General features: G+C 70.1%; 49 protein-coding genes and 2 pseudogenes (1 of these 51 running past the window's edge). 18 read left to right on the forward strand and 33 right to left on the reverse strand.

The annotated features are described in order from the left end of the window. Positions 1–68, reverse strand: partial view of a succinyl-diaminopimelate desuccinylase gene (gene dapE / locus JF597_RS36225; RefSeq protein ID WP_294005440.1) — the beginning only. Its footprint begins 1,012 nt before the window's first position; only the first 68 of its 1,080 coding nucleotides appear in the window; its start codon is at positions 66–68; its stop codon lies off the left edge, out of view. A 147-nt stretch (positions 69–215) separates the two neighbouring features. On the opposite strand from dapE, the gene JF597_RS36230 reads away from it, so the two are divergent. Together JF597_RS36230 and JF597_RS36235 are read left to right on the forward strand one after the other, a co-directional pair. After that, on the forward strand, positions 216–1,157 hold the full coding sequence (locus JF597_RS36230; RefSeq protein ID WP_294005443.1) for a heavy metal transporter: 942 nt from the start codon (positions 216–218) through the stop codon (positions 1,155–1,157). Between the two features lie 271 nt (positions 1,158–1,428). Continuing rightward, a complete protein-coding gene (locus tag JF597_RS36235) occupies positions 1,429–1,896 on the forward strand; it encodes an ATP-binding protein (RefSeq protein WP_294005446.1) in 468 nt (155 codons plus the stop codon). A 193-nt stretch (positions 1,897–2,089) separates the two neighbouring features. On the opposite strand, the gene JF597_RS36240 is transcribed toward JF597_RS36235, so the two are convergent. Beyond that, a complete protein-coding gene (locus JF597_RS36240; protein ID WP_294005449.1) occupies positions 2,090–3,184 on the reverse strand; it encodes a bifunctional succinyldiaminopimelate transaminase/glutamate-prephenate aminotransferase in 1,095 nt (364 codons plus the stop codon). 129 nt (positions 3,185–3,313) lie between these two features. Continuing rightward, a complete protein-coding gene (gene fdxA, locus JF597_RS36245) occupies positions 3,314–3,634 on the reverse strand; it encodes a ferredoxin (RefSeq protein WP_089098949.1) in 321 nt (106 codons plus the stop codon). 140 nt (positions 3,635–3,774) lie between these two features. Between fdxA and JF597_RS36250 the strand changes: the two genes are divergently transcribed. Further along, the gene (locus JF597_RS36250; RefSeq protein ID WP_294005454.1) at positions 3,775–4,866 is read left to right on the forward strand and encodes a GNAT family N-acetyltransferase; all 1,092 of its coding nucleotides are present in this window, start codon (positions 3,775–3,777) and stop codon (positions 4,864–4,866) included. 50 nt (positions 4,867–4,916) lie between these two features. Beyond that, entirely contained in the window at positions 4,917–5,780 is an 864-nt protein-coding gene (locus tag JF597_RS36255; protein WP_294005457.1) for a transglutaminase-like domain-containing protein, read from the forward strand. A 20-nt stretch (positions 5,781–5,800) separates the two neighbouring features. On the opposite strand, the gene JF597_RS36260 is transcribed toward JF597_RS36255, so the two are convergent. The 8 genes and pseudogenes from JF597_RS36260 to JF597_RS36295 form a co-directional block, all read right to left on the reverse strand. Continuing rightward, positions 5,801–6,415 carry a response regulator transcription factor gene (locus JF597_RS36260; RefSeq protein WP_294005460.1) on the reverse strand — a complete coding sequence of 205 codons (615 nt, stop codon included), beginning with the start codon at positions 6,413–6,415 and terminating at the stop codon, positions 5,801–5,803. Beyond that, on the reverse strand, positions 6,412–7,611 hold the full coding sequence (locus JF597_RS36265) for a histidine kinase (RefSeq protein ID WP_294005646.1): 1,200 nt from the start codon (positions 7,609–7,611) through the stop codon (positions 6,412–6,414). The genes JF597_RS36260 and JF597_RS36265 overlap by 4 nt, the downstream gene beginning before the upstream one ends. 5 nt (positions 7,612–7,616) lie before the next feature. Continuing rightward, entirely contained in the window at positions 7,617–8,357 is a 741-nt protein-coding gene (locus JF597_RS36270; protein ID WP_294005464.1) for an ABC transporter permease, read from the reverse strand. Beyond that, positions 8,354–9,298, reverse strand: a complete 945-nt coding sequence (locus JF597_RS36275; protein WP_294005467.1) for an ABC transporter ATP-binding protein — start codon at positions 9,296–9,298, stop codon at positions 8,354–8,356. Before JF597_RS36275 ends, JF597_RS36270 begins: the two co-directional genes overlap by 4 nt. A gap of 140 nt (positions 9,299–9,438) precedes the next feature. After that, positions 9,439–11,701, reverse strand: a pseudogene (locus tag JF597_RS36280) (hypothetical protein). Between the two features lie 156 nt (positions 11,702–11,857). Next, positions 11,858–12,274: a DUF6113 family protein gene (locus JF597_RS36285; RefSeq protein ID WP_294005470.1), complete on the reverse strand. Its 417-nt coding sequence runs from the start codon at positions 12,272–12,274 to the stop codon at positions 11,858–11,860. After that, positions 12,271–13,137 (reverse strand): N-acetyl-1-D-myo-inositol-2-amino-2-deoxy-alpha-D-glucopyranoside deacetylase, encoded by an 867-nt coding sequence (mshB, locus tag JF597_RS36290; protein WP_294005473.1) that lies wholly within the window; start codon positions 13,135–13,137, stop codon positions 12,271–12,273. The genes JF597_RS36285 and mshB overlap by 4 nt, the downstream gene beginning before the upstream one ends. Positions 13,138–13,208: 71 nt before the next feature. Further along, the gene (locus JF597_RS36295; protein ID WP_046733847.1) at positions 13,209–13,403 is read right to left on the reverse strand and encodes a hypothetical protein; all 195 of its coding nucleotides are present in this window, start codon (positions 13,401–13,403) and stop codon (positions 13,209–13,211) included. 202 nt (positions 13,404–13,605) lie between these two features. On the opposite strand from JF597_RS36295, the gene JF597_RS36300 reads away from it, so the two are divergent. Continuing rightward, entirely contained in the window at positions 13,606–15,726 is a 2,121-nt protein-coding gene (locus tag JF597_RS36300) for a prolyl oligopeptidase family serine peptidase (RefSeq protein ID WP_294005481.1), read from the forward strand. Between the two features lie 245 nt (positions 15,727–15,971). Here the strand turns inward: JF597_RS36300 and JF597_RS36305 are convergent, their stop codons facing one another. The 5 genes from JF597_RS36305 to JF597_RS36325 are packed head-to-tail and all read right to left on the reverse strand — an operon-like array spanning position 15,972 to position 21,543. After that, positions 15,972–17,033 (reverse strand): ABC transporter ATP-binding protein, encoded by a 1,062-nt coding sequence (locus tag JF597_RS36305; protein WP_294005484.1) that lies wholly within the window; start codon positions 17,031–17,033, stop codon positions 15,972–15,974. Beyond that, complete coding sequence (locus JF597_RS36310) at positions 17,026–18,000, reverse strand: ABC transporter ATP-binding protein (RefSeq protein ID WP_294005487.1); 975 nt, start codon at positions 17,998–18,000, stop codon at positions 17,026–17,028. The genes JF597_RS36305 and JF597_RS36310 overlap by 8 nt, the downstream gene beginning before the upstream one ends. An 8-nt stretch (positions 18,001–18,008) precedes the next feature. Beyond that, complete coding sequence (locus JF597_RS36315) at positions 18,009–18,989, reverse strand: ABC transporter permease (protein ID WP_294005490.1); 981 nt, start codon at positions 18,987–18,989, stop codon at positions 18,009–18,011. After that, positions 18,982–19,905: an ABC transporter permease gene (locus JF597_RS36320; protein ID WP_294005493.1), complete on the reverse strand. Its 924-nt coding sequence runs from the start codon at positions 19,903–19,905 to the stop codon at positions 18,982–18,984. Before JF597_RS36320 ends, JF597_RS36315 begins: the two co-directional genes overlap by 8 nt. Before the next feature lie 6 nt (positions 19,906–19,911). Further along, positions 19,912–21,543: an ABC transporter substrate-binding protein gene (locus tag JF597_RS36325; protein ID WP_294005496.1), complete on the reverse strand. Its 1,632-nt coding sequence runs from the start codon at positions 21,541–21,543 to the stop codon at positions 19,912–19,914. 575 nt (positions 21,544–22,118) lie between these two features. Here JF597_RS36325 and JF597_RS36330 point away from each other — a divergent pair. From JF597_RS36330 to JF597_RS36350, 5 genes are all read left to right on the forward strand, one after another. Then, entirely contained in the window at positions 22,119–23,108 is a 990-nt protein-coding gene (locus JF597_RS36330) for an ABC transporter permease (protein WP_294005499.1), read from the forward strand. Between the two features lie 82 nt (positions 23,109–23,190). After that, positions 23,191–24,948, forward strand: a complete 1,758-nt coding sequence (locus JF597_RS36335) for an ABC transporter substrate-binding protein (RefSeq protein ID WP_294005502.1) — start codon at positions 23,191–23,193, stop codon at positions 24,946–24,948. Between the two features lie 98 nt (positions 24,949–25,046). Continuing rightward, entirely contained in the window at positions 25,047–26,027 is a 981-nt protein-coding gene (locus JF597_RS36340) for an ABC transporter permease (protein WP_294005505.1), read from the forward strand. A 46-nt stretch (positions 26,028–26,073) separates the two neighbouring features. Beyond that, on the forward strand, positions 26,074–27,114 hold the full coding sequence (locus JF597_RS36345; RefSeq protein WP_294005508.1) for an ABC transporter ATP-binding protein: 1,041 nt from the start codon (positions 26,074–26,076) through the stop codon (positions 27,112–27,114). A gap of 26 nt (positions 27,115–27,140) precedes the next feature. Then, positions 27,141–28,184: an ABC transporter ATP-binding protein gene (locus JF597_RS36350; protein WP_294005511.1), complete on the forward strand. Its 1,044-nt coding sequence runs from the start codon at positions 27,141–27,143 to the stop codon at positions 28,182–28,184. A gap of 133 nt (positions 28,185–28,317) precedes the next feature. Here JF597_RS36350 and JF597_RS36355 read toward each other — a convergent pair whose 3' ends face one another. The 3 genes from JF597_RS36355 to JF597_RS36365 all read right to left on the reverse strand — a co-directional run bounded on the left by JF597_RS36355 (position 28,318) and on the right by JF597_RS36365 (position 30,983). Then, the gene (locus JF597_RS36355) at positions 28,318–29,577 is read right to left on the reverse strand and encodes an MFS transporter (protein ID WP_294005514.1); all 1,260 of its coding nucleotides are present in this window, start codon (positions 29,575–29,577) and stop codon (positions 28,318–28,320) included. A gap of 111 nt (positions 29,578–29,688) precedes the next feature. Next, a complete protein-coding gene (locus tag JF597_RS36360) occupies positions 29,689–30,585 on the reverse strand; it encodes a hypothetical protein (protein WP_294005649.1) in 897 nt (298 codons plus the stop codon). Then, the gene (locus tag JF597_RS36365; protein WP_294005517.1) at positions 30,585–30,983 is read right to left on the reverse strand and encodes an ATP-binding protein; all 399 of its coding nucleotides are present in this window, start codon (positions 30,981–30,983) and stop codon (positions 30,585–30,587) included. Before JF597_RS36365 ends, JF597_RS36360 begins: the two co-directional genes overlap by 1 nt. A 198-nt stretch (positions 30,984–31,181) precedes the next feature. Between JF597_RS36365 and JF597_RS36370 the strand changes: the two genes are divergently transcribed. Together JF597_RS36370 and JF597_RS36375 are read left to right on the forward strand one after the other, a co-directional pair. Beyond that, positions 31,182–32,033, forward strand: coding sequence for a helix-turn-helix transcriptional regulator (locus JF597_RS36370; RefSeq protein WP_294005519.1), 852 nt, complete (start codon positions 31,182–31,184; stop codon positions 32,031–32,033). Next, entirely contained in the window at positions 32,030–32,281 is a 252-nt protein-coding gene (locus JF597_RS36375; protein ID WP_294005522.1) for a DUF397 domain-containing protein, read from the forward strand. The genes JF597_RS36370 and JF597_RS36375 overlap by 4 nt, the downstream gene beginning before the upstream one ends. On the opposite strand, the gene JF597_RS36380 is transcribed toward JF597_RS36375, so the two are convergent. After that, positions 32,221–32,610 carry a VOC family protein gene (locus tag JF597_RS36380; protein WP_294005526.1) on the reverse strand — a complete coding sequence of 130 codons (390 nt, stop codon included), beginning with the start codon at positions 32,608–32,610 and terminating at the stop codon, positions 32,221–32,223. The two genes, JF597_RS36375 and JF597_RS36380, sit on opposite strands and share 61 nt — an antisense overlap. A gap of 84 nt (positions 32,611–32,694) precedes the next feature. Here JF597_RS36380 and JF597_RS36385 point away from each other — a divergent pair, with 84 nt between their 5' ends. Then, positions 32,695–33,435 (forward strand): class I SAM-dependent methyltransferase, encoded by a 741-nt coding sequence (locus JF597_RS36385; protein ID WP_294005529.1) that lies wholly within the window; start codon positions 32,695–32,697, stop codon positions 33,433–33,435. A gap of 24 nt (positions 33,436–33,459) precedes the next feature. On the opposite strand, the gene JF597_RS36390 is transcribed toward JF597_RS36385, so the two are convergent. The 7 genes and pseudogenes from JF597_RS36390 to JF597_RS36420 all read right to left on the reverse strand — a co-directional run bounded on the left by JF597_RS36390 (position 33,460) and on the right by JF597_RS36420 (position 44,803). Continuing rightward, positions 33,460–34,569: an oligopeptide/dipeptide ABC transporter ATP-binding protein gene (locus JF597_RS36390; RefSeq protein ID WP_294005532.1), complete on the reverse strand. Its 1,110-nt coding sequence runs from the start codon at positions 34,567–34,569 to the stop codon at positions 33,460–33,462. 13 nt (positions 34,570–34,582) lie between these two features. Next, positions 34,583–35,644, reverse strand: coding sequence for an ABC transporter ATP-binding protein (locus JF597_RS36395; RefSeq protein WP_294005535.1), 1,062 nt, complete (start codon positions 35,642–35,644; stop codon positions 34,583–34,585). Between the two features lie 22 nt (positions 35,645–35,666). Beyond that, positions 35,667–36,647, reverse strand: coding sequence for an ABC transporter permease (locus JF597_RS36400; RefSeq protein WP_294005537.1), 981 nt, complete (start codon positions 36,645–36,647; stop codon positions 35,667–35,669). A 102-nt stretch (positions 36,648–36,749) separates the two neighbouring features. Next, positions 36,750–38,552 (reverse strand): ABC transporter substrate-binding protein, encoded by a 1,803-nt coding sequence (locus JF597_RS36405; RefSeq protein WP_294005540.1) that lies wholly within the window; start codon positions 38,550–38,552, stop codon positions 36,750–36,752. An 87-nt stretch (positions 38,553–38,639) separates the two neighbouring features. Next, complete coding sequence (locus JF597_RS36410; protein ID WP_294005542.1) at positions 38,640–39,674, reverse strand: ABC transporter permease; 1,035 nt, start codon at positions 39,672–39,674, stop codon at positions 38,640–38,642. Between the two features lie 707 nt (positions 39,675–40,381). Continuing rightward, positions 40,382–42,305, reverse strand: a pseudogene (gene typA, locus JF597_RS36415) (translational GTPase TypA). 239 nt (positions 42,306–42,544) lie between these two features. Continuing rightward, the gene (locus JF597_RS36420; protein WP_294005545.1) at positions 42,545–44,803 is read right to left on the reverse strand and encodes an ABC transporter family substrate-binding protein; all 2,259 of its coding nucleotides are present in this window, start codon (positions 44,801–44,803) and stop codon (positions 42,545–42,547) included. Between the two features lie 344 nt (positions 44,804–45,147). On the opposite strand from JF597_RS36420, the gene JF597_RS36425 reads away from it, so the two are divergent. Genes JF597_RS36425 through JF597_RS36440 form a run of 4 tightly spaced genes read left to right on the forward strand, consistent with a single transcriptional unit; the run spans position 45,148 to position 49,051 of the window. Beyond that, positions 45,148–45,438 carry a hypothetical protein gene (locus JF597_RS36425; protein WP_294005547.1) on the forward strand — a complete coding sequence of 97 codons (291 nt, stop codon included), beginning with the start codon at positions 45,148–45,150 and terminating at the stop codon, positions 45,436–45,438. Positions 45,439–45,486: 48 nt separating this feature from the next. Further along, positions 45,487–46,308, forward strand: a complete 822-nt coding sequence (locus tag JF597_RS36430) for a hypothetical protein (RefSeq protein ID WP_294005549.1) — start codon at positions 45,487–45,489, stop codon at positions 46,306–46,308. 14 nt (positions 46,309–46,322) lie between these two features. Then, a complete protein-coding gene (locus JF597_RS36435) occupies positions 46,323–48,278 on the forward strand; it encodes a fumarate reductase/succinate dehydrogenase flavoprotein subunit (RefSeq protein ID WP_294005552.1) in 1,956 nt (651 codons plus the stop codon). After that, positions 48,275–49,051: a succinate dehydrogenase/fumarate reductase iron-sulfur subunit gene (locus tag JF597_RS36440; protein ID WP_294005555.1), complete on the forward strand. Its 777-nt coding sequence runs from the start codon at positions 48,275–48,277 to the stop codon at positions 49,049–49,051. The genes JF597_RS36435 and JF597_RS36440 overlap by 4 nt, the downstream gene beginning before the upstream one ends. Here the strand turns inward: JF597_RS36440 and JF597_RS36445 are convergent. Both JF597_RS36445 and JF597_RS36450 read right to left on the reverse strand, forming a co-directional pair. Further along, positions 49,026–50,015 (reverse strand): phosphotransferase, encoded by a 990-nt coding sequence (locus JF597_RS36445; RefSeq protein WP_294005558.1) that lies wholly within the window; start codon positions 50,013–50,015, stop codon positions 49,026–49,028. The two genes, JF597_RS36440 and JF597_RS36445, sit on opposite strands and share 26 nt — an antisense overlap. Next, entirely contained in the window at positions 50,012–51,250 is a 1,239-nt protein-coding gene (locus JF597_RS36450) for a glycosyl hydrolase family 18 protein (protein WP_294005561.1), read from the reverse strand. Before JF597_RS36450 ends, JF597_RS36445 begins: the two co-directional genes overlap by 4 nt. A gap of 82 nt (positions 51,251–51,332) precedes the next feature. Here JF597_RS36450 and JF597_RS36455 point away from each other — a divergent pair, with 82 nt between their 5' ends. After that, the gene (locus JF597_RS36455; RefSeq protein ID WP_294005563.1) at positions 51,333–52,811 is read left to right on the forward strand and encodes a hypothetical protein; all 1,479 of its coding nucleotides are present in this window, start codon (positions 51,333–51,335) and stop codon (positions 52,809–52,811) included. Positions 52,812–53,007: 196 nt separating this feature from the next. Here JF597_RS36455 and JF597_RS36460 read toward each other — a convergent pair whose 3' ends face one another. From JF597_RS36460 to JF597_RS36475, 4 genes are all read right to left on the reverse strand, one after another. Further along, entirely contained in the window at positions 53,008–55,440 is a 2,433-nt protein-coding gene (locus JF597_RS36460) for a SpoIIE family protein phosphatase (protein WP_294005566.1), read from the reverse strand. Between the two features lie 259 nt (positions 55,441–55,699). Continuing rightward, a complete protein-coding gene (locus JF597_RS36465) occupies positions 55,700–56,107 on the reverse strand; it encodes an ATP-binding protein (protein ID WP_294005568.1) in 408 nt (135 codons plus the stop codon). A 351-nt stretch (positions 56,108–56,458) separates the two neighbouring features. Beyond that, positions 56,459–56,872 (reverse strand): (deoxy)nucleoside triphosphate pyrophosphohydrolase, encoded by a 414-nt coding sequence (locus tag JF597_RS36470; RefSeq protein ID WP_294005570.1) that lies wholly within the window; start codon positions 56,870–56,872, stop codon positions 56,459–56,461. Positions 56,873–56,893: 21 nt separating this feature from the next. Beyond that, a complete protein-coding gene (locus tag JF597_RS36475; RefSeq protein ID WP_294005573.1) occupies positions 56,894–57,091 on the reverse strand; it encodes an SPOR domain-containing protein in 198 nt (65 codons plus the stop codon). Positions 57,092–57,415 lie beyond the last annotated feature (324 nt).

Raw genomic sequence — 57,415 nt, forward strand, 5'->3', positions numbered from 1 at the left:
GGGAAGTCGACGAGCTGCGCGGTGAGCGCTGCGGCGTCCAGCGTGAGGTCAAGCGAGGTGTCGGCCATGGCCTCGACCCTAGCGCGCGCGATCCCGCGGGCGGGTTCACAGGCTTCCCGACCCGGGGGTGAGCGGCTCGTACTCTCCAGTATGTTGTACGCGTGCCAGAGCCGTCCCCCATCCGTCCCAAGCGTCGCGGCCGCCTCCTGCGTTTCGTGTCCGGCTTGGTCATCCTGTGCGCCGTCGCGGCCTACCTGGTCGTCCAGTACGTCACCGGCGGCGGTGGCGCCGAGGGCTGCAAGGTCGTCTCGGGCCGAAGCGACGACGAGTCGTACCAGTTCACGCCCGAGCAGGCGGTGAACGCGGCGACGATCGCCGCCGTCGGCACCGGCCGCGGCATGCCCGAGCGGGCGGTGGCCATCGCCCTGGCGACCGCGATCCAGGAGTCGGGGCTGCGCAACATCAGGCACGGCGACCGGGACTCCCTAGGCCTGTTCCAGCAGCGGTCCTCGCAGGGCTGGGGCACCCCGAAGCAGATCCTGGACCCGGCCTACGCGGCGGGCATGTTCTACGCCCACCTGGCCAAGGTGCGCGACTACGAGACCCTTCCGCTGACGGTGGCCGCGCAGCGCGTGCAGCGCAGCGGATACCCCGAGGCGTACGCCAAGCACGAGACCGACGCCACGCTGCTCGCGGCGGCCCTGACCGGGCAGGCGGCGGCCACCCTGACCTGCGACGGACGCCCGGCGGCCACCACCGCTGCGACGGCGACGGGTCCGGACGCGGTACGGACCGCGCTCGTGCGGGACTTCGGGCGGGACGCGGTCGAGGAGGCCGGCGCCGAGGTGAGCGCGTCGGCCGCGCCGACCCCCACGCCCACCGTGACCGCCACCGCGCACGGGCGGACCGTGACCGTGCCGGTGCCGCAGGGGAAGAAGACCGACAAGTCGGGGCGCACCGAGAGCGAGCGCGGCTGGCAGCTGGCGCACTGGGCCGTGGCCAATGCGTCGGCGCTGCACATCCAGCGGGTGTCGTACGCGGGCCGGGAGTGGGCCGCCGGGAGCACGGACAGCCGGTGGCAGCCGGTGTCCGGCGCGCAGAGCACGGGCGGTGCGGAGAAGTCCGCGGGCTCGGTGCGGATCGTGACCGGGCAGTAGTTCGGGGGGTCCCTCCGGCGGGTCAGCCGGGACACGCCGTACGCGTGGTGTGCTCACGTTTTCGCACGGTCACTCGCGCATGCGTGAAATCCCTTGAGGGTGCTGGGCGGTAAGGATTCTGCGCAAGCACCCCCAGCGGGTCGTTTGCCCGTTTTTCTCCACACCCGATAATGCGACGCGTTATCAACTCTTTACCTTGGGTCTCCGCAACCTTCGCGGGCTTCGAGCGGTAGTCACGGCGATCACGTTCCCTCCCGTCGAATGGAGCATCATGTCCCTCCCTCTGACCCGCCGGATCGCCCGTGCCGCGCTGCTCGTCGCAGCGGGAGCGGCTGCCGGGGTCGGTGCGGCCGGCTCCGCCGGCGCGGCCCCGAGTCTGCCGGCCGCCACCCCGAACCTCGGCGGTCTGACCGCTCTGGACGGGGCGAGCGTCGGCAACACGGCCGACGCGGCGGCGCAGACCGTCACCGGGGCTGTCGGCCACACCGGCGGATCGGCGGTCCAGTCTGCGCTGCCGGCGGCGGGCAAGACCGGCGGCGGTGCCGTCAAGAAGGCGGCGCCGGTGCTGCAGCACACCGCGGGCGAAGCGGCCGGCTCCGCCGGCGGGCTGCTGGGTGAGACGGCGTCCACCGCGACGAAGGGTGGGCTGCCGACGAGTGGGCTCGCAAAGGGCGGGCTGCCGACGAGTGGGCTCGCGAAGGGCGGGCTGCCGGTGCAGGGGCTGCCGATCGGGGGCTGACGCCGTTGCGCCGGTGATGACCGGCCGGTGATGTGAGAAGGGGCCCGGGGTTTCCCGGGTCCCTTTCCGTTGTGCGTTGTGTGCGGCCCGGTGGGGGCTGGTCGCGCAGTTCCTCCCCCAGCCTTCGGAAGGGGGCACCCCCAGCGCCCCTGACGGGGCGCATCCCCGAGGCCCGCTTCGAGAAGCCGCCGGCTCAGGAGAGTCGTTCGACCGCTGCCCGGATGCGTTCGTCCGTCGCCGTCAGGGCCACGCGGACGAACTTGTCGCCCGCCTCGCCGTAGAAGTCGCCCGGTGCGACGAGGATGCCCAGGTCGGCCAGGTGGGACACGGTCTGCCAGCAGGACTCGTCCCGTGTCGCCCACAGGTAGAGGCTCGCCTCGCTGTGCTCGATGCGGAAGCCGTGGGACAGCAGGGCCTCGCGGAGGGCCGTGCGGCGGGACGCGTAGCGCTGCCGCTGTTCCTGGACGTGGGTGTCGTCGGAGAGGGCCGCCACCACCGCCGCCTGCGTCGGGGCCGACGTCATCATGCCGCCGTGCTTGCGGATCTCCAGGAGGGGGCCGAGGACCGCCGGGTCACCGGCCAGGAAGGCCGCCCGGTAACCGGCGAGGTTGGACCGCTTGGAGAGGGAGTGGACGGCCACGATGCCGTCGTACGAGCCGCCGTTGACGTCCGGGTGCAGGACCGAGACCGGGTCGGCCTCCCAGCCCAGTTCCAGGTAGCACTCGTCGGAGAAGAGCAGGATGCCGTGGGTGCGGGCCCAGGCGACGATCTCCGTGAGCTCCTGCCGGGACAGGACCTTGCCCGTCGGGTTGGACGGGGAGTTCAGCCAGAGCAGCTTCAGGCCCGCCGGGTCCAGGTCGCGCGGGTCGTCGTAGACCTCGTAGTCGGCGCGGGCCAGGCGGGCGCCGACCTCGTAGGTGGGGTACGCGAGGCGCGGGTGGGCGACCCGGTCGCCGGGGCCGAGGCCGAGCTGGGTGGGGAGCCAGGCGACGAGTTCCTTGGAGCCGACGATCGGGAGGACGTGGCGGTGGGTGACGTCCTGGGCGCCGAGGCGGCGGGTGAGCCAGGCGGTGATCGCGTCCCGGAGCGCCGGGGTGCCCCAGACCGTGGGGTAGCCGGGCGAGTCGGCCGCGTCGATCAGGGCCTTCTGGATCAGGTCGGGGACCGGGTCCACCGGGGTGCCGACCGACAGGTCGACGATGCCGTCCGGGTGCGCCGCTGCCGTCTTCTTGTACGGTTCCAGCTTGTCCCAGGGGAAGGTGGGCAGACGGTCGGAGACTGCGGACACGGTTCCTTGCTCACTTTCTTCGGTACGACCGGTACGGCAAACGCCTCGGTCCCGTACCGCGCCGACCGGGTGTGATCAGGGCGTACGGGACCGAGGCGGCACGGTGTTGCGGCGGGCCGCCGGTGCGGACTACTCGGCCTGCGGGGGCAGCGCGGCGATGAACGGGTGATCGCGCTCGATCAGGCCCAGCTTGCTGGCGCCGCCCGGGGAGCCGAGGTCGTCGAAGAACTCGACGTTGGCCTTGTAGTAGTCCTTCCACTCCTCCGGGGTGTCGTCCTCGTAGAAGATCGCCTCGACCGGGCAGACCGGCTCACAGGCTCCGCAGTCGACGCATTCGTCCGGGTGGATGTACAAGGACCGCTGGCCCTCGTAGATGCAGTCGACCGGGCACTCCTCGATGCACGCCTTGTCCTTCACGTCGACACAAGGCTGCGCGATGACGTAGGTCACGCTGTCGTTCCTCCTCGATTGGGCGCTGGCGGGCCTCCGTAGGCTCCGCCGCCTGGCGCGCGGGAGCGCGGCGTCGTCGATGCCCGCCTCTAGTATCTCCGTTTCGGGGCATGATCCGAACAGGAGGGGTGAACTGACCAGTGGAAATCTCTGCCGCAGGGCGCTTCGAGGTCCGTATCACCGCTGCTGACGTGGGCAAACGGGTATCAGTGCGCCGTTTGACCGGAAATGGCGACACCGCGGAGAAGTTCACCGACACGGTGGGTGTTCTCACATCATGGGACGACGACGCCATGCTGACGATCACACGGCGGGACGGCGGGACCGTCCGGATACCGGAGTCCGCGCTGGTGGCGGCGAAGGTGGTCCCGGCCGCTCCGGCACGCCGCCGGGGGCCCGCCGCGACCTATCGCGAGCTCGCGCGCGTCGCCTCGCGCGGCTGGCGGCCGGTGGAGAGCGAGCGGCTCGGCGAGTGGGAGCTGCGGGCCGCAGTCCAGAAGGTGCCGCGCGATGGGGGTCCCCCCAGGCATTCGGCTCTGGGGGAGCGTCCGTGGGGGGCGGTGGCCGGGCGACGGGAGGGCTTCACACGGCGGGCGAACAGCGTGCTGCCGCTCGGCGATCCCGGGCTGCCGCTGGACGCGGCGCTGGCGGCCGTACGGCGGTGGTACGGGGACCGGGGGCTGCCCGCGTACGTGCAGACCGCGACCGGCGCCGAGGGCACCCAGGAGCTGCTCTGCGCGGAGCTGGAGCGGCGCGGGTGGCTGCGTGAGGTGAGCGCCGAGCTGTGGACCGGGGAGCTGGCGCCGGTGGCGGACCGGGCGGAGGGCGCCGGGGTGCTGCTCTCCCGGTCGGCCGGCGAGGACTGGCTGGCGCGGTACCAGCGCAAGGGCGTGAGCGAGGTCGCGCTGAAGGTGCTGGGAGGGCCTTCGGTGTGGTTCGCGACCGTGCCCGGGGCCGAGGGCGGTGCCCCGGCGGCGATCGGACGGCTGGTGGTGGACGGCCGGTGGGCCGGGTTCGCCGCCGTCGAGGTGGATCCGGGGCTGCGGCGGCGGGGGCTGGCCACCGAGGTCATGGCCGCGCTCGCGCGCCGGGCGCTGGCGGAGGGCGCGTCGGCGGCCTGGCTCCAGGTGGAGACGGACAACGAGGGGGCACGGGCGCTGTACGGGCGGCTGGGCTTCGCGACGCACCACGCGTACCACCACTACCGGGCGCCGGAGACGGACGGCTCCTGAATCCGGGCGGCGAGGCGGTACCGATCATTCCGAAGGGGCACGAAAAAGCTATGGCTTCCGGTCAGCCGCATCCACGTCCGCCGTCACCGGCGCGGGCCGCCGAGGTACGACGGCGGTTCGGCGAGGAGGCGCGGTCCGAGCGGCCCGATCTGGCCGCGCTGTGCCTGCTGCTGGGCGCGGCGGCCGACGGTTCGCTGGACGAGACCGGGATCGACGCGGCGCAGATGGAACTGGACCGGCTGGCCGGGCAGCTGCCGTACCGGCCGGGCGGGCCGCACGCGTGGGCCACGGCGGCGCAGCGGGTGCTGGGCGAACGGTTCGGTTTCGGGGGCACCGCCCCGGACTACCAGCGGCTGGAGTCCTCGCTGCTGCACGAGGTGCTGCGGCGCCGGCGCGGGCTGCCGATCCTGCTGTCCGTGGTGTGGCTGGAGGTCACGCGGCGGGCCGGGGCGCCGGTGTACGGGGTCGCGCTGCCGGGGCACTTCGTGGTCGGGTTCGGGGCGGCCGAGGAGCAGGTGCTGGCCGATCCGTTCGACGGCGGGCGGGTGCTGACCGGAGCGGACGCGGAGCTGCTGGTGGTGGGGGCGGCCGGGGTACCGCTGGAGCCGGCGATGCTGGAGCCGGCCGATCCGCTGGACGTCGTACGGCGGATCCTCAACAACGTACGGGCGTGGGCCGCGGCCCGCCCGGAGCGGTCGGACGTGGGCCTGTGGTCGGTCGACCTGTCCCTGCTGCTGCCGTCGCATCCGGCGCGGCTGCGGTACGAGCGGGCGCGGTTGCTGGTGGAGCGGGGCGAGTTCGTCGACGGGGCCGAGGAGTTGGAGAAGTACGCCGGGTTGATCGACGTGGTCGACGAGGGGGCGGCGGAGAAGGTGCGGGGGGAGGCACGGGCGGCACGGGCCCGGCTCAACTGAAGGGGCTTCAGGGGGCTCCCCTACAGCCAGCCCTTCTCCCGCGCGATGCGCACCGCTTCCGCCCTGTTCCGTACCGCGAGCTTCTGGATCGCCGTGGAGAGGTAGTTGCGTACCGTCCCCTGCGAGAGGTGCAGCGCCCTCGCCAGCTCCGCGTTGGTGGAGCCGTCGGCCGCCGCGCGGAGGACCTCGCGCTCGCGGTCGGTCAGGGGGTTGGCGCCCTCGGCGAGGGCCGCCGCCGCGAGGGTGGGGTCGATGACGCGTTCACCGGCGAGGACCTTGCGGACGGCCTCGGCGAGCTGGGCGGCGGGGGCGTCCTTGACGAGGAACGCGTCGGCGCCCGCCTCCATCGCGCTGCGCAGGTAGCCGGGGCGGCCGAAGGTGGTGAGGACGACCAGTTTCACCGTCGGCAGCGCCTCGTGGAGCCGGGCCGCCGCCTCGATGCCCGTGCAGCCCGGCATCTCGATGTCGAGCAGGGCCACATCGATGTCGTTCGCCTTCGCCGCGGCCAGCACCTCGTCGCCGCGGGCGACTTGAGCGACGACCTCGATGTCGTCCTCCAGGCCCAGCAGGGCGGCGAGCGCCTCGCGGACCATCGACTGGTCCTCGGCGAGGAGGACCTTGATCGTGCTGCTCATGCCCCGGATCCTACGGCCCCGCCGGAGTCGAGCGGGACCCGGGCGACCAGCCGGAAGCCGTGCTTCAGACGGCCCGCCTCCAGCGTGCCGCCCGCCTTCTCCAGGCGCTCGGTGAGCCCGGTGAGCCCGTTGCCGGGGCCCTTGCCGGAACCGCCCGATCCGTTGTCCTCCACGGCGAGTTCGAGGACCGGGCCGTCCAGGGTCTGGCGGCGCAGCAGCTCCACCGTGCAGGCGCTCGCCCCGCTGTGCCGTACGACGTTGGTGATCGCCTCGCGCAGTGCCCAGGCCAGGGCCGCCTCGCCCTCCTCGGGTACGCCGGCCAGGTCGGGATCGGCCGGGACCTCGGCGGTGACCGCGGCGGCGGTCAGGGCGACCTGGGCGCCGGCCAGTTCGGCGGCGAGCCGGGGCCGCCGGTAGCCGGTGACGGCCTCACGGACGTCCACCAGGGCCTGCCGGCTGACCTGTTCGATGTCGGAGACCTGCTGGGCCGCCTTGTCGGGGTGGTCGGGGAGCATCCGTCCGGCCAGTTCGCTCTTCAGCGTGATGAGCGAAAGGGAATGCCCGAGCAGGTCGTGCAGGTCGCGGGCCAGGCGCAACCGCTCCTCGTTGGCGGCCAGATGGGCGACGGTGGCGCGGGCCTTGCGCAACTCGATGGTGGTGGCGACGAGTTGCCGGACGCCGGTCATGGAGTAGCCGACCAGGAGGACCACCAGGAACAGTCCCCAGGCGTCGTCCAGGGCGTGGGCGTGCCAGCCCGCCAGCATCATGGCAGCGGTGGTGGCCGGGACGGTCCAGTAGGCGATGCGGAGCGGGAAGGTGACCCCGCACATCACGGAGACGTACACGAACAGGCCCAGCCAGGAGCCGCCGAGGCCGAAGGCGAGCACGACCGCGAGCATCCACTCCACGGCGACCGCGGCGGCGACGACACCGCCGCGGAAGGGCCGGCCCATCTGGCGGAAGACGATGGTCAGGTAGATCCCGACGAAGGCCATGAGGCCCGCCCAGCCGGCCGCCGCGGCCCCGGTGGTGTGGTGGCCGGAGGTCAGGTCGTCCACCGGGGAGCCCAGGAACACCAGCCACGGCAGCACCCACACCAGCTTGCGCATCGCCTCGCCCCGGTTGCGCGGCGGCCGGCCGATCCGCACCAGCCGGTCCGCCCGTGTCTCGTCCTCGGACCGCAGGTCTTCCGTCATGGTGCTCACGCCTTCAGCGTGTCCTTCCGGTACAGCCAGGCCGCGCCGCCGACGAAGAGGGCGAAGAAGACGACGAGGATGGCGATGTCCTGGGCTTTCGGGGCCTGGCTCTGTTCGATGGCCCGTCCCAGTGCAGCGTACGCGTGCGTGGGCAGCCACTTCGCGATGTCCTGGAGCCAGGTCGGGAAGGAGGAGGACGGCCACCACAGGCCGCCGAGGATCGACAGGCCGAAGTAGGTGATCATCGTGATCGGGCGGACCGCGTCGCCGCTCGCCAGGTACCCGATGGCGACGCCGAGCGCGGCGAAGACCAGGCTGCCGGCCCAGATCGCGCCGGTGAGCGCGCACCACTGCCAGGCGTCGAGGCGTACGTGCTTCACGGACGCGGCGACCAGGAAGACGACCACGATGGACGGCAGGCTCACCACGGCCGCGCTGGCGGTCTTGGCGAGGACGTAGCCGCGGCCGGGCAGGGTGGTCAGCCGCAGCTGCCGTACCCAGCCGCTCTCGCGCTCCTTGGCGATGCGTTCGCTGTTGCCCATCAGGACGGCGGTGAGGGCGCCGAAGGAGGCCATGGAGACCATGACGTACGCGGCGAGGGACAGCCCTGAGTTGTCGACGGTCTTGGTGGTGTCGTTCTGGCTCGCCACCAGCAGGAAGATGATCGACGGGTAGATCACCGAGAAGAACAGGAACTTGCGGTTGCGCAGGGCGCGGGCGAGCTCCAGCCTGATCAGGGCGTTCATGACTGCGTGACCTCCTTGGCCTCCTCGGCCTCCGTGATGGCGACGAACGCCTGCTCCAGGCCGAGCCCGGCGACTTCGAGGTTGCGGGGGTAGACGCCGAGTCCGTACAGGGCGTGGACGGTGGCGTCGGCGTCGGACGACTGCATGCGGACGGTCTGGCCGCTCACGTCGACGGCGGTGAGGAAGGGCAGGGCCCGCAGCGGGGCCTCGTCGATCTCGCCCTCCAGGTCGAAGGAGATCCTCCTCGCGCCCGCTTTGGCCTTGATCTCGGCGGCCGTCCCGTCGGCCAGCAGCCGTCCCCGGTGCAGCACCAGCACCCGGTCGGCGATGGCGTCGGCCTCTTCGAGGTAGTGCGTGGCGAACAGGACCGTCCGCCCCTGGTCGGCCTGTTCGCGCATGGTCGCCCAGAACGCCTGGCGGGCGGAGACGTCCATGCCGGTGGTCGGTTCGTCCAGGACGATCAGGTCGCTGTCGCCGGCGGTGGCGAGGGCGAAGCGGACGCGCTGGGACTGGCCGCCGGAGAGCTTGTTGACCTTGCGGTCGGCGATCTGCGAGATGCCCGCGCGGGCGAGGACGTCGGTGACCTTGTAGGGCTTCGGGTGCAGGTCGCAGGCGAGCTTGACCAGTTCCTGGACGGTGACCTCGTCCATCAGGCCGCCGCTCTGCAGCATCGCGCCCACGCGTCCGGCGACGATGGCCTCCCGCGGGCTCAGCCCGAACACGCTCACCGTGCCGGCGTCGGCCTGCTTGAGGCCGAGCAGCAGGTCGAGCGTGGTCGACTTCCCCGCGCCGTTGGGCCCGAGCAGGGCCACGGTCTCCCCCGGGTGCAGCCGCAGCGAGAGCCCGTCGACGGCCCGCACGTTCCCGTAGGTCTTGCTCACTTGGTCGAACCCGACCACCACCGGGGACCCGGTGGCCGTCGTCGCCGCTGTCGTTGTCATGTCCCCATGCTGACGGCGAGCCCCTGTCCGGGGGCAGTGCCGACCGTCCGGAGAGCCGCATGACAGATGTCATGAGAAGGGCGTGACAGGACGAGAGGGGGCGCCCGGCGAAGACCGGGCGCCCCCTCTTCGGACCCGCGTCAGCTGGGGTTGGTGTCGATGACTCCGATGCGCTGCGCCGTCGTCTTGCCGACCAGCGCCTTGCGCAGCGCCGAGGCCACGTCCTGCGGGGTGACAGCCGTCTTCTGACCGGTGGCCCGGGTGATCAGCACGCCGTCGAAGGTGCTGCCGTACGCCACCTTGAGGGCTTCCAGGTTGTACGTCTCGACCAGCTTGCCGTCGACGGCCTTGAATCCCAGGATCTTCGGCAGGGACACCGGACCGAACTTGATGCTGTGCGTGGCGTCGGTCTGGACTACGACCAGGCTCGACATCGCCGGCTCCGCGAACGCCTTCATCTCGCGGTCGACCTCCGCGTTGGAGACCGTCGGCTGCACGGTGGTCGTCGGGACGGTGACCGGGGAGGAGGTGTTGGTCTCCACCATGGTCCGGTACGCCTGCTCGACCGCCTTCGTCGAGCCGGCCGCGTCGATGCCCTTGCCCGCCTTGCCGTAGACCGCGACGGCCTTGCCGGAGATGAACTTGATCGTGCCGTCGGTGACCGAGCCGGAGCTGCCGCCGAGGCCCTTGAGGGCGGCCTGGAGCTTCTCCTCGTCGACCGGCATGGCGGGGGCGACGACCCGCTTCTGGCCGAACAGGGAGCCGACCACGGAGACCGGGTTGTAGTCGCTCTTGGCGGCCGCGTCGACCGTGGCCTGGATGTCGAACTGGAGGCCCGCCTGGTCCGGGGGCAGCGAGACGGTCTTACCGTCGACCGAGAGCTTCAGCGGCTTGTTCACCCGGCTGCCGAACGCGTCGTCGAGCTTCTTGACCGCGTCGTCGCGGGTGCCGCCGCCGATGTCGACGCCGAGCACGGTGGTGCCCTTGGGCACGTCGGAGTGGTTCATGAGCAGCCCGGCACCGTAGACGCCGAGGCCGGCGACCACCACGACACCGCCGAGCAGGGGCAGCTTGCCGCGCTTCTTCTTGGCCTTCGCCTTGCTCTTGCCCTTGGCCTCGGCCGGGGGCGGCGAGACCGGCTCGGGCAGCTTCGGGGGCGTGTGCGGCAGCGGCCCGGTGCCGGGGGCACCCGGCGCGAAGGGGGAGGCGGCGCCCGGGGGCACCACCGGGATGCCGCTGGTGACGGTCTGTCCGGAGACGTGGGCCGCCGGGGGGCCGTAGCCGGGCATGCCCGGTTCGGGGGCGGGCTTCTGCGGGGTGAGGATCGCGGTGTCGTCGCTCAGGCCGCCGCCGGGGACGGCGAGTCCGGCACCGGCTGGTGCGGTGCGCGCGCCGGGCCGGGGGGCCTGGGCGCTGCGGGCGCGAGGCCCGCCGGGGCCCGCGGAGCCGTTGTGGGGGCCCGCGGGGCCGTTGTGGGGGCCCGCGGGGCCGTTGTGGGGGCCCGCGGGGCCGCTCGGGCCGCCGTAGGGCTCGCCGCCGTTGACCGGCGGGACGAACGGGCCGTCGCCGGTGACGGGGCCGCCGGTGGGGCCTGCCGGGCCCTGCGGGCCGCCGGGGCCGCCGGGACCGGCCGGGCCGCTGAAGCCGCCGGGACCGGCCGGGCCGCCGCCGGGCGCGCCGGGGCCGCCCTGTGCGCCGTTCTGGCCGCCGTTGTCGGAGAAGTACGGCAGGTCGTCGCGGCGGGCGTCGCCGCCCGTCGCACCGCCCCGGGAGCCGCCGAGCGGGCCCGCGGCGAGCGCCTCGGTCACGTCGAAGGAGCCGGTGCCGCCGCCGTGGCCGGGGGCCACCGGGCCGCCGGTCGCGCCCGCGGGCAGCCCCGCGCCGTTGGTCCCGCCGGGTCGGGACGCGCCCGGCACGCTCATGGAGCCGACGACACCGCCGGGCCGGCCGCCGTTCGCGGCGCCGGAGCGGGGGGCGCCGCCGCCGTTCGGACGCGCCGCACCCGCAGTGTTCGGGGAGGCAGCGGGCGAACCGTCTGGTGTACCCGCCCCGTTGGTGGCGCCGGCGCGCTGTCCGCCCTTGGCGGGGCCGGACTTGCGTGGCGCAAACCAGTCGGTGGTGGGCGCGGGCGCCGGTTCGGCGGCGGGCGGCTCGGCGTTGCCGGTGGACGTGGCGGCACCCGCCGGCCGCGCGTGCGTGCCCGTCTCCTCGCCCGTACCGCCCACGCCGCTCGTGCCGCCCGCTGGTCTCGGTCTTGCGTTCCTCCGGCTGCGCGGCCGAACGGGCCGCGTCCGTGCCGTCGTCGGAAGCCATGGGGGTCCCGTACGGCGGCGTACCCGAGGGGTATGCGGATCCACCGCGCCCGTCGGGCCCGGAGGACGGAGTGTCAGTTTCACGACTCAAGGCAGGTTCTCCCGGTTGGCTCCACCGCCCGTGACGACCTCGCTGGGACGGCTCGGCGGCGCGCACCACCATACTGGCCACTTCTGACGCTTATCCCATGACCGCTGGGGAAACCCACACCGGACTCGCACGGGCGCCCCACGGCGAAGTGGTACGTCACTTGCCAAGTCGGGCGCCGCCCGCTTCGGGTTGCCGCCCCAAACCTATTGTGGCGCAGATCACAGCCAGCGCCATGCCGCCGAGCAGGAAGAGGTACGAGCCGCCGCCCGCCCCGAACAGGAAGTCGCCCTCGGGCCTGCTGGCGGTGAGGAAGATGACGGCGACGACCCAGCCGAACGCGGGCGCGACGGCTCCGGAGCGGCTCGCCATCGCCCGGGCCCCACCGAGGAAGAGCCCGGCGGCACCGGCCAGGGCGAGCAGCAGCCCGCCCGGGAACCAGCCGGCCTGGACGAGGGCGCCCGCGGCGCCGACCACGGCCCCGAGCACGACCAGTCCGACGAGGGCAGCGACCCGTCCGGCCGAGGGCGCCTGCAACGGTTGCGCGAGCATCGGCCCGCGTCCGTCGGAACTCATGACGCCTCCCCGAGGCCCGCGAAGAGGTCGGTCTCGCGCGCCGCGCCCGGCTCGCCGCCCACCAACTCGTAGAACTCCGTGGTGAACAGGGGCTGGGCCAGCTCGTTGGAGAGCACGAAGTAGCGGGCGCCGCCCGGTGCCACCTCGACCTGGGTGGCGTGGGCGGCCATCGCGGCGGCCTTCGCGCCGGCATAGGAGGTGCCGTCGATCTCGGTGGTGATCCGGTGGTCGTCGACCACGCCCGGAACGTCGTCGACGGCGGCGGACTTGGCGAAGGGCAGCCCCGGCAGGTCCTCCTGGAGCCTGGCGAAGGCGGCCTCGGCGACCGTGCGCGGGACGCGGTTCCAGTAGACCTTGGGGACGCGGTGGCCGGCCTCGGCGGCCAGTTCCACGGCTCTCATCGTGACGCGGTGGGCCTGGATGTGGTCCGGGTGGCCGTACCCGCCGTTGTCGTCGTACGTGACGACGACCTGCGGGCGGGTCTCCAGGACGACCTCGGCCAGGTGCCCGGCGGCCTCGTCGACGTCGGCCTGCCAGAAGCAGTCGGGCGCGTCGTTGTCGGACACGCCCATCATTCCGGAGTCGCGGTAGCGGCCGGGGCCACCGAGCAGCCGGAAGTCGGCCACGCCGACCTCGCGCATGGCCGCGGTGAGCTCCCCCAGCCGGTACTCGCCCAGCGCGGGGCCGGTGAGATGCCGCAGCTCGGGCGGGATGACCTCGCCACCCTCACCCAGGGTGCAGGTGACCAGCGTCACATGAGCACCCTGGGCCGCATAGCGGGCCATGGTGGCGCCGTTGTTGATCGACTCGTCGTCCGGATGCGCGTGTACGAGCAACAGACGCCGGGAGGGCAGTTCCGTCATGTGCCCACCCTACGAAACGACACCGACAGTGCCGCGCAGCCCGGGGCGAGCGGTGTGGAGTGCGACCGGGGTCAGAACTTGATGCTGCCGATCATGCTGGCGACGTTGGTCGTCAGATCGCTGATCGTCGGTGCGACGGTCGAGGAGGCGAGATAGAAACCGAGCAGCATGCACACCACTGCATGACCGCCCTTCAGACCCGACTTCTTGATCAACAAGAAGACGATGATCGCCAGCAGCACCACCGCCGAAATCGAGAGTGCCACGGCGGCTCACCTCCAAAGATCCCAGGGATGCGGGGGGTTCGGACTATGGGGGTTGTAGATCACGTTGTGGATCGGTACAGCAATTCCATGCGCGAGCCAGCAGGTTCATACCCACTCAGCGGTAGTGATCATAACTATGCGTGCTCGCGCATCGCTCGGCGCACGGCCGCACAAGGGGGCGCATGGCCAATATGGTCGGGGGATGACGACCGAGGCTGTCTCATTCCCCCGCCGGCACGCCCGCACCCAGCGTTTCACGCTCGGCGCGCCGCGCGCGTTCACCGTGGCCCCCGACGGCTCCCGCGTGGCGTTTCTGCGCTCCGGTTCCGGCACCGACCGCGCCAACTCCCTCTGGGTCCTTGACGTACCGGGCGGCGAGGAGCGCCTCGCGGCGGACCCGCGCACCCTGCTCGGCGGCGCCGAGGAGCACCTCTCGCCCGAGGAGCGGGCCCGTCGCGAACGCAGCCGGGAGGGCGGTGCCGGCATCGTCGGCTACGCCGCCGACGCGGCCCTGGAGTTGGCGTCTTTCGCCTTGTCAGGACGGCTTTTCACGGCCGAGCTCAGGGCCGGTACGGCACGCGAACTCACCGTCCCCGGGCCGGTGATCGACCCGCGCCCGTCCCCCGACGGCCGGCATGTCGCGTACGTCGCGGCGGGCGCCCTGCGGGTGGTGGGCGCCGAGGGCGAGGGCGACCGGGCGCTCGCGGAGCCGGAGTCGGAACTGGTCACCTACGGATTGGCCGAGTTCATCGCGGCCGAGGAGATGGGCCGGTCCCGCGGCTTCTGGTGGTCGCCGGAGTCCGACCGGCTGCTCGTGGCGCGCGTGGACGACACGCCGGTACCACGGTGGTGGATCGCCGACCCCGCCCACCCGGAGCGTGAGCCACATCATGTCGCCTACCCGGCGGCGGGCACCGCCAACGCGGACGTACGCCTGTTCGTCCAGGGCCTGGACGGGGCGCGCACGGAGGTCTCCTGGGACCGGGCACGCTATCCGTACGTGGCGCATGTGCACTGGTCAGAGGCGGGCGCCCCCCTCCTGCTCGTACAGGCGCGCGACCAGCGCAGCCAGCTGTTCCTGGCCGTGGACCCGGAGTCGGGAGCGACCCGGATGGTGCACGCCGACGAAGATCCAACATGGCTTGAACTGTTCGGTGGAGTGCCCTGCTGGAGCCCCTCCGGGCAGCTGGTCCGGATCGCCGACGAGGGCGGCGCCCGGGTGCTCGCGGTGGGTGAACGTCCCCTCACCGGACCCCAGTTGCACATCCGAGCGGTTCTCGACGTGACCGCCGACGACGTGCTGGTTTCCGCGTCCGCCGGCGAGGAGGCCGAGTCCCCCGAGATCGGCGAGGTGCACGTCTACCGCGTGAACGAGCTCGGCGTGGAGCGCGTGTCGCAGGAGCCCGGCGTGCATACGGCGGTGCGCGCCGGGGGCGTGACCGTACTGGTCTCCGCCACCCTGGACCGCCCGGGCACCCGCACCCAGGTACTGCATGACGGAAAGCATCTGGCGACTGTCACGTCGTACGCCGAAGACCCCGGTTTGTCCCCGCGCGTGACGCTTACCGAGGGGGGCGCACGCCGAATTCCGTGCGCCGTGCTTATGCCACAGGACTACCACGGGGACACTCCCCTTCCGGTTTTGCTCGACCCGTACGGAGGTCCGCACGGCCAGCGGGTGGTCGCCGCGCACAACGCCCACCTGACCTCACAGTGGTTCGCCGACCAGGGCTTCGCGGTGATCGTCGCCGACGGCCGGGGCACCCCGGGCCGCTCCCCCGCCTGGGAGAAGTCCATCAAGGACGACGTCGCGGCGATCGTCCTCCAGGACCAGGTCGACGCCCTCCAGGCGCTCGCCGCCGACTTTCCCCTCGACCTGACCAAGGTGGCGATCCGCGGCTGGTCCTTCGGCGGCTACCTGGCCGCCCTCGCGGCCCTGCGCCGCCCGGACGTCTTCCACGCGGCGGTGGTGGGCGCCCCCGTGACCGACCTGCGCCTGTACGACACCCACTACCAGGAGCGCTACCTCGGCCACCCCGGCGAACAGCCGGAGGTCTACCGCCGCAACTCGGTGATCGACGACGAGGGCCTGACCGAGGCGGCCGAACCACACCGGCCCATGATGATCATCCACGGCCTCGCCGACGACAACGTGGTGGTCGCCCACTCCCTGCGCCTGTCCAGCGCCCTCCTGGCAGCGGGCCGTCCGCACGAGGTCCTGCCCCTGTCGGGCGTCACGCACATGACCCCGCAGGAACAGGTGGCGGAGAACCTGCTGCTGCTCCAGCTGGACTTCCTCCGGCGCACCCTCAAGCTGGGCTGAGCGGAATCTCTCCACGGAGCACCGCAACCATCAATTGAGGAACCACGACGAAGCACCAGCCAGGTCCGCGAGAGCGGCGCCGGTTTAGGCGCAAAAATGGGCAACGGGCCGGAGCGACATGGCGCGCTCCGGCCCGTTTACGGCACCCGCACGGCCGTACGCTGATTAGACTGCCCCGTCCGTATATCGAGACCGGGTCGGAGAAGTTGCCTGCGTGTTAACGCGATTGACCCGCATACGCCCCGCTATGCACCCCCGTCTCCAAGATCGTCCGGCGGCACCACCCGCTTCTCCTCCGCGAAGTGACACGCGGAATCATGCGCCGCCGGCCCCGGCACGAGCCGGAACACGGCGGGCACCGCGAGCGCCGGCACCTCGACCGCGCACCGCTCCTCGGCCTTCCAGCACCTCGTGCGGAACCGGCACCCCGACGGAATGTTCGTCGGCGACGGCACGTCCCCGCTCAGGATGATCCGCTCCCGGTGCTCCCGCGCCTCCGGGTCCGGTACCGGCACCGCGGAGAGCAGGGCCTGGGTGTAGGGGTGGGTCGGGTGGTCGTAGATCTCCTCGTCCTTGCCGATCTCCACGATCCTCCCGAGGTACATCACCCCGACCCGGTCCGAGATGTGCCGCACGATCGACAGGTCGTGGGCGATGAAGACGTACGACAGGTCGAACTCGTTCTGGAGCCGGTCGAGCAGATTGATCACCTGGGCCTGGACGGAGACGTCGAGCGCGGACACCGGTTCGTCGGCGACGATCACCTCGGGGCGCAGCGCCAGCCCCCGTGCGATGCCGATGCGTTGCCGCTGGCCGCCGGAGAACTGGTGCGGATAGCGGTTGATGTACTCAGGGTTGAGCCCCACGACGTCCAGCAGCTCCTGGACCCGCCTGCGCCGGTCGCCCTTGGGAGCCGCCTCGGGATGGATCTCGTACGGCTCCCCGATGATGTCGCCGACGGTCATCCTGGGGTTGAGGGACGTGTACGGGTCCTGGAAGACCATCTGGATGTTGCGGCGGACGGTCTTGAGCGCCCGCCCGCTCAGCTTGGTGATGTCGTCCCCCTTGTACCTGATCGACCCCGCCGTCGGCCGCTCAAGGTTGACGAGCATCTTGGCGACCGTCGACTTCCCGCAGCCGGACTCGCCGACGATGCCCAGCGTCTCTCCTTTGCCGAGCGTGAAGTCGACACCGTCGACGGCCTTGACCGCGCCGATCTGTTTCTTGATCAAGATGCCCTGGGTCAAGGGGTAGTGCTTGACCAGTCCACTTACTTCCAGGATCGGCTCAACCACCCTGTCAACCATTGAGGCACTCCCTCCAGAAGTGACAGGCACTGCCCCGGCGTGGGTCCACCTCGTACAGCGGCGGTTCGTCGGTGCGGCACACGTCCTGGGCCATCGGGCAGCGCGGGTTGAAGGCGCACCCCGGAGGGATGTTCATCAGGTTGGGCGGCAGGCCCCTGATGGCGTAGAGCTCCTGCCCCTTCTGGTCGAGACGCGGGATGGAGTCGAGGAGCCCGCGCGTGTAGGGGTGGGCCGGCGCCTTGTAGATGTCGTGCACCGGCGCGGACTCGACGATCCGCCCCGCGTACATGACGGCGATCCGGTCGGCGACGTCCGCGACCACCCCCAGGTCGTGGGTGATCAGGATCAGCCCCATGTGGTACTCGCGCTGCAACTCCGCGAGCAAGTCCATGACCTGGGCCTGCACGGTCACGTCGAGGGCGGTCGTCGGCTCGTCGGCGATGATGAGCGCCGGCTCCAGGGCCAGCGCCATGGCGATCATGATGCGCTGACGCATGCCTCCGGAGAACTGGTGCGGATAGTCCCGCACCCGCTGGGCGGCGGCCGGGATCCGCACCCGGTCCATCAGCTCGACGGCCCTGGCCCGCGCATCCTTCCGGGACATCCCCCGGTGCACGACGAACATCTCGCCGAGCTGGTCGCCCACGCTCAGCACCGGGTTGAGCGCCGACAACGCGTCCTGGAAGATCATCGCCATCTCGGCGCCCCGGACCTTCCTCCTCTCCTCTTCCTTCAGCTTCAGCAGATCTCGGCCCCGGAAGAGGATCTCGCCGCCGCCGATCCGCCCGGGCGGTGTGTCCAGGATCCCCATCACGGCCTGGGCGGTCACCGACTTGCCGGACCCCGACTCGCCCAGCACGGCCAGCGTCTCCCCCTCGTCGACGGCGTACGAGACGCCGTTGACCGCCTTCGCGACCCCGTCCCGCATCCGGAACTCCACGTGCAGATCACGCACTTCGAGCAGCACGGCGGCGCTCACCTCAGCTTCGGGTCGAGGGCGTCGCGCACCGCGTCGCCGAGCATGATGAAGGCCAGGACGGTGAGCGCGAGGGCCCCCGAGGGCCACAGCAGCGCGTGCGGGGCGTTGCGGATGTAGGGCGAGGCGGCGGAGATGTCGATGCCCCAGGAGACGCTGGGCGGCTTCAGGCCGACGCCGAGGTACGACAGGGTCGCCTCCAGGGCGATGTAGGTGCCGAGGGCGATGGTCGCGACGACGATCACGGGGGCCACCGCGTTGGGTGCGATGTGCCGCAGCAGGATCCGGGAGTTGGAGGCGCCGAGGGCGCGGGCGGCCTGGACGTAGTCGTTCTGCTTGGCGGTGATCACCGAGCCGCGGGCGATCCGGGAGATCTGGGGCCAGCCGAGCAGCACCATGAACCCGATGACCGGCCAGACCGTATTGCTCGTCACCACCGAGAGGAGGACGAGACCGCCGAGGACGACCGGGATCGCGAAGAAGACGTCGGTGATCCGGGACAGCACCGAGTCCCAGACGCCACCGAAGAAGCCGGCGAGCCCGCCGAGCACCGATCCGAACAGCGCGACCCCGAGGGTGGCGCAGACGCCCACCGTGACGGACGTACGGGCGCCGTAGACGGTCCGCGTGTAGACGTTGCAGCCCTGTCCGTCGTAGCCGAAGGGAGCGCCCGGCTGGGGGCCCTCCTGGGCCTTGGCGAGGTCGCACTTGAGGGGGGAGCCGGAGGCGATCAGGGACGGCCACAGGGAGATGACGACGAGGAAGAGGATGACGAGGGCGGAGACGAGGAAGACGGGGTTGCGCCGCAGGTCCCGCCAGGCGTCCGACCAGAGCGAGCGGGGCTTGGCCGCGGGCCCGGTGCCGAGCGGTCCGCCCGGCGTCCGTTCCAGCGTCTCGGCCTCGGTCGTCGCGAGGTCCATCGCGCCGCCCATGCCCGTCCCGGCGATGGCCCGGTCCTGCTCGAACGGCTGCTCAGGCATAGCGGATCCTCGGGTCGAGTACGGCGTAGAGCAGGTCCACCAGGAGATTGGCCACCAGGAACACCAGGACCAGCACGGTCACGAACCCCACCACCGTCTGCGTGTTCTGCCGCAGGATGCCCTGGTAGAGCTGGTAGCCGACGCCGTGGATGTTGAAGATCCGCTCGGTGACGATCGCGCCGCCCATCAGCGCGCCGATGTCGGTGCCGATGAAGGTGACGACGGGGATGAGCGAGTTGCGCAGCAGGTGCCGTACGACAACCCGCCGCCGGGGCAGCCCTTTGGCGACAGCCGTACGGACGTAGTCGCTCCGCTTGTTGTCGGCGATGGAGGTACGGGTCAGCCGGGTGACGTAGGCGAGCGACACGGAGGCGAGCACCAGCCCCGGCACGATCAGCTCGCCGAAGGTGGCCTCCGGGGAGACGGAGGGTCTGATCCATCCCCACTCCACCCCCAGCAGGAGCTGGAGCAGCAGACCGGTGACGAAGGTCGGTACGGAGATGACGACCAGGGTGGCCAGCAGCACTCCGGTGTCGACGGGCCGCCCGCGCCGCAGTCCGGTCACCACGCCCAGCGTGATGCCGATGACGATCTCGATGACGATGGCCACGATGGTCAGCCGGATGGTGACGGGGAACGCGGTGGACATGAGCTCGGTGACCGGCTGTCCGTTGAACGCCGTACCGAAGTCGCCGGTGAAGACGTTCCCCATATAGGTGAGGTATTGCTGCCACACCGGCTTGTCGAGTCCGAACTCCTTCTTCAACTGGGCGGCGGTCGCCGGATCGCAGGCCCGCTCACCGCAGAGCCCCGCGATCGGGTCGCCCATGACGTTGACCATGAGGAAGATCAGCAGCGTGGCCCCGACGAACACCGGGATCATCTGGAGCAGCCGCCGGACGACGTAGCGTCCCATCCCGGTTCAGCTGACCTTGATCTCGTTGTAGACGGGAACGCTGAACGGGTTGAGGGCCACGTTCGACAGCCGCTCGGAGTAACCGGCGCTGCCGTTCTGGTACCAGAGCGGAATGGCGGCCATGTTGTCGCGGACGACTTCCTCGGCCTGCTGGAAGGTGGACACGGCCTTGCCGGTGTCGGTCTGGGCGTTCGCCTGGTCGACGAGCTTGTCGAAGTCCTTGTTGGACCACTTGCCGTCGTTGGAGGAGGCGTTGGTGTAGTAGAGCGGCTGGAGGAAGTTCTGGATGAGCGGGTAGTCCATCTGCCAGCCGGCGCGGAACGGTCCGGTCATCTTGTGCCGGCCGATCTGGTTCCGGAAGTCGGCGAACGTGCCGATCGGGTTCCCGACGCATGCCTTGTCGTTGCCCAGTGCGTTGTTGATGGAGTTGCACACGGCGTCCACCCACATCCTGTGCGAGCCGGTGTCGGCGTTGTACGTGATCTTGAGCTGGCCGCCGGGCAGTCCCCCGCCCTCCTGGATGAGCCTCTTGGCCTGGGCGGGGTCGTAGTCGCAGGCGCTCCCGCACAGCCCTTCCTTGAAGCCGCCGTCCGCGCCGAGCACGGGCGAGGTCCAGTCGGTGGCCGGGGTCCGGGTGTTCCGGAAGATGGTGTCGGTGATCTGCTTCCGGTTGATCGCCATGGAGAGGCCGGTGCGGACCTTCTCCGCTCCGCTCCTGCTCCAGGCGCTGTCGTAGTAGGGGAAGGCGAGCGTCTGGATGATGCCGGCCGGGGTGTTGATGTAACGGTCACCGAGATCGCTCTTGACGTTCTTCAGCTGCGACGCGGGGACGTCGTCGACGAGGTCGAGGTTGCCGGCGATGAGATCGGTGTACGCGGTGTCGCTGTCCGTGTAGACCTTGAGGGTCACTCCGTCGTTCTGCGCCTTGTCGGCCCCGGGATAGCCGTCCCACTTCTTCAGGGACATCTGCGAGCCCTTGGTGTAGGACTCGATGCGGTACGGCCCGTCGCCGACCGGCTGCGCCAGCCAGCCGGCGTGGTCGGTGAAGAAGGACTGCGGCAGCGGTGCGAAGGCCGCGTAGCCGAGGGTGTCGGGGAAGCTGGAGAACTTCTGGTTGAGCGCGACGGTGAAGGTCCTGTCGTCGACGACCTTCAGACCGGAGAGCGTCTCGGCGCTCTGTGAGCCGCTGTCCGGGTGGACCTTGTCGTAGCCCTGGATGTAGCCGAAGAAGTAGGCGTTCTTCTGGTTGTTCTTGAGGCTCGCTCCGTAGTTCCAGGCGTCGACGAAGGACTTCGCGGTCACCTTCTCGCCGTTACTGAACGTCCAGCCGTCCTTGAGGGTGATCGTGAAGTTCTGCGAGTCGCTCGTGTCGATCTTCTGGGCGAGCATGTCCTCGGCCTTGCCGGTCTTCGGGTCGTACTTCTTCAGGCCCCGGAAGATCATGTCCAGGACCTTGCCGCCCTGGACCTCGTTGGTGTTGGACGGCTCCAGGGGGTTCTGCGGGTCGCCCCAGGAGGAGCTGAGCACGCCGCTCTCGCCCCCGCCGCCCCCGCTGCCGCCACCGCCCCCGCAGGCCGTGACGGCGAGCGCCACCACGGCCGCGCAGGCCGCCCCTCGGGCGTGCGTGGCTGAACGCATGGCGTGCCTCCTCCGTGCAGGGTGATCCGTCGACCGGAGGACCGACCGATCGTTCCGTGGATGATCCGCTATCGGCCAATATCGACCAAATAGGTCGATATCGCTCATCCACTGCCCCGAACGGAGGCCTTCCGGGGACCCCATGACGGCCTTTAGAGGGACACCTCACCCGATTACAGACACCCCTCCGGGGCCCGCTCGAGGATCTTGCGGCGGCGGCGCAATGGATCTCCCTGCAACGATGCCGAAACGTTGGATTGCGACCCGCCGATGTACGCATTTCGGCACCCTCGCGTCCGCATAACGAACTCATTGCCCGTTTTGCGCAGTTCACCCGAACTAAAGCACGGTGCGATTACGAGGCGCTACCCGCGTAGCTACGGAACGGTCAAGGCCAGGCAAAGAAAGTAAAGAGAAACCCAAGTCGCCCGAGAATTTATTGACCTTGAATGAATTGCGTTGAAAAAGTCCGGCGTAGCCCGTAGGGGAGTGTGTCCCTGCGGAGTCATCAGACCCTCCCTTGGGCCAGGAGCACCATGACCCCCCCAACTCCATCCGCGGCTGCCCCGCTTGAGGTGACCGACGAGACCGAGAAGAAGTCGACCACTTCGGACGGTTCGAAGGGCAGCGAGAGCAGGTCGCCGGGCCGCCTGGCCTGGAAGCGCTTCAAGCGCGACCGTACGGGCGTTATATCCGCTTACGTCGTGATCTTCTTCTTCGTGATCGGCATCGCGGCACCGCTGATCGCGAAGCTGTACGGGAAGAACCCGTACACCACGTACACCACCCAGCACCCTGAGCTGCTCAACGCCTTCTCGTACCCCGCAGGGCCCAACGGAGGTATGAGCCCGGAGTTCTGGTTCGGCATCGAACCCCAGCTCGGCCGGGACGTCTTCACGTTCCTGCTGTACGCCATCCGCAACTCGCTCGGCATCGCGACAGCCGCCGCACTGCTCACCACGGTCCTCGGCGTCGTGATCGGCGTCACAGCGGGCTACCTGGGCGGCAAGACGGACTACCTCGTCGGCCGGATCATCGACATCCTGCTGTCGTTCCCGTCCACGCTGTTCTTCATCGCGTTCATGCCTGTCGTCTTCGGGTTCTTCGTCGCCCCCGACGACAACATCCCGACCTGGCTGCGCGCCACCGCGCTGATCCTGGTCCTTTCCGCCTTCGGCTGGGCCTCCATCGCCCGATTGCTGCGTGGCCAGGTGCTGGGCCTGCGCGAGCGGGAGTTCGTCGAGGCGGCGAAGGTCACGGGCGCGTCACCGATGCGTGTCGTGTTCAAGGAACTGCTGCCCAACCTGTGGACTCCGATCATCATCCAGTCCACGCTCCTCCTCCCCGCCTACGTGACTGCGGAAGCGGGTCTGGCCTTCCTCGGCGTGGGCATGATCGACCCGACCCCCGACTGGGGCGTGATGATCGGTCGCGGCGCGCAGTTCTACACCGAGGACATCACCTTCATGCTCTTCCCGGGCATCTCCATGGTGATCTTCGTGCTCGCCTTCAACCTGCTCGGCGACTCCGTGCGCGACGCGCTCGACCCGAAGTCCAAGCGGTAGCCCTCCCTGCACCACCCGGCCCGGTTCGATGACGTCCGGCTGGTTCCGACCATCCGAATTGACCCCTATAGGCAGGCTCAGCATGTCCTTTTCTCGCAGAAACTTCCTGATCGCCACCGGTGTGGCGGCGGCCTCCACGACCGTGCTGAGCGCGTGCAGCAGCGGTGACGACAACAAGGGCTCGTCCAAGGTCCCGTCCGTCTCCGACGCGAAGACCATGAACATCCCGGTCGGCACCAAGGCGGACTCCACGGGCCCGGCGCCCGAGGTCGCCGGTGCGGTCAAGGGCGGCACGATCTACTCGCTCGACCAGTTCGACATGGACCACCTGGACCCGGCGCAGATCTACGTCTCCACCGAGGGCGCCATCACCCGCCCGATCCTGCGTGGTCTGACCGGCTACAAGGTCGACGACAAGGGTGGCGCCACGCTCGTCGGCGACGTCGCGACCGACGCCGGCACCATGAAGGACGGCGGCAAGACCTGGTCGTTCACGATCAAGGACGGCATCAAGTGGGAGGACGGCACCGACCTCTCCATGGACGACGTCCGCCACACCTTCGAGCGTCTCTTCGCCTCGTTCGTCACCGAGGGTCCGCGCTACGTCCAGCAGTGGCTCGTCGGCGGCGACAAGTACAAGGGCCCCTACGACGGCAAGAGCCTGTCCTCGATCGAGGTCTCCGGCAAGACGATCACGTTCACCCTCAACGAGGCCCGCACCGACTTCAACTACACGCTGGGCATGCCCGGCTACGGCCTTGTCAACAAGAAGAAGGACACCAAGGAGAAGTACGACAAGCGTCCGTACTCCCTTGGCCCCTACAAGATCGACAGCCGGAGCATCGGCAAGTCGATGACCTACGTGCGCAACGAGCACTGGGACCCCGCCACGGACGCGATCCGCAACGCGTACCCGGACAAGTACATCTTCCAGTTCGGCTTCCAGCCGGTCGCCTCCACCGACCGCTACATCGCGGACAAGGGCAACGACCAGTACGCGATGTCGATCTTCAACGAGGTGGCGGCCGAGCGCACCGCGCAGGTCCTCACCAACGCCTCGCTGAAGAAGCGCGTTCTGACCCAGGTCGACACGGTCACCTACTACTGGCCGATCAACATGACCCGGATCAAGGACCTGAAGGTCCGCCAGGCGATCAACTGGGCGTGGCCGCACCAGCAGCTGCAGACCATCCGCGGTGGTGCGTCCACCAGCGAGCTGGCCAGCACCATCCTCAGCCCGGTGACCCCCGGCTACAAGAAGTTCGACCTGTACGGCGTGACCACGAAGCCCGGCGGCGACCCGGTCAAGGCCAAGGCGCTGCTGAAGGAGGCCGGCAAGGTCGGCCAGAAGCTGGTCATCGCCTACCAGCAGTCGGACAACGCGGTGAAGCAGGCCGTGGCCATCAAGAACGCCCTTGAGGCGGCCGGCTTCCAGGTCGTCAACCAGCAGGTCGACAAGACGACCTTCTACACCCAGATCGGCAAGATCGACAACGGCTACGACCTGTTCGCGGCCGGCTGGAGCCCCGACTGGCCGAACGGCTACTCGGTCTTCTTCCCCTGCTGGAGCGGCAAGAACATCGGCGACGGTCGCAGCAACTACGCCCAGCTGAACGACCCGAGCGTGAACAAGGCGATCGACGCGGCCGCCAAGATCGCCGACGTCGACGAGGCCAACAAGGCCTGGGGCGCCATCGACAAGCAGATCATGGAGCTGGCGGCGGTCGTCCCGGACTACCACTCCATCCGTAACTGGATGTACGGATCCAAGGTCGGCAACGTCGTCTACGACGCCGGCAACACCTGCGTCGCGCTCTGCAAGCTGTACGTCAAGAAGTAAGCGCGCAAGACCCTTCGGGGGCGGCCATGACCTGGCCGCCCCCTCCGGCCCACCCCTCACCCCCCGGCGACGGCGCCCCGTCCGGAAAGTCACGCCCCATGTTCCGCTTCCTTGTCCGCCGAGTCTTCGGCGCGCTGGTCATCCTCTTGATCATCAGCGCCGTCACCTTCTGGCTCTTCTACGCCATCCCGCGTGACCCCGCCACGATGTCCTGCGGCAAGAACTGCACGCCCGACATGCTCAGGCAGGTCCGGCACAACCTGGGCATCGACCACCCGGTTCCGGTCCAGTACTGGTACTGGCTCAAGGGCATCTTCGTCGGGCGCAGCTACGGCGACTTCGGCAACTGCAACGCGCCGTGCCTCGGGTACTCGTTCGCCAACCGCGAGCCCGTCCTCGGGACGATCATGGACAGGCTCCCGCTGACCCTGTCGCTCGCCTTCGGCTCGGCCGTCGTCTTCCTCATCTTCGGTATCGGCGCCGGCATGCTCGCCGCCGTAAAGCAGGGCAAGTGGCAGGACAAGGTCGCCAGCTCGGCGTCGCTGGTCGCCTCCTCGATGCAGATCTACTTCGTCGGCTACATCGCGATGTACTTCTTCGTCGCGAAGCTCGGCATCCTGGACAACCCGTCGTACACCCCCCTCACCCAGAACCCGGTCGAGTGGGCCTCGGGTCTCCTGCTGCCCTGGCTGGTGCTGGCCCTGATCTGGACCGCCAACTACACCCGTATGACGCGCTCCCAGCTGGTCGAGACGCTGAGCGAGGACTACGTCCGCACGGCCCGGGCCAAGGGCCTCTCCCGTCGGAACGTCTTCTTCCGGTTCGCCTGGCGCGGCGCGATGGGTCCGATCGTCACGATCTTCGGTATCGACCTCGCCACGCTCATCGGCGGCGCGATCATCACCGAGACCGTCTTCAGCCTCCAGGGCGTGGGCCAGCTGGCCCTGAAGTCCGTGGACCAGAGCGACCTGCCCATGGTGCTCGGCGTGACCCTGCTGTCCGCCGGCGCGATCGTGATCTTCAACATCATCGTGGACGCCGTCTACGCCCTCATCGACCCGCGGATCCGGCTCGCCTGACCTCCGCCCCACCCCCAACCTCGCATCACCCCCCAGGAGCGTCCCCGTGACGAGCACCGATCAGCAGCCGTTCCTCTCCGTCAAGGACCTCAAAGTCCACTTCTCCACCGAGGACGGCATCGTCAAGGCCGTCGACGGGCTCAGCTTCGACATCGCCAAGGGCCAGACGCTCGGCATCGTCGGTGAGTCGGGCTCCGGCAAGTCCGTGACCAACCTGACGATCCTGGGCCTGCACGACCCCGCCCGCACCCAGATCGACGGCGAGATCCTGCTCGACGGCCAGGAACTCCTCACGGCGTCCGAGCGGACGCTGGAGAAGCTCCGCGGCAACAAGATGTCGATGATCTTCCAGGACGCGCTGGCCTCGCTGTCGCCGTACCACACCATCGGCGCCCAGATCGCCGAGGTCTACCGCAAGCACACCGGCGCCTCCAAGAAGGAGGCCCGGGCGCGCGCGATCGAGATGCTGAAGCGGGTCGGGATCCCCCAGCCGGACGTCCGGGTCGACGACTACCCCCACCAGTTCTCCGGCGGTATGCGCCAGCGCGCGATGATCGCGATGGCCCTGGTCTGCGACCCCGAACTGCTGATCGCCGACGAGCCGACCACCGCGCTCGACGTGACGGTCCAGGCCCAGATCATGGACCTGCTCAAGGACCTCCAGCAGGAGTTCGGCACGGCGATCATCTTCATCACCCACGACCTCGGAGTCATCGCCGACATCGCGGACGACGTCCTGGTGATGTACGGCGGCCGGTGCGTGGAGCGGGGCACCAAGAAGCAGGTGCTGGGCTCGCCGCAGCACCCGTACACGCTGGGCCTGCTCAACTCCATGCCGAGCCTCGACGGACCGGTCGACATCCCGCTGTCGCCGATCCCCGGCTCGCCGCCCTCGCTGCTCAACCCGCCGTCCGGCTGCCGTTTCCACCCGCGATGCGCGTTTGCGGAGAAGGTCGCGGGCGGCAGGTGCTCCAGCGAGCAGCCGCCGCTCGAACTGGTCGAGGGCCGCGGCTCCGCCTGCCACCTGGAACTGAGCAAGCGCGACGAGCTCTTCGCCGACTACGCGGCCACCGCCGGCCACAACTGACGGACACGAGACGGGACTTCACGACCATGAGCAACACCAACCCCCTCCTGGACGTCTCCGGGCTGGCCAAGCACTTCCCGATCAAGGGCGGCTTCCCGATCCGGCGGACGGTCGGCGCGGTGCAGGCGGTGGACGGCCTCGACTTCCAGGTCGCCGAGGGCGAGAGCCTGGGCCTGGTCGGCGAGTCCGGCTGCGGCAAGTCGACCACCGGTCGGCTGATCACGCGCCTGCTGGAGCCGACCGGCGGCAAGATCACCTACCGCGGCCAGGACATCACGCACGCCAACCGCAGGCAGCTGGCGCCGATCCGGTCCGAGATCCAGATGATCTTCCAGGACCCGTACGCGTCCCTCAACCCGCGGCAGACGGTCGGCAAGATCATCGCGGGCCCGATGGAGATCAACGACATCAACCCGGCCGGCGGCCGCGAGAAGCGCGTACGGGAGCTGCTGGAGATCGTCGGTCTCAACCCGGAGCACTTCAACCGCTTCCCGCACGAGTTCTCCGGCGGCCAGCGCCAGCGCATCGGGGTGGCCCGCGCGCTGGCCCTGGAACCGAAGCTGATCGTCGCCGACGAGCCGGTCTCGGCGCTCGACGTCTCCATCCAGGCGCAGGTCGTGAACCTTCTCCAGAAGGTCCAGCAGGAACTGGGCATCGCCTTCGTCTTCATCGCCCACGACCTCGCGATCGTGCGGCACTTCTCCCAGCGCGTCGCGGTCATGTACCTCGGTAAGATCGTGGAGATCGCCGACCGCGAGGACCTGTACGACAACCCGCGCCACCCCTACACGCGGGCCCTGCTGTCCGCCGTGCCCGAGGCGACGGTGGACGTGGAGCCGCGCGAGCGGATCCGCCTGGTCGGTGACGTCCCGTCCCCGATCAACCCGCCGTCCGGCTGCCGCTTCCGCACCCGCTGCTGGAAGGCGACGGAGAAGTGCGCGACGGAGGCCCCGCCGCTGGTCCAGGCAGACGGCAACAAGCCCGGCCACCTCACCGCGTGCCACTATCCTGAGGCGCAGGAGACGATTCCCGCCCCGCGTCTCTCCAAGGACCCCGAGGCCGCGGCCTGACACACCCCTTTCCGTCAGCCGCCGCCTGCGGAACGGACTTTCACCGGCCCATTGACCCGAGCCCCTGAACGTCCGCTCCAGGGGAGCAAGGGCCCGCACCTCCCCAGGTGCGGGCCCTTCTCATTGCCGTACGTCAGGAAGCGGTGGTGGCTTCGAGGAGCTCGGGCCGGTCCGCACCCGGCGTGGCACGCAGTGACCGCACCCCGGGCGACAGGAGCGCGGCCAGGGTGGCCGCGACGATCAGGGTCGCACAGACGATCAGCATCCGGTCGGTGCCGAAGGTGTCGGCGGCGGGGCCTGCCAGCGCGAGGCCGAGCGGGGCGAGGGTGAGCGAGCCGAACCAGTCGTAGGAGCTGACCCGGGACAGAGCCTCCTCCGGGATTTCGCGCTGCATGGTGGTGGCCCACAGCACGCCGAAGAAGTCCAGGCTGACACCGGCGGTGAAGGCACCCGCGGCGACGGCCCACAGCGGTGCTCCGGCCCCGAGGAGGGCCGGAGGCAGGGCGGACGGGAGGGTGAACAGGACCGCCGCCAGGATCGGCCGGGTGACGCGCGCGCGGGCCGCGATCCCGGCGCCCGCCACGGCCCCCAGCGCCTGCGCGGCCACCACCACCGACCAGGCGCGGGCCCCGCCGAAGTGGGCACGCGCGGCCAGCGGACCCAGGACCCCTGCGTTGGCGTTGGTGGCGGCCACCACCAGCGAGAACTGGACGACGACCACCCACAGCCACTGCCGGGAGGCGAACTCCCGCCAGCCCTCGCGCAGATCGGCCCAGCCCGAGGCGGACTTCTGCGGACGACGGCTCAGCCGCAGGGACGAGGTGAGCGCGGCGCTGACCACGAAGGACAGACCGTTGATGGCCAGCGCCCAGCCCGCGCCGACCCATGCCACCGTCGCGCCGGACAGGGCCAGCCCCAGCAGGAGGGAGGTGTTGGTGCCGACCCGCAACAGGCCGTTGGCTCGCTGGAGGGCCTCGGACGGGACCAGCATCGGGATGATCCCGTCCATCGCCGGCGAGAAGAGAGCGGTCGCGGTGCCCGCCGTGACGGCGAGCACGCAGAGCGCGGCGACGGGGGCATGGCCGCTGAGCACCATGGCCGCGAGCCCGCCGTAGGACAGGGCACCCAGCAGGTCCGCAACGGCCATCAGCGCGGAGCGGGAGACCCGGTCCGCGATCACCCCTCCGACCAGGACCAGCGCGAGCTGCGGGACCGCCTGGCAGGCGACGACGAGCGAGAGGTCGCCCGGGGTCGCGCCGGGCAGCGAGAGCACCGCGAAGGCCAGCGCGATCCGGGCGAACCCGTTGCCGAGCACGGAGATGATCCGGGCGGACGCGAGGCGCACGAAACCGGAGTTGCGCAGCAGGGAAGGGGGGTGCTCAGCGGCAGACATGGACGGGCACCTTACGCCCTCGCCGCCTCGGGCCGATCCCCGTCGCGCACACTTCCCGCCACGTACGGATCACGAGTCAGGCTCCCCCGCCCCGCGCCCGAGCCCCGCCGTTCAGGACTCGACGAACAACTCCGCAGCGTCCGTGACGTGCACCGCCCGCTGGGCCCAGGTTTCGAGCTGGTCCAGATCGGTACACGCGTCCACCCGCTCACGGACCGCATCACTCACCGGGACACCACGCCACTCCAGGACCCGCAGGACCATCTCGGCACGCTCCTGAACCCGCCCCTGCTCCCGGCCTTCCTCCCGGCCTTCCTCCCGCACCTGCTCCGCCAGCGGGTGCCGCCAGAAGTACTGCATCGCCGTCATCAGGTCCCTCCAGATCTGCTTCGCCCGGGGATCGACCAGGCACGAGTCGACGAACTGTACGAAGACCGCGGCACTGTCGCGGTCAATGGTCTTCAAGGCGGCTGCCAGCGATTCCAGTATGGCCGCAGCATTCCGGCCCCGCCCGTGTGTCATGGCCGAGAGCACCGCAAGGGGTACGTCCCGTTCGGCCTCCCGCACGTCCGCGATCAAGGGAACGTTGTCCGGCCCCAGCACCAGCGGCCGCACGATCAGCGACTCCCACCCGGGAAGGCCGAGCTTGATCGGCTGCGACGCCCATCGTGCCGTCGTACTGCTCTGGGTGATCACGATCAGTACCGGCTCACACCGATACTTCTCATACAAGTACGACAGGTAGTACGGCCAGCTCCCCCGCTTACGGCCGTCCACCTCCCCCTGCGACTCGACCACGAGGAGGTAGGTCCCCCTGTCGGTCTCTGCCCGCAGCAACGTGTCCACCCGACGCTCGACCGGCTCGATCTCCGTCAGATCCACGTTCAGCGCCGCGATCTCCCGCGGCTCCGGAAACGGGACGCCCAGTACCCGCTGCAACGCATGCGTCAGCAACCCCGGATCCTTCTGGAAGATCCGGTGCAACGCCTCATGCGACGACCCCACCATCACGCCACCCCCAGCTCACACCACACATACTTGCCACGGTCCCCGAACCGGGACGACGGCTGCCAGCCCCAGCCATCCGCACACGCCACCACCAGCCCCAACCCCCGCCCCGCCTCCTCGAACTCGGTTACCACCCCCGGCGGCTCAGGAGGCACCGGATCCGCATCCCACGCCCCGATCCACACGACGCCCTCCGGGGAGCGCCGGACCCTGAGCGCGGCCGGTCCCTTCGTGTGCCGCACGGCATTGGAGACCAGCTCGGCGGCGAGGAGCTCCGCCGTGTCCACCAGGCCGATCAGGCCGTGCATGGTCAAGATCAGGCGCAGGGTGCGACGGGAGATCGTCACCGCTCTCGGGTCGTTGGGAACGTAGAGCGTGTAGTCCCAGGTCTCGGGCATGCGTCATCAACTCCGGTCGGGTGTAGGGGATTTCAGGCACGGTGGCATCGCCGCACGGCCGAGGCGCGGTGCACTTCCAGGGCGTGTCCGTTACGTCACCGACAGTAGAGACACAATTTGGGACGACGCAAGTCGCTGCCGTAATCTTCCCCTCGAACGAGGTTCTGCTCGGCGGCAGTACCTGGCGAGGAGGAACACATGACGCGCAGGAAACAGCCCACCGCACGTCAGGCGCGTCTGGGTTCCGAGCTGCGCAAACTCCGTGAGGCCGCAGGACTCAAAGGATTGGAGGCCGCCGCGCTGCTGGGAACGGACTCGGCGCAGATCAGCCAGATCGAGTTCGGTACGGCAGGCGTGAGCGAGGACCGGGTGCGTAGACTCGCCGCCCATTATTCCTGCACGGACATGGAGTTGGTCGAGGCGTTGGTGGCGATGGCGACGGATCGGACCCGGGGGTGGTGGGAGGAGTACCGGGGTCTGCTGCCAACGTCCTTCCTGGATCTCGCCGAGTTGGAATATCACTCCTCTTACCGGCTCGACGTGGAGTTCCTGCACATCCCCGGCCTGTTCCAGACAGAGGACTACGCCCGCGCCGTCTTCTCCTACCGGGTGCCCGAACTCCCGGCGAGCGATCTTGAGCTGCGTGTCCGCCACCGCATGGAACGAAAGGCGGTCCTGGAGGAACCGGCCTACGTTCCCTACGAGGCCGTGATCCACGAGGCGGCCCTGCGCATCAGGGTGTGCGACCGCGCCGCCACACGTGTTCAGCTCGGCCGTCTCCTGGAGTTCTCCGAGGCGGAGCACATCACCGTACGGGTCATCCCGTTCGACCTGGACGGCTTCGCCGGCGCGACGAACGCCATGATGTACGCGGGCGGTGCCGTGCCCAAGCTGGACACCGCGGTGCGCGACGCACCGCAGGGCGCGGGGTTCATCGACTCCGAGGCCCAACTCGGCGCATTTCGAACGCTCTTCCGTAAGGTGGAGTCCGCGTCCCTCGACCCCGATCGGTCGCGCGACTTCATCCACAACCTGACGAAGGAGCTGTGAGGCACACCGTGGCCCCTGACAACTGGCGCAGGTCGTCCTACTCGGGAAGCGGCGACGGCAACAACTGCGTAGAAGTAGCCCGCCTCCCCACCCACATAACCGTCCGCGACTCCAAAGCCCCTACCAGAGCCACCCTCGCCTTCCGCCCCGTCGCCTTCGCCGCCTTCGTCGGCGCCCTACAGGCCGCTCATCCCCGAGCCACCAGCTCCACCTCGAAGCCGTCCTCGTTCTCCAGGTACGCCGCGTAGTGGTCCGGGCCCCCGGCGTACGGGTGGCGGTCCGGGAACAGCGGCGTCCACCCGTGTGCCGGAGCCGCTTGCGTCAGCGCGTCGACCGTCGCCCGGTCCGGTGCGTGGAACGCCAGGTGGTTCAGGCCCGGCCGCATGCGGTCGTGCCCGGCGTCGCCGCCCCGCATCGCCGCTGATCGCTCGATCACCACGTACGTCTCCCCCAGCCGCCAGCTCCGCCCGTCCGGCCAGTTCTGGTACGGCGTCCAGTCCAGGCTTTCCAGCAGCCAGCCCCAGGACTCCGTCGCCCGGTCCAGGTCCGGCACCCACAGCTCTATGTGATGAAGCACCCGCAGTCCAGAAGAAGTTGATAGAAGTTCAAGAAGAGGGCCGTTCCTGACCCTGTGTTCAACATCATGTGGCACACTGCCGCGGTGGTCGATCATTCGTACGCGGATCTCTCGCTCGCCGCGCTCTACGACAGCCTCAACCCGTGGGGGCCGGGTGACGACTTCTACCTGGACCGGGTGATGTCCGCGTCGTCCGTGCTCGATGTCGGCTGCGGTACCGGGCGGTTGCTGCGCGGGGCGCGGGCCGAAGGGCACGAGGGGCGGCTGATGGGGCTTGAGCCGGCCGCGGCGATGCTCGTGCAGGCGCGTAGGGCCGAACCCGGTGTGGAGTGGGTGCTCGGGGATCTGCGGGCCCGCCGCTGGGACGGCCACGACTTCGAGCTCGTCGTGATGACCGGTCACGCTTTCCAGGAGCTGCTCGGCGACGACGACCTGCGGGCCGCGCTGACCGCCGTACGCACCGCCCTCTCCCCCACCGGCCGGTTCGTCTTCGAGACCCGCAATCCCACCGCGCGGCCATGGGAGACCTGGACGCCGGACCGCGTGCACCTCGCCACCGACCCGGACGGCCGTCAGGTCCGCGTCTGGCACGAGGTGGACGGTTCCCCGGCCGGGGACCGGGTGACCTTCACGGAGACATACGAGGGCGCGCCCTGGCCCCAGCCCCGGGTGTGCCGGTCCACCCTGCGCTTCCTCGGCCAGGGCGCCCTCTCCGCCTTCCTCGCCGACGCCGGCCTGGCCGTCGTCGAGCAGTACGGCGACTGGGCGCGCGGGCCGCTCTCCGCCGGCAGCCCCGAGATCATCACGGTCGCCCGACGCGCCTGAGCCGCTCCGCTCCGCGCGGGTGCCTTATCCCTCCTCCTCCAGCGCCACCAGCGCCGGGTCGAGGACGATGTCCTCGTCGCGGGCCTCCGTCGTCGGGTCCTCCGGGAAGTGGCAGGCCGTCAGGTGACCCGCCCGGTTGCCGGAGAGCTGGATCAGCGGGGGTTCCTCCGTCGCGCACTTGTCCTGGGCCTTCCAGCAGCGTGTGCGGAAGCGGCAGCCGGACGGCGGGGAGATCGGGGACGGGACGTCGCCGGCCAGGCGGATGCGTTCGCGGCCGACCGCGTCCGGCTCGTCCGTGAGGTTGACCTCGGGTACCGCCGAGAGCAGGGCGTGGGTGTAGGGGTGGCGGGGGCGGGTGTAGATCGCCTCCCGGTCGCCGACCTCGATGATCTTGCCGAGGTACATGACCGCGACGCGCTGCGAGAAGTGCCGCACGATCGCCAGGTCGTGGGCGATGAACAGGAACGCGATGCCGAGTTCCTTCTGGACCTGCTGGAGAAGGTTGACCACCTGGGCCTGGATGGAGACGTCCAGGGCGGAGACCGGCTCGTCGGCGACGATCAGCTTCGGTTCCAGGGCCAGGGCGCGGGCCACCCCGATGCGCTGGCGCTGGCCGCCGGAGAACTCGTGCGGGAAGCGGTTGAAGTGCTCCGGGTTCAGGCCGACGATTTCGAGGAGTTCGCGGACGCGCTTCTCGCGGCCGCCCTCCGGTTCTATGCCGTTGATCTCCATCGGGCCCGAGATGATCTTGCCGACGGTCTGCCGGGGGTTCAGCGACGAGTACGGGTCCTGGAAGATCATCTGGATCTCGGAGCGGATCGGCGCCAGCTGCCGGCGGGAGGCGTGGCCGATCTCCTGGCCGCGGTACTTGATCGTGCCGTCCGTCGGCTCCAGCAGGCGGGTGATCAGGCGGCCCGTCGTGGACTTGCCGCAGCCCGACTCGCCGACCAGGCCGAAGCTCTCACCCACCCGTACGGTCAGGTCGATGCCGTCCACGGCCTGGACGTGCCCGACCGTGCGCCGGATCGGGAAGCCGCCCTTGACCGGGAAATACTTGGTCAGGCCGGAGACCTCGAGGAGCGGTTCGCCGGCAGTCGCCTCGCGCGGGGCGGGAAGGACCATGTCCTGGGTCATGACGTGTCGTCTCCTAGCCCAGACGGGGCTTGATCTCTTCGATGAAGATGGTGCGTTTCTGGTCCGCCGTGAGGTGGCAGGCCGCGGAGCGGTCGGGGCCCAGCAGCGGGCGTTCGGTGACGCAGCGGGTGCCGCCGACCCGGTCCTGGAAGGTGCAGCGGGGGTGGAAGCGGCAGCCGGAGGGCGGGGTCAGCAGGGAGGGCGGGGTGCCGGGAATCGGGTTCAGCGGCGCGGCCAGGTCGGAGTCGAGGCGTGGCATCGAGTTCAGCAGGCCCCAGGTGTACGGGTGCTGGGGCGCGCGCAGGACCTCGTCCGTCGTGCCGCGCTCCACCGCGCTGCCCGCGTACATCACCATGATGTCGTCGGCCATGTCGGCGATCACCCCCAAGTCGTGGGTGATGAAGATGATGCCCGATCCGAACTCCTGTTGCAGGTCCTTGAGCAGGTCCAGGATCTGCGCCTGGACGGTCACGTCCAGGGCGGTGGTCGGCTCGTCGGCGATGAGCAGGTCGGGGTCGCAGACCAGGGCCATCGCGATCATCGCGCGCTGGCGCATACCGCCGGAGAACTGGTGCGGGTAGTCCTTCGCCCGCTCCTTCGGGTTGGGGATGCCGACCTTGGCGAGCATCTCGACCGCCCGGTCCCAGGCCGCCCGCTTGGAGGCACCCCGGTGTTTCATGAACGGTTCGGCGATCTGCCGGCCGACCGAGTAGTACGGCGACAGCGCGGTGAGCGGGTCCTGGAAGATCATCGCGGCCTTGTTGCCGCGCACCTTCTCCAGTTCGGACTCGCGGGCGGTGATCAGCTCCTGGCCGTCCAGGAGGATCTCGCCCTCGACCGTGGTGAACTGGGGGTTGTGCAGGCCGAGGATGGTCAGGTTGGTGACCGACTTCCCGGAGCCGGACTCGCCGACGATCCCGAGCGTCTTGCCCCGCGCCACGTCGAACGACAGCCCGTCGACGGCCCGGACCACGCCGTCCTCGGTCTTGAAGCTTACGTGCAGGTCCCGCACCGAGAGGAAGGCACCCGCGTCGGCCGGTGCGGGGGTGCCGGCGCCCTTGGTCAGAGTGGTCACGACGGTTCTCCTCTTGCCCGGCCTAGGACAGCCGGACGCGCGGGTCGATGAACGCGTAGGCCGCGTCGACGACGATGTTGAAGAGCAGGATCATGGCGGCCGAGAACAGCATCACGCCGAGGAGCAGCGGCAGGTCGCTGAAGAACACGGACTGCACCGCGAGTTGGCCGAGACCCGGCAGGCCGAAGGTGTACTCGGTGATGATGGCGCCGCCGAGCAGGGAGCCGAGGTCGATGCCGAAGATGGTGACGATCGGGATGAGCGAGCCGCGCCAGGCGTAGCGGAAGAAGACGTACTGCCGGGACATGCCCTTCGCGCGGGCCGTGCGGACGTGCTCCTCCTGGAGCTGTTCGATCATCGACGAGCGCGCCATACGGGTGTACTGCGCGGCGAAGATCGTGGACAGCACCACCCAGGGGATGATCAGCCCGGTGAACCAGGTGACGGGGTCGCCGGTGAAGTTGTTGTACGCCGGTTTGTCGAACCAGTGGGTCTGGTAGACGAGGACGGCGAGCGCGAGCGGGCCGAGGAAGTAGATCTGCATGGAGCTGAGCACCATGGCTCCGGCGGTGGCGGTCTTGTCTATCAGCGTGCCGCGTTTCCAGGCGGCCAGCAGACCGGTGCCGAGACCGATGATCAGGAAGCAGACCGCACCGCCCAGGGTGAGGGAGACCGTGGTGGGCAGCCGGTCCATGAGCGTCTGCCAGACCAGGTCGTTGGTGTGGTACGAGTACCCGAAACAGGGGGCGGGGCAGGGGCCCTGGTCGAACTGGTTGCTGCCCAGCACCAGATTGTGCAGGAAGATCCAGTACTGCTCGGGGATCGGCTTGTCGAGGCCGAGCACATGGTGGATGTTCGCGAGCGACGTCGGGTTGCACGTCTTGCCGCACATCAGCAGGGCCGGGTCCCGGGGCATCCCGAAGAACAGCAGGAACGTGACGATGCTCAGCAGGAACAGGATGACGATCGCACCGAGGGTCCGGCGGACGAGGAAACGCAGCATGACAGGGGCAGCTCTCTCGCGTCTGCGGGCCGGGCGGTACCCGGTACGCCGCGGTCCGCGCGGGGCGGACGGACGTACCGGGTACCGGACCGACGGCGGCGGTTACTTGATGTAGAGGCGACGCGGGTCGATGCCGCCGATCACGTTGTCGTAGACGAGCCCGCCGACCTTGGAACCGGCGATCTGGACCTGCTTGTAGTACGCGGTCGGGACGGCGTTGACGACGTCGGTGAGCAGGTACTTGTCGATCTTCTCCCAGGCCGCGGCCGACTTCGCCGGGTCGGTGATCGCGTTGGCGGCGTCGATGTCGCTGTTGACCTTGGGGTCGTTGACGTGCGAGTAGTTCGCCGAACCGTCGGCGATCGCCCGGCCGTCGTACAGCGGCGGGATCACGGTCGAGGCGGACGGCCAGTCGGCGCCCCACGCGGTGTGGTAGATGTCGTAGTTGTTGTCGACCTTGCCGATCTGGTCGTAGTACGTCTCGGCCGGGATCTCCTGGCGCTGGACGTTGAAGCCGGCCTTCTTCAGGCCCGCCGCCATGGCGGTGGAGTACTGCTGGCCCTCCGGGGTGTTGATGTAGCCGAAGGTCAGCTTCATGCCGACCTTGCCGGCCTGCTGGAGGAGCTTCTTGGCCTTGTCGGGGTCACCCGCGGGCTTCGCCTTCTTGCCGAACGGGTCGAACGAGGCGTCGTACCCGGTGACGGTCGGGGAGATCAGACCGCCGGCGACCTCCATGGCGTCGGTGCCGCCGTAGGCGCGGATGAACGGCGTGACGGGCAGCGCGTATGCGATGGCCTCGCGGATCTTCTTGTCCTTGATGTGGTTCATGTTGATGTTCATCTGGCCCACGTACGGCTGGTAGCCGGCGACCGTACGGGACTTGAGGGTCGAGTCGTTGAGGACCTTGGACAGGTTGCCCGCGTCGACCTGGTTGTTGAAGCTGATGCCGGTCTGGTCGGCGCCGCTGTCCGCGAGCAGCGCCTTCGTGGACGTCTCGAACTGCTGGTTGAAGGTGAAGTCCATCTCGTCGACGTACTGGTTGCGGATCGGGTCCGTCTTCGGGTCCCAGTTGGTGTTCTTGACGAGAACCATCGACTTGCCGGACTTGAACGACTGGATCTTGTACGGGCCGCTCGTGACCGGGTTCTTGTCGTACTTCGCCTGGGTGTCGCCCTTCTTGGACACCACCGCGTAGCCCGCCATGGCGAGCGCGTAGGGCAGGTCCGGGTGGGCGGTCTTGAAGTGGAAGACGATGGTCTTGGCGTCGGGCGTCTCCAGGACGCTGTCGGGCAGGTGCTTGCCCTTGTACGGGCCGTCCGGCAGCAGCTTGCGGTAGTCGGCGCCGGTGGTGTCGGCGAGCCACTGCTGGAGGTAGGTCGGGCCCTGGTTGATGAACGGCGCGAAGAGCCGCTCGAAGGTCTGCCGGAAGTCCGCCGACGTGATGGGCGTGCCGTCGGCGAACTTGATGCCGTCCTTGAGGGTGTACTTCCAGGTCTTGCCGCCGTCGGTGGTGGTGCCGGAGTCGGTGGCCAGGTCGCCGACGACCTCGTGGCCCACGCCCTTGTCGTCGGTCGACTTGTACCCGGTCAGGCCTCTGTGCAGCAGCGTGGCCAGGGAGCCCTCGTCGGAGACGTAGATCTGGGCCGGGTCGAGGTGCGCGTAGCTGTCCCGCTGCAGCACCTCCAGCTTGCCGCCGGTCTTCGCACCAGGCACCGCCTTCGCGGGCCCCGTGGAGTCCGCCGCGTCGCCGAACTTGATGGCCGCCTGCTGCGCCTTGGCGTTCTTCTGGTCCTGCTTGTTGTTGTCGCTCGCATCGCTGCCCCCCTTGCTGCAACCGGTGAGCACGAGAGCTCCGGCCGCGAGCACTGAGACAGCCGTGTATGCGTGGCGTCCGCCCCTACTCATCACTGAATTTCCACCTATCTCCGTGTCACCGGTACACAACGGGAATTGCCGTGCGGTATCCGGGCGAGGACGCCCACGATCAGTCGGTCAGCGCGCCGTCTTGGGGTCGAAGGCGTCGCGGACCGAATCCCCGAGCAGGTTGAAGGCCACGATGAAGATGATCATCGAGACGCCGGGGAAGAACATGTAGGTGATGTCGTTCTGCAGAACGAGCTCGGTCGATGCCTTGGAGAACATCTGGCCCCAGTCGGGGGTCGGTTCGACCACGCCGACACCCAGGTAGGACAGGCCCGCCTCGATGGTCACGAAGCTCGGCAGCAGGTACGTGGCCTGGACCAGCAGGGGCGTGACCACGTTGGGCAGGATCTCCCTGCGGATGATCCGCCAGGCGGACGCCCCGCTGACCCGGGCCGCCTCGATGAACTCCCGTTCCCTGATGGACAGCGTCGTGCCGCGCAGGATGCGGGCGAGGCTCATCCAGCCGAGCACCCACTGGACGACGATCAGCGCGACCACGCGCACATAGGTCGGCGTCTCGTCACGGGGGCTGACGAAGAGGGAGACCACGACGGGCATGCTGGCGATGAAGAACAACTGCGAGGGGAAGGCGAGCAGGAAGTCGATCAGCCGGCCGATCCAGTAGTCGGTCCTGCCGCCGAGGTAGCCGGCCGTGACACCGAGGAGGATGCCGGTGACGACCACCGCGACCGTCACCGCGAGGGAGATGAAGAGCGAGGTCCGGATGCCGTAGATCAGCTTGGTGAACACGTCGTAGCCGTTGCCGGGTTCGAGGCCGAACCAGAACTCGCTGCTGATGCCGCCGTTGGGCTGCACCGGTACGCCGGCGCTGTCGAAGAGTTCGGGGCGTTCGTCTGCGTACACGGTGTACGGGTTCTTGCCGTACAGCTTCGAGATGAGCGGGGCGAACAGGGCGATCAGGAAGAAGAAGCCCACGACGTAGGCGGAGATGACACCGGTGCGGTCGCGCTTGAAGCGCAGCCACATCAACTGGCCCGGGGACCGGCCCGCTAGCTGTTTGACCGCGGTCTTCGTGTCGGGCTCCGGTCCGCCGTCCGCGACGACCGACCGTCCGCCACCCTCAATGTCCGTAGGACTTGTCACAGTTCGTCCAATTCACAGGTGTGGGTGTGCCGAACCGGCGGCCGGCACGGGTGGGCGCGGCCGCAGAGGCATGAACCGATGAGGCGTTGATCCGATGAAGCGTCAGGGCATGCCCTGGCCGAACGGGAATGCCGCAGCCGGACGCGCGTAGGCGAACGGCGGCACTACCCGGGCGGCCGCTGCTTCAGGACCAACTACCGGACGACCAAGGACAGTCGGACGGAACGGACCGGACGGCCGTCCTCGGCGACGGAACCCACCTGGTGCCTGTGACACTGCACATGGGACTTCTCCTCATGACTTCACGTGTTCACCAACAGGAGGTTTCCGTCCATACCCTCCGACACCCCTGACGGAGGGCCAGACACCCCCTGATGCTCGTGAGTCGGGCGCTGTCCCCACAGCGCGAGACCCATTGACCCGAGCGCTACGCGGCTAACTATCTGCCATGAGCCAGGTGCCGACCACTGTCTTTAAATCTCAATTCAGTCACAGCTGGCACGTAGTTCTTCCGAAAAATGGACAAAGCGTTCGCCGGGAGAAGGCCGCGAAACGGACTTGTTACATGGGTATCGGGCGAGGATCTCCGCATTTCGGACAATGGCCGAAGATCGGCGGTCGGCGCCCACCCGAAAACGGGTTGCAAAAAACCCGGGCACCCCCATCATGGGGGCACCCGGGCTCAGGTGTCCTGCGATCAGGCGCGATCAGCCGTGCTTGGCGCGGCTGGCGGCGCGGGCCCGCTCACGGGCGTCCAGGTTCACCTTGCGGATGCGAACGGCCTCCGGGGTCACCTCGACGCACTCGTCGTCACGGCAGAACTCCAGCGACTGCTCCAGGGAGAGCTTGCGCGGCGGGACGATCGCCTCGAACGAGTCGGCCGAGGACGACCGCATGTTCGTGAGCTTCTTCTCCTTGGTGATGTTGACGTCCATGTCGTCGGAGCGCGAGTTCTCGCCGACGATCATGCCCTCGTACACCTCGGTGCCGGGGTCGGTGAACAGCACACCGCGCTCCTGGAGGTTCGTCATCGCGAACGCGGTGACGACACCGGAGCGGTCGGCGACCAGCGAGCCGTTGTTGCGGGTCTGCAGCGTGCCGAACCAGGGCTCGTGGCCCTCGTGGATGGAGTGGCCGATGCCCGTGCCGCGGGTCTGGGTCAGGAACTCGGTACGGAAGCCGATGAGACCGCGGGACGGCACCACGAACTCCATGCGGACCCAGCCCGAGCCGTGGTTGGACATGTTGTCCATCCGGCCCTTGCGGACGCCCATGAGCTGCGTGACCGCGCCCATGTGCTCCTCGGGGACGTCGATCGTCATGCGCTCGACCGGCTCGTAGACCTTGCCGTCGACGAGCTTGGTGACGACCTGGGGCTTGCCGATGGTCAGCTCGAAACCCTCGCGGCGCATCTGCTCGACCAGGATGGCGAGCGCCAGCTCACCACGGCCCTGGACCTCCCAGGCGTCCGGACGCCCGGTGTCGAGTACGCGGAGGGAGACGTTACCGATCAGCTCGCGGTCGAGGCGGTCCTTGACCTGGCGGGCGGTGACCTTGCGGTCCTTGACCGCGGCCTTGTTGTCGGCGCCCTTGCCGGTGCCGCCACGGCCGACCAGCGGCGAGGTGTTCGTACCGATGGTCATCGAGATCGCCGGCTCGTCGACCGTGATCAGCGGCAGCGGGATCGGGTTCTCGGGGTCGGCGAGGGTCTCACCGATCATGATGTCCGAGATACCGGCGACGGCGCAGATGTCACCCGGGCCGGCCTTCTCGGCGGGCTTGCGGGTGAGCGCCTCGGTCATCAGCAGCTCGGTGATGCGCACGTTGGACATCGTGCCGTCACGCTTGATCCAGGTGACCGTCTGGCCCTTGCGCAGCTCGCCCTGCTCGACGCGGAGCAGCGCGATACGGCCGAGGAAGTTGTCGGCGTCCAGGTTGGTGACGTGCGCCTGGAGGGGGGCCGTCTCGTCGTACTCCGGGGCCGGGACGTGCGACAGGATCGTGGTGAAGAACGGCTCCAGGTTGTCGCTGTCCGCCGGGACCGTGCCGTTCTCCGGCTTGGTCAGCGAGGCGACACCGTCACGCGCGCACGCGTAGACGATGGGGAACTCGATCTGCTCCTCGTCCGCGTCCAGGTCCAGGAAGAGGTCGTACGTCTCGTTGACGACCTCGTCGATCCGGGAGTCCGGGCGGTCGGTCTTGTTGATGCACAGGATGACCGGCAGGCGCTGCTGAAGCGCCTTGCGCAGCACGAAGCGGGTCTGCGGCAGCGGCCCCTCGGAGGCGTCGACCAGCAGGACCACCGCGTCCACCATCGACAGACCGCGCTCGACCTCGCCACCGAAGTCGGCGTGGCCCGGGGTGTCGATGATGTTGATGGTGATGACGTCGCCGCCATCCTTCGGGTGGTACTTCACGGCCGTGTTCTTGGCCAGGATCGTGATGCCCTTCTCACGCTCCAGGTCTCTCACGCTCCAGGTCGTTCGAGTCCATCATGCGGTCGTCGAGCGACTCGGCGGCGTGCGCCGCGAAGGCACCGGCCTGCTTCAGCATGGCGTCAACGAGTGTCGTCTTGCCGTGGTCGACGTGGGCGACGATGGCAACGTTGCGGATGTCGTGGCGCGTGGCCATAGTGCGGCGTACTCCCGGGGTGTTGAGAAGGCCCTCTTCGCACGTCCGTGTGACGCGGGCCTGCCGGGCTGAACACGCCACGGCCTCACCCCATGGTACGGGGCCGATCGACCGGCGGCTCGCGGGGATACGTATATGCAGCTCAGGGTGCTTATCGGCAAGCGATCAGGCGAGAACCCAGGGGCGCGGGGAACTGCGCGACCAGCCCCCCGCACCCGCGGCCGACGACGGCGAACGCCCTACCCCTTGCTGGGGCTCGGCGACACCTTCGCCCCCTTCTTCAGGAACCCCATGTCCTGGTACACCGGCGTCTGGAAGCCGAAGGCGCCCACGTTCACCAGGTCCTTGCGGGCGCCCACGAGCTGCGGCCGCTGGTACAGCGGCAGCGACCCCGCCGACGCCCAGATCCTGGAGTCCGCCTTGCGCAGCAGCCCGTCCGCCTCGTCCTCGTCCAGCGTGCCCAGCGCCTGGTCGAAGAGCTGGTCCACCTGGTCGGTGCCGACCCGCGTGTAGTTCTGCTCGACGTTCAGCGACCCGTCGGCCGCCACCACCGGCTTCGCGTAGATCGGCCGCGCGTCCGTCGCCGGGAACGCGGACGACGGCCACGAGTACAGCGCGAGGTCGTACTGCCCGGCCGCGATGTGGTCCTTGAAGTAGCTGTCGTCGGAGACCTTCTGGATCTCGGTCGCGATCCCCACCTTCTCCAGCATCTTCGAGATCTGGTCGGCGACCGACTGGAGCGTCTCGGAGCCCGGCCCCGAGGGCAGCACGAACCGCAGCGAGAGCGCCTTCCCGTCCTTGGCCAGCGGACCGGCCGGCGCCCCCGCGCCCCCGGGTGCCGCCGTGCCCTTCGGCGCGTACGCCCCGGGCGCCCCGTGGGCGTGGTCCTTCTGGTGGTCGCGGGTGTCCCTGTCGTCCGTGCCCTTGTCTGCCGTGCCCTTGTCGTCCGTGCCCTTGTCGTCCTCGCCGACGATGTACTGCCCGTCGTGCCCGCCGTCCGACTCGTCGCCCTGCTCGCTGTCGTCCTTCTCCTTGTCGCCCTTCTTCTCGTCCTCCGCGCCGGCCGCCTTGCCCGGGTCCCTGATCGGGCCGCCGGCCACCCAGCCCGCGTCGGCGAGCAGAGCCTGCGCCTCGTGGGTGTCGAGGCCGCCGATCGCCCCGCTGCCGTCGGTGTAGGCGGCCTGCCCGGACAGGGCGACATGGCTGCCCACCGGGACGGCGGGCAGCCCCAGCGGGGTGAGGACCAGCTTGGCGAGCGCCTGGCGGTCGAGGGCGCGGGCTACGGCCCGGCGCACCCGCTCGTCGGCGAGCGGACCCTCGGAGCCGTTCAGGGCGAGCTGGGTGTAGGCGGGCTCCAGCGACTTGCGGACGGCGAAGTCCCGCAGCTCGTGCTGCTGCTCCAGCCACTTGGCGATGCTCCTGCGGAGCTTCTTGGGCCCCTTGGGCAGCTTCTCCTCGTCCATGCCGAGGGTCAGCGCCCAGGACCGCAGCTTCTTGGCGGAGGTCTTCCCGGCGCCCTGCAGGGGCAGGCCGGTGCCCTTCTCCCGGCCGGCGATGGTGATCCGGTCGGCCTCGGCGGCGTCGATGTCGGCGACGTCGACGGTGCCGGCGGCGAGCGCGGAGGCCCGCTTCGCGCGGTCCACGGCATGCAGGTCGATCTCGTCGAGCTTGGCCGGGCGCCCCCACCAGCGCGGGTTGCGGGTGAGGATCACGTCCTTCTTGGCGGTGTCGACCTTGTCGACCCGGAAGGGGCCCGCGGTGACGGTGAGCTTGCGGCGGGCGCCGTCGTTGAAGGTGTCCGGGGTACCCATGACGTCCTTCGGGTACAGCGGCGAGAACAGCGACCGCCAGTCGGCGTACGGCCGGTCGAAGGTGACCCGGACCTCCAGGTCGTTGGCGCCGCGCTCGATCTGGGCGATGCGGTCGTAGCCGGCGTTGCGGGCGGTCCAGTAGGCGGAGTCCTTGCCGGACAGGGCGCGCCACTGGGCGGCGAAGTCGGCGGCGCCGATCTCCCGGCCGTCGCTCCAGACGGCCTGCTGGTTGAGCTTGTACAGGACGACCTGGCGGGGCTCGGTCTCGATGACCTTCGCGGACTCCAGGTAGTCGGGGTTGCGGACCGGCTTCCCGGTGGCGTCGATGGTGAACATCGACGGCAGGACGGCCTGGGCGACCCGGGTGGTGCCCGCGTCGGCGTCGGCCTGGAAGGTGTTGAGGGTCTCGGGTACGGCGTCCACGGCCATCTTCAGGGTGCCGCCCTCGGCGACCGCGTCGCGGGCGGCCGGCACGATGTCCTGGCCGGCCAGCGGCTTGCTGCCCTCGTCGTCGGAGCCGCAGCCGGCGAGGAGGGGGACGGCGAGGGCGCCGGCGGCGAGAAAGGCGAGGCTCCGCCGGTAGCGCCGGGAAGTGCCGCCGTCGTTCGGCTGCCGCGCCGTTGTGGCTGATCGCGCAGTTCCCCGCGCCCCTGAAGGGGCGCTATGGCCGACGCCGTGGTGAGACATCTCTGCTTACCTCCGGGAGGCCCCGTGAACACGGGTGCGGTCTGTTCACATTTAGGGGTATTTTGGAGTTGATCACATGTACGTCAGAAGTACGGACCCCACTGAAATGGACGGGGTCCGTCGGGCCGGGACGACACGGCGGCGGAGGCCGCCAAACGCCACCCGTGCGGCGCAATGCCGTGCTCTTCCCGGCGCACACAGAGCGCGTGCGGGCGTGCGACGGAGGCGCGCAATCCGCCAATCGCTGCACATGGCTTCACATCAGCAGGTGTGACGCGCAACACTCGCAGGCGCATGAACGTTGCCGCCTTGGACCACGAAGTCCGCGGAAGTGAGGTCACGTCATGTCCGTGCACGACGACCTGACGTCAGTCAAGCGTTGCCTAGAGGACCTGAACCGGTCCGTCGGCCGCCTGGAGCAGCAGCTCGGGAGCGGCGGACTGGAGATGCGCCGCGTCCGCGCCGACGCCGATCACCTGCGCGAGAGCGTGGCACTGCTGCGGGATGCGGCCAGCACCGGCGCCCCGAGCAAGCGCCCCGAGCTGGTGACCATCTCCGACGACCCGTACGACATCAACCTGTGGACGGACTCGGACGACGAGGGTCTCGGCGCCCGCGACCGGCACGCCCCCTAGGAGCGCTGACCGCAGGCCACCTCCCCCGACCCCGACCGGAGTCATCCATTGGCCACTGGTACGGAACCACATCCGAACAGCGGCGGCGTACGCACCGGTACGCGCGCCGCGATCTCCGCCCCGCACCTGCGGACCGACCGCTGGTGGCTGGCGCCCGCCGTCACCGCGGCCGGTCTGTTCGCGTTCGTCGTCTACTCGACGTGGCGGGCCTTCTCGAACGCGCACTACTACTCGGCGCCGTACGTCTCGCCGTTCTACTCACCCTGTCTGGCGGAGAACTGCAGGACCATGCCGGCCGGCCCGAACGCCGACGTCTTCGGCAGCTGGTGGGCGATCTCCCCGGCGATCATCATCCTGATCTTCCCGCTCGGCTTCCGCCTGACCTGCTACTACTACCGCAAGGCGTACTACCGCAGCTTCTGGGCGTCCCCGCCCGCCTGCGCGGTGGCCGAGCCGCACGCGAAGTACACCGGTGAGACCCGCTTCCCGCTCATCCTGCAGAACGTCCACCGGTACTTCTTCTACTTCGCCCTGCTGGTCGCCTGCGTGCTGACCTACGACACGGTGCTCTCCTTCCGGGACCCGCACGAGCGCTGGGGCCACATGGGCCTCGGCACCCTGGTCTTCCTGGTCAACATCGTGCTGATCTGGGCGTACACGCTGTCCTGCCACTCCTGCCGGCACATCGTCGGCGGCAAGCTCAAGCACTTCTCCAAACACCCCGTGCGCTACAAGGCATGGCAGTTCGTGGGCCGGCTCAACGCCCGGCACATGCTGCTCGCCTGGGCGTCGTTGGTGAGCGTGGCGCTCGCCGACTTCTACGTCTATCTGCTCGCGTCCGGTGTCTTCGACGATCCGCGATTCTTCTAGGACGGGGGCTTCTGATGTCAGCGGTGGAGCGGCAGCAGTGGGACGTCGTGGTGGTCGGCGCCGGCGGGGCGGGACTGCGGGCCGCGATCGAGGCGCGCGAGCGGGGCGCCCGTACGGCGGTGATCTGCAAGTCGCTGTTCGGCAAGGCGCACACGGTGATGGCCGAGGGCGGCATCGCGGCGGCCATGGCCAACGTCAACGAGCACGACAACTGGCAGGTGCACTTCCGCGACACCCTGCGCGGCGGCAAGTTCCTCAACCAGTGGCGGATGGCCGAGCTGCACGCCAAGGAGGCCCCGGACCGGGTCTGGGAGCTGGAGACCTGGGGCGCCCTCTTCGACCGCACGAAGGAGGGGAAGATCTCCCAGCGCAACTTCGGCGGCCACGAGTACCCGCGCCTCGCCCACGTCGGCGACCGCACGGGGCTGGAGCTGATCCGGACCCTCCAGCAGAAGATCGTCTCGCTCCAGCAGGAGGACGAGAAGGAGACCGGCGACTACGAGTCCCGGCTCAAGGTCTTCCAGGAGTGCACGGTCACCCGAATCCTCAAGACCGTGCCTGACAGCGGCTCCGCCGCGGGCACACGGGTCTCCGGGGTCTTCGCGTACGAGCGGGAGACCGGCCGTTTCTTCGTCCTCGAAGCGCCCTCCGTGGTCGTCGCGACCGGGGGCATCGGCAAGTCCTTCAAGGTGACCTCGAACTCCTGGGAGTACACCGGCGACGGGCACGCGCTCGCCCTGCTGGCCGGGGCGCCGCTGCTCAACATGGAGTTCGTGCAGTTCCACCCGACCGGCATGGTCTGGCCGCCGTCGGTGAAGGGGATCCTGGTCACCGAGTCGGTGCGCGGCGACGGCGGGGTGCTGCGCAACTCCGAGGGCAAGCGGTTCATGTTCGACTACGTCCCGGACGTCTTCAAGGAGAAGTACGCCGAGTCCGAGGAGGAGGGCGACCGCTGGTACGAGGACGCGGACCACAACCGGCGTCCCCCGGAGCTGCTCCCCCGCGACGAGGTCGCCCGCGCCATCAACTCCGAGGTGAAGGCGGGCCGCGGCTCCCCGCACGGCGGGGTCTTCCTGGACGTGTCGACGCGGATGCCCGCGGACGTCATCCGGCGCCGGCTGCCCTCCATGTACCACCAGTTCAAGGAGCTGGCGGACGTCGACATCACGGCGGAGGCGATGGAGGTCGGGCCGACCTGCCACTACGTGATGGGCGGGGTCGCGGTGGACTCCGACACCGCCGCCGCCCGCGGGGTGCCGGGGCTGTTCGCGGCCGGTGAGGTGGCCGGGGGCATGCACGGCTCCAACCGGCTCGGCGGCAACTCGCTCTCCGACCTGCTGGTCTTCGGGCGCCGGGCGGGCTGGCACGCGGCCGACCACGCGGCGGCCCTCGACGAGCGGCCGGCCGTGGACGACGAGCAGATCGACGCGGCGGCCGCCGAGGCGCTGCGGCCCTTCTCCGCCGAGAGCCAGGAGCCGGACGCCGGCCCGCCGGAGAACCCGTACACCCTCCACCAGGAGCTCCAGCAGTCCATGAACGACCTCGTCGGCATCATCCGCCGGGAGGGCGAGATGGAGCAGGCGCTGGAGAGGCTCGCCGAGCTGCGGGTGCGGGCGCGCCGGGCCGGGGTCGAGGGGCACCGGCAGTTCAACCCCGGCTGGCACCTCGCCCTGGACCTCAGGAACATGCTGCTGGTCAGCGAGTGCGTGGCCCGGGCGGCGCTGGAGCGCACCGAGTCGCGCGGCGGGCACACCCGCGAGGACCATCCGACGATGGACCGCAGGTGGCGCCCCGTGAACCTGCTGTGCCGGCTGGCCGACCCCACGGGCGGCCTGGCCGCCGCCGACCCGGAGCGCGGCCAGATCGACCTCACCCGCGAGACCACCGACCCCATCCGAGCCGACCTGCTCGCCCTCTTCGAGAAGGAGGAGCTGGTCAAGTACCTCGCCGAAGAGGAGCTGTACGAATGAGCGGCTACACGGCCCACTTCCGGGTCTGGCGGGGCGACGCCGAGGGCGGCGGCCTGGAGGACTTCAAGGTCGAGGTGAACGACGGCGAGGTGGTCCTCGACATCATCCACCGCATCCAGGCCACCCAGGCCGCCGACCTGGCCGTCCGCTGGAACTGCAAGGCGGGCAAGTGCGGTTCGTGCTCGGCGGAGATCAACGGCCGCCCGCGCCTGATGTGCATGACCCGCATGTCCGTCTTCGAGCAGGACGAGACCATCACGGTCACCCCGCTGCGCGCCTTCCCGGTCGTCCGCGACCTGGTCACGGACGTCGGCTTCAACTACCAGAAGGCCAGGGAGGTCCCGGCGTTCGTGCCGCCCGCCGGGGTCGGACCCGGCGAGTACCGGATGTTCCAGGAGGACGTGGACCGCTCCCAGGAGTTCCGCAAGTGCATCGAGTGCTTCCTGTGCCAGGACACCTGTCACGTCGTGCGCGACCACGAGGAGAACAAGACGGCCTTCGCCGGACCGCGTTTCCTCATGCGCGTCGCCGAACTGGACATGCACCCGCTGGACGCGGCGGAAGCCACCGGCCTGGACCGCAAGCGCACGGCCCAGGACGAGCACGGCCTCGGCTACTGCAACATCACCAAGTGCTGCACGGAGGTGTGCCCGGAGGGCATCCACATCACCGACAACGCGCTGATCCCCCTGAAGGAGCGGGCCGTCGACCGCAAGTACGACCCGCTGGTCTGGCTCGGCTCGAAGATCAGGAGGCGCCCCGCAGGAGGCTGAGCACCTGCCGCAGGTTGGACTCGGCGATGTCCCGCATCGTTTCGCGCTCCGGGAAGTCGCCGTCCAGCAGCCTGAGCGGCCCGGCGACGAGGTTGAGGTGCATCGCCAGCCGGTACAGGGCCATCCGGTCCTCGTCGAGGTCGGCGGTGCGCAGCACGTCGTAGGCGGGCCCGAAGCGGAGCTGCAGGAAGACGTGCTCCCATTCGGCGTCGAAGTACATCAGGCCTTCGATGTCGATGAGCGCGGGATCGCCCTCCTCGGTCACCAGGACGTGGTCCGGGCCGAGTTCGCCGTGCACGAGGGAGGCGGTCTCGCGCGGTTCGACCGCGTCGTAGAGCTCGTGCACGCGCTCGGCCAGCGCCCGCCGCGCCTCGCGCAGCCGGGGGTCCCGCTCGGCCACCTCCGCGATGTCGCGCATCGCGCGGTCCGCGACGACCTGTTCGCAGGAGCTGCCGAGCGGCTTCCCGCCCTCCTCCACCAGGGCGGCCTTCCCGTACCCGGCGGAGACGTGCTCGCGGAGCACGCCGAGCGTCCCCGCCAGCCGCGCCAGCGGCACCCGTGCGGCGCCCGGGTCGCTGCGCAGCAGCACCTCCAGGCTGCCGCCGCGGACGTCCTCGACGACCGCGGCGAAGGCGGGCAGGTGCCGGGCCTCCTCGTCGGCGAACAGCAGGCGCGGGGTGCGCACGCCGAGTTCGGTCAGCAGGTCGTGGGCGGACAGGAACAGGCCGAGACCGGAGGCGTGCGCGAAGGGGTCGCGGATGTCGGCGTCGACGGGCCCCCAGTAGTCCTCCTCCGGCGACCAGACGTACGCGATCGCGCTCCGGCCGTTGTCGAGGGCGAGCCGGTAGACGCCCTTCTTGCTCCCTCCGCGCAGCCGGGTGACGGCTGCGGGAGGACGGCCGAGGGCCTCGCGGGAGAGCGACGCGAGGTCGTCACGGGTGAGGTGGGCACGAGCGGTTGTCATGGCGTACGGACCCAGTCCTTCCGATAGGAGGTCCAGTCATCCTCGGTGGCGGCGAAGTCGACGTACAGGGCGACGCCGAAGGTAGCGCGATCCGGGTCCGTCCGTGACAGTCCCAGCCGAACCCCTCGCACGGCCGCCGGCACGGTCTCCGCGTGCGCCCAGTGCCCGAACCGGTTCTCGTGGTAGAAGGGCAGCCCCATGAGGAGATCGGTGTCCGCCGGTGTGACCTCCAGCGCGAGGCTGGTCTGCTGCGCGACGTACCCGCCGTACAGGCTCTGCAACGGCTGCATGGTGTCGTACGACATCACCGCGATCTGGTCCACCCGACGGGCGACCTGCCCGAAATATTCCTGCGACCACCATTTCGGATGACCGGTGACGGTACCCCAGAAGGAGTGAAAGTCCGGCAGCGGATCGATCTGGTGTGCGGCGACGGAGAGCAGCGGGGTCGCGGGGCGCAGGGCGTCGAGGAGGGCGAGGTAGTTGCGGTCGCCGGAGTGCAGGGGTTCCAGGTCGAAGTGGACCCCGTCGAACCCGGCGGCGACGACCTGCCGCGCCGACGCGACGACGGCGTCCCGCGTCGCCTTCTTCTCCAGATGCATGGCGTTGGGCTTCTCGGGTGCGAGCTCGTCCCCGAGCCAGGCCTGCACCCGGACGCCGGGAAGTTTTCGATGCACGGCCGTTATCAGCCAACGGGCCTTGGGACAGGCCGATTTGGGCAGCGTGCCGTTGTGTTCCAGTGGTCCGGCATGGACGTAGAGGTCGCGAATGCCGGTGTCCGCGAGCCGGGCGGCGAGGGCGGTGACGTCGGCGTCGGTCCTACGACCGTCGACCCACGCGTGACCGAGCCAGAGGGCGTCCCGGTTCCGGCTGTACGTACCGGCCTTCGGGTCGCCGGCGTAGTTGATGCGGAGGGCGGTCTCGGCGATGAGGAGGGGGAGCAGCAGCAGGAGGATGACGCGTAGCGTCCATCTGCCGACTTTCGTTTTCCCACCCGCCCGGCCCGGGCGGCTCTCGCCGTCGGGTGCGGGTGACCCCTGTGGGGGTTCGGGCGCGTCGGCGGGTGCGGGCGGGACCCGGGCCGGGCCTGGGGCGGTGGCGGGCGGGAGCGAGGTCTGCGGCGGGTTCGGGGCGGCTGCGGGGGTGTGGGGGCGGGGTGCGGGGCTCGGGTCGGCGGTGGGTTCCGGGTCGGCGGTGGGTTCCGGGTCGTTTTCCTGGTTCGGGCTCCGTTTCATGTTCTGTCACCCTTTTCTCGTCGTCCCCCGGCTGTCTCCGCCCCGGTCGCGGGGGCGACTGGCTGCCCATACGCTCCCAAATGTGACGTCATCCTTGATCCGGGGTCGGCCGAGGCATGCCACGGGGCACATAGCCGTGCGGGTGGGGCATGCGGTGCTGGGCGGGGTGGCCGGGGTGGTCTGGCTGGTGTTGCCGGTGATGACGAGCGTCACTCAAGATCCGGTTCCCGTGGCGGACGGCGGAGCGGTTGCCGCGGCCCGGGCGGCGGACGGGGCGGCGGCGACCGACTACGTCCTGCCGCTCCTCGCCGTGGCGGTGGCCGGTGCGCTCGGCGGCTACGGATACGTACGCCGGATACGGCGGGCCCGCTCGCGCACCACGCCGGGCGTCCTCTCCCCCGCCCCGCCGGCTCCGACGCCCGCGGATGCCGAGCGGCAGGCCCGGGCCTCCCTGGTCCTCGCCGACGACTGCGTCCGCACCAGCCGGGAGGCCCTCGGGTACGTCGAGGCCACGTCCGCGGAACGGGCACTGCGGGCGGCCGAGACCGAGCTGACGGCCGCGTTCGCGATCTGGCGGCGGTACGAGGAGGGGGTGCCGGCGGACGACGCCGGCCGGCGCCAGGCGTTGGTGGGCGTGGTCGGGCGGTGCGCGGAGGCGGGGCGGCAACTGGACGCGGAGGCGGCGGGGTTCGACGCCGAGTGGGAGGCGGGGGAGGTGCTGGCCGCGGCCGAGGGGCGGTTCCGGCGGCTGGCGGGGCGGACCGGCGGGGTGGCGGCGGCGCTGGCCGGGGCGGGTGAGCGGTACGGTGCGGCCGCGGTCGCCTCCGTCGTGGGCTATGTCGAACAGGCCAAGGACCGGCTGGTGTTCGCCACCGCACAGCTCAACCGGGCCCGCCAGTCCGCCGATTCGGGCGACGGCGACGGGTTCCGGCGGGGGGTGCGGGCCGCCGAGGGAGCCGTGGCGCAGGCCGCGGTGCTGCTGGACGGGGTGGAGCGGCTGGCGGAGGAGCTGCGGACGGCGGCGGCGCTGGTGCCGGCCGCCCTCACGGGCGCCGAGGCGGAGCTGGCGGGTCTGCGGGGGACGGCGCTGCCGCCGAGGCTGGCGCACGCCGACGCCGTGCTGGCCGGCGTGCGGGCAGAGGTGACCGGCGGGAGGTACGACCCGCTGGACGCCCTGCGCCGGGTCGCGCGGGCGGTGGAGGGGACGGGGGGCGGGCGGGCCGGGGTGATCGCGGCGGGGGCGGGGCTGGTGGCGCGCAGTGCGCTGGGGGCGGCGGACGACTTCGTGGGGACGCATCGGGGGGCGGTGGGGGCGGAGGCGCGGGCGCTGCTGGCCGCTGCGCGGGGCGCGGCGCCGGCGGATGCGGATCGGCTCGCCCGGAAGGCGCGGGAGTTGGCGGAGCGGGATGTGCGGGCGCACGGCAACCCGTTCACCGGCGAGGCCGCGCACGGGAGCGGGGTGGCCGGGGCGGTGCTCGGGGGTGTGCTGCTGGGTGAGGAGGGAAACGGGGGGCCGGTGGTGGCCTTCGGGGGGCCGGAGAGCCGGGGGCGGTTGGGGTAGCGCGTCAGGGGGTGCCACGGAAGGCCGCCGGGCGGCCGCGGGTGCGCGGGGGCTTGTCGCGCAGTTCCCCGCGCCCCCAAAAGCAGGGGGCTGCGCGAGCGCCCCCTCAGAAGCGCGGCGCCGCATCGGGATGCGCTCACCAGAGCGGCCCCGAAGGGTGATCAGCCCCCGCGGCGCCGCACCGAAAAACGGTCTCTCAGAACAGGCTGAGCAGTGCCTCCGCAGGGTCGGTCAGCCCCGTCTCCCCGTCCGGCAGCGGGAGTTCGAACCACACCGTCTTCCCGCGCGGCGTCCGGCGTGAGCCCCACGCCGCGCTGAGCAGGCCGACCAGTTGCAGGCCACGCCCGCCCTCGTCGGTGTCCCGCGCCCTACGGCGCCTCGGCTGGACCAGGCCGGAGTCCCAGACCTCGCAGACCAGGGTCCGGTCGAGGAGGAGACGGAGCCTTATCTCGCCCTCGCCGTACCGCAGCGCGTTGGTGACGAGTTCGCTGACCAGGAGCTCCGTCGTGTCGACCAGCGGCTCCAGGTCCCACGTGAGGAGCTGCCAGACGTCCTCCAGGGGCTGGGCGGGGTCCGTGAGGGCCCCCACGAACGCCTGGAGGCCCTCGTCGAGGGGATGGTCGCGGGATTCGACCAGGCCGTCGGTGTAGAGGGCGAGGAGGGAGCCCTCGGGGAGGTCGACCTCGACCTCCTCGAAGGGCTCGCCGCCGACGCCGAGCGGCATGCCGGGCGGCACGTCGAGCATCAGGGCGGCCTCGCCCGGTTCCACGAGGACGGGCGGCAGGTGGCCGGCGTTGGCGAACGTACAGCGTCTGGTGACGGAGTCGTAGACGGCGTACACGCACGTGGCGAGGTAGACCTCGGAGAGGTCGGCGTCGCGGGGCTGGCGGGCCGTGCGGGTGGCCTGCTGGACCCCGCCGGGGGTGCCGAGGCCGCGGGCGATCTCGTCCAGCGCGGAGAGGACCTCGGCCGGTTCGAGGTCGAGCAGGGCCAGCGTACGGACCGCGGTGCGGAGTTCACCCATCGCGACCGCCGCGCGTAGACCCCGGCCCATCACGTCTCCCACCACCAGCGCCGTGCGGTGGCCGGGGAGTTCTATGACGTCGAACCAGTCGCCGCCGACCTCGGTGGCCGCGTTGCCGGGCAGGTAGCGGCAGGCGATGTCCAGCCCCGAGGCCTCCGGGTCGCCGGGCGGGAGCAGGGACCGTTGCAGTATCAACGCGCGTTCGTGCTCGCGCCGGTAGAGGCGGGCGTTGTCGATGCAGACGGCGGCGCGGGCGGCCAGCTCCACGGCGAGCTCCCGGTCACGGTCGCCGAACGGCTCGCTGCCCTTGGTGCGGGCGAACTGGGCGAGACCGACGACCGTGTCGTGGGCGACCATGGGCACGGCCAGCGTGGACTGGACGAGGCCGCCCTCCGCCGCCGGCACAGCCTGCGGGCGGGCCGTGCGCAGGGCGTCCGCGCACGGGGAGTTGAAGGGGTAGTGGTGGACGGCGCCGACGGCGACCGGTGCGCCGCCGCCCACGAAGGGGGCGTCGGAGACCGCGCTGGCGAAGGCGACCCGGCGCAGCTCGGCGCTGCCGTCGGCGAGTCCCGGCGGGGTCTCGTCGCCGGCCAGCAGTCCCTGGTAGAGGTCGACGGTGGCGAGGTCGCAGAAGCCGGGGACGACCACGTCGAGGAGTTCGCGGGCGGTGGTCTCCAGGTCCAGGGAGTTGCCGATGCGGGCGCCGGCCTCGTTGAGCAGGGCGAGGTTGCGCCGGGCGGCGGCGGCCTCGCGGGCGGCGGCGCGGCGGGCGGTGATGTCGAGGCCGAGCCAGGCGATGCCGATCGGGCGGCCGGTGCCGCTGTGCACCCGGTAGAGGTTGATGGACCAGTGCCGGCGCTCCTCGGAGCCCGGCACGAAGCCCGTGACGTGCATGTCCGTGATGGAGTTGCCGGTCTCCAGGACCCGCCGCAGGGTGGCCGCGACCCGCTCGGCCTCGGAGCGCGGCAGGTAGTCGTGGACGCCCTTGCCGCGGTGGTCCTCGGGGGTGCCGCCGAAGATGGAGGAGAACCGTACGTTGGCGCGGCGGATCCGCAGGTCGGTGTCGATCAGCAGGAAGCCGAACGGAGATTGACCGAATATCGACTGCGAGGCCGCGAGGTCGGTCTCGATGCTGCGCAGGGTGCGGACGTCGACCACGATGCACACGGCCGCGTTCTCGCCCTCGGCGGTGCGGGTGGGCATGACGTAGACCTCGGCGATGCCCTCCTCGCCGCGCTCGCCGTCCGCCGTGTCGGGCATCCGGAACGGGACCACGCCGGTCCACTCCCGCCCGTCGAGGATCTCGGCCATCTTCCGCTGGCCGCGCTCGCGCAGGTCCGGGGCGACGAACGCCTCGATGGGGTCCATGCCGACGGCGCGCTCGGCGGGGATGCCGAAGATCTGCTCGGCGCGCAGGCTCCACTGGTCGACCAGGCCGCCGGCGCCGATGGAGAAGGAGGCGACCTTGATGTAGTCGTAGATCGAGCCGGGCGGGCTGCTCTGCCACACGGCGTCGCCAGGGACCGCGGCTGTCTCCGCGGTCCCCGCCCTCGCGCCGTCCGACGGGTCCTCGGACTCCGTGGCCTTAGCTGGTATCTCGCTCACGCGAACCGTCCCCTCCAGCTCACCGCGTCCGGTACCGGTCACCGGGTGCGGCTGCCCGCAGTATCCAGCACTACGGCGCCGCCTGACACGGTGTTCACGATCACAGCACGGTCCCGACGATTTCCGGACCGGACCGTGACAACACTTCCAGTCTTCTAACCAGGGAACACGCCGTCGAATCACGTACTCCGGCACGTGTTGATCAGCCACTCTCGCGGGTGGACGACGTAGCACTGCGTGTACACCCCGTTCACCCGGTTCACCCTGGTACGGCCAGCTCGAACCAGACCGTCTTGCCGTTGTCTCCCGGACGGGTACCCCAGCTGCGCGAGGACCCCGCAACCAGCTGGAGGCCGCGGCCGCTCTCGTCGTCGGGGCTGGCGGCGCGCTCGCGCGGCGGGTCCGGGAGCGGGTCGGAGACCTCGACGCGCAGGGCGCCGCCGAGCTGCGAGGGGCGGACGAGGCGGACGCCGATGGGGCCGGTGGCGTGCCGCAGCGAGTTGGTGACCAGTTCGCTGACGAGCAGAGCGGCGAGGTCGGCGAGGCCGTCCAGGCCCCAGCCGCGCAGTTGGTCTCGGACCGCGGTCCGGGCGGTGCGCACGGCGCCCGGTTCCGCGGGAAAGGTCCACTCGACGGTGTCACCTTCGGTGTCGATCACACCGATCACTTCCCAGTCGCTTCCCCGGCTGCGAGCCCGGCACTGTCCGGTTTTGTGGGGTTAATGGGCACATACCCGATTACCGGAGGGCAGTACCGTGAGACAGGGCGCACTGTGGTGCGAACGGCTTACGCCGGGGGGCCGGGCGCCTATGAGCTCGGGGGGCGCGGGTGTCGGGCGGGTGCGGCGCCATGGGGGCTGGTCGCGCAGTTCCTCCCCCAGCCTTCGGCCGGGGGTACCCCCAGCGCCCCTTTTCGCCGGGGCTGCGCCCCGGACTCAAGCGGACTTCGCGCCCATGCGGCGGGCGCCGCACGTCCGGTGCATCCCAGCGCCCCTATTCGTCGGGACTGCGCCCCTCACTCAAGCGGAGTGTCGCGGCCCCATCATTGCCGTGAGCTCGCGTACCGCTGGTACGTCCTGGTCCAGCCAGTTCACGTGCCAGATCTCGGGCGGGGTCAGCCAGCGCAGTTCGTCGTGGTCCTGGAGGGGCTTGGGGGCCGGGGAGTCGGGGCGGAGGCGGGCGGTCCACACCTGGAGGACGTACGGGGGTCGCAGCGGCCACTCTCCCGGTACGCGCATCAGCGTCTCCGCCTCGATGCCCAACTCCTCGCGCAGTTCGCGCACGAGGGCGTGCTCGGGGGTCTCGCCGGGCTCCACCTTGCCGCCGGGCAGCTCCCAGCGGCCGGCCAGCTCGGGGGGTGCGCTGCGGCGGGCCGCGAGGAGGCGGCCGGTGTCGATCAGGGCGGCTCCGACCACCACGATCCGTTCGCTCATGGGCCGGAGCCTACGGGAGGGTCAGTTCCGGCCTGCCGCGTCCCCGTTGGCGTGGCCGATGCGCTCGACCCAGTAGAGCTGCTTGTGTCCGCGGTCGTCGAGACTGTCGGCGATCTTCTGCGCCTCGGCCCGGGTCGCGTACCGGCCGACGCGGTAGCGATTGCCGTTGTCGTCCTGCCGTATGACGAGCCAGGGGAGAGAGACCGTGCCTTCCGTCATCGCGCCCCTCCGCATCTCCCGGCTCCCGTCCGTCCCCGCCCCGCTAAGGAAACCGCACTCCGCATATGCCCGAGCGTACGCCTAACCTTTACGCAGCGAATACGCCTTTTCACAAAGAGGTACGCAACCAGCCAGAACGGTGGGGGCGCACGGCAACGAATGCGCCGTTCGCGCGCCCCGCACTTCGGGTCGCGGGCATGCCGAGGACACCCCGGTCACCTGGGAGAACGGCCGGATTGCAGCGGCAGGCGCCGGTCCGGATCCGAGTCGTGAAGGCGTCAACCATCGCAAGGGTGTGCGCTACTTCACTGCGAGGTGGTACGC

Source organism: Streptomyces sp., assembly GCF_019510245.1.
GTDB lineage: Bacteria > Actinomycetota > Actinomycetes > Streptomycetales > Streptomycetaceae > Streptomyces.

Coding starts and splice junctions, on each gene's coding strand:
- JF597_RS36420 (WP_294005545.1), bottom strand. CDS start 44,803: ATGTCTCACCACGGCGTCGGCCATAGCGCCCCTTCAGGGGCGCGGGGA.
- JF597_RS36425 (WP_294005547.1), top strand. CDS start 45,148: ATGTCCGTGCACGACGACCTGACGTCAGTCAAGCGTTGCCTAGAGGAC.
- JF597_RS36305 (WP_294005484.1), bottom strand. CDS start 17,033: ATGGTTGACAGGGTGGTTGAGCCGATCCTGGAAGTAAGTGGACTGGTC.
- JF597_RS36390 (WP_294005532.1), bottom strand. CDS start 34,569: ATGACCCAGGACATGGTCCTTCCCGCCCCGCGCGAGGCGACTGCCGGC.
- JF597_RS36475 (WP_294005573.1), bottom strand. CDS start 57,091: ATGACGGAAGGCACGGTCTCTCTCCCCTGGCTCGTCATACGGCAGGAC.
- JF597_RS36405 (WP_294005540.1), bottom strand. CDS start 38,552: ATGAGTAGGGGCGGACGCCACGCATACACGGCTGTCTCAGTGCTCGCG.
- JF597_RS36315 (WP_294005490.1), bottom strand. CDS start 18,989: ATGCCTGAGCAGCCGTTCGAGCAGGACCGGGCCATCGCCGGGACGGGC.
- JF597_RS36365 (WP_294005517.1), bottom strand. CDS start 30,983: ATGCCCGAGACCTGGGACTACACGCTCTACGTTCCCAACGACCCGAGA.
- JF597_RS36350 (WP_294005511.1), top strand. CDS start 27,141: ATGAGCAACACCAACCCCCTCCTGGACGTCTCCGGGCTGGCCAAGCAC.
- JF597_RS36450 (WP_294005561.1), bottom strand. CDS start 51,250: ATGAAACGGAGCCCGAACCAGGAAAACGACCCGGAACCCACCGCCGAC.
- JF597_RS36470 (WP_294005570.1), bottom strand. CDS start 56,872: ATGAGCGAACGGATCGTGGTGGTCGGAGCCGCCCTGATCGACACCGGC.
- mshB (WP_294005473.1), bottom strand. CDS start 13,137: ATGACGGAACTGCCCTCCCGGCGTCTGTTGCTCGTACACGCGCATCCG.
- JF597_RS36300 (WP_294005481.1), top strand. CDS start 13,606: ATGACGACCGAGGCTGTCTCATTCCCCCGCCGGCACGCCCGCACCCAG.
- JF597_RS36320 (WP_294005493.1), bottom strand. CDS start 19,905: ATGGGACGCTACGTCGTCCGGCGGCTGCTCCAGATGATCCCGGTGTTC.
- JF597_RS36360 (WP_294005649.1), bottom strand. CDS start 30,585: ATGGTGGGGTCGTCGCATGAGGCGTTGCACCGGATCTTCCAGAAGGAT.
- JF597_RS36285 (WP_294005470.1), bottom strand. CDS start 12,274: ATGAGTTCCGACGGACGCGGGCCGATGCTCGCGCAACCGTTGCAGGCG.
- JF597_RS36335 (WP_294005502.1), top strand. CDS start 23,191: ATGTCCTTTTCTCGCAGAAACTTCCTGATCGCCACCGGTGTGGCGGCG.
- JF597_RS36325 (WP_294005496.1), bottom strand. CDS start 21,543: ATGCGTTCAGCCACGCACGCCCGAGGGGCGGCCTGCGCGGCCGTGGTG.
- JF597_RS36270 (WP_294005464.1), bottom strand. CDS start 8,357: ATGAACGCCCTGATCAGGCTGGAGCTCGCCCGCGCCCTGCGCAACCGC.
- JF597_RS36340 (WP_294005505.1), top strand. CDS start 25,047: ATGTTCCGCTTCCTTGTCCGCCGAGTCTTCGGCGCGCTGGTCATCCTC.
- JF597_RS36370 (WP_294005519.1), top strand. CDS start 31,182: ATGACGCGCAGGAAACAGCCCACCGCACGTCAGGCGCGTCTGGGTTCC.
- JF597_RS36355 (WP_294005514.1), bottom strand. CDS start 29,577: ATGTCTGCCGCTGAGCACCCCCCTTCCCTGCTGCGCAACTCCGGTTTC.
- JF597_RS36400 (WP_294005537.1), bottom strand. CDS start 36,647: ATGCTGCGTTTCCTCGTCCGCCGGACCCTCGGTGCGATCGTCATCCTG.
- JF597_RS36235 (WP_294005446.1), top strand. CDS start 1,429: ATGTCCCTCCCTCTGACCCGCCGGATCGCCCGTGCCGCGCTGCTCGTC.
- JF597_RS36255 (WP_294005457.1), top strand. CDS start 4,917: ATGGCTTCCGGTCAGCCGCATCCACGTCCGCCGTCACCGGCGCGGGCC.
- JF597_RS36435 (WP_294005552.1), top strand. CDS start 46,323: ATGTCAGCGGTGGAGCGGCAGCAGTGGGACGTCGTGGTGGTCGGCGCC.
- JF597_RS36275 (WP_294005467.1), bottom strand. CDS start 9,298: ATGACAACGACAGCGGCGACGACGGCCACCGGGTCCCCGGTGGTGGTC.
- JF597_RS36265 (WP_294005646.1), bottom strand. CDS start 7,611: ATGACGGAAGACCTGCGGTCCGAGGACGAGACACGGGCGGACCGGCTG.
- JF597_RS36260 (WP_294005460.1), bottom strand. CDS start 6,415: ATGAGCAGCACGATCAAGGTCCTCCTCGCCGAGGACCAGTCGATGGTC.
- JF597_RS36440 (WP_294005555.1), top strand. CDS start 48,275: ATGAGCGGCTACACGGCCCACTTCCGGGTCTGGCGGGGCGACGCCGAG.
- JF597_RS36445 (WP_294005558.1), bottom strand. CDS start 50,015: ATGACAACCGCTCGTGCCCACCTCACCCGTGACGACCTCGCGTCGCTC.